A 45,039-nucleotide genomic window follows, 5' to 3' on the forward strand; every position below is an offset into this window, starting at 1 on the left:
CGACGAGCAGCCGAAGGCCGTCTCGGTCGATCACCGAGCGGATGGTGCGGACCTTGTCGAGCACCTCGGGCATGAACTTCTGTCCGCCGAATCCCGGCTCCACGCTCATCACCAGAAACGTGTCGAAGTCGCCGAGGATCTCGAGGTAGGGTTCCAGCGCCGTCCCCGGCTTGATCGCGAGACCCGCCTTTCCGCCTGCAGCTCGGATGTCGCGGGCGACACTCACCGGGTCGTCGGTGGCCTCCGCGTGGAAGGTGACGTTGTAGGCGCCTGCTTCTGCGTACGGCGGCGCCCAGCGGCCCGGGTCCTCGATCATGAGATGGCAGTCGAGCGGAATGTCGGTCGCTTTGAGGAGGCTCTCGACGACGGGCATTCCGAGCGTCAGGTTCGGGACGAAGTGATTGTCCATCACGTCCACGTGCACCCAGTCGACACCGGGGTCGACGTCGGACGGGCCGACCGCCGCGACTTCAGACGCGAGGTTGGCGAAGTCAGCGGACAGGATGGACGGGGCGATCATCGGTGCCGGGCGGGCGGGGTTGCACATGCGGAGAAGTCTACGAGAACGATGACGGCACGCGGGAACTACGCGTCGGCACGCGGAGGACATGACTCGAAGCCGAGCACTATGCCTTGCGTAACGCGGCCACGAACATCGCGTCCGTGTCCTGTCGGTGCGGCCACAGCTGGACGTGCGGGCCCGCACCGAGGCTCTCGGCCTCTGCCATGTCGCCTGCGACCAACGGGCGCGCATCCACCTGCTCCACACCGTCGAGGGTGTCGAGTACCGCGTCAACGACACCGGTCGTCTCCGCCGGGTGCGGTGAACAGGTGGAATAGAGGACGACGCCACCGGGCCGGACGAGGCGCAGCGCCTCGGTCAGCAGTTGCGTCTGCAATTCCACGAGTTGCGGGACGTCCTCGGGCTGCCTGCGCCAGCGCGCCTCCGGTCGACGCCGGAGCGACCCGAGCCCGGAGCACGGGGCGTCGACGAGGATCCGGTCGTATCCGGGCTCTAGTCCGCTGTCACGGCCATCGGCGACGCGCACGGTCACCGGCAGCCCGTCGACGATGTTCTCGATCAGGCGGGCGCGGTGTTCGGACACCTCCACTGCGTCCAGGTGCGCGCCGTCGAGATCGGCCAGCGAGCCGAGCAGCGCCGCCTTGCCGCCCGGCCCCGCACACAGGTCGAGCCACCGGCCGCCGTCCTCGCCGACATCGGATCGAACGAGTGCCAGCGCGACGAGTTGGCTACCCTCGTCCTGCACGCCCGCGAAACCATCGCGCACGGCGTCCAACGATCCTGGGTCACCTTCGGGCAAGTACACGCAGTACGGGGACAGGCGCCCTTCCTCCCCGCCGCTGACCAGAGCCAACTCCTCGGCGGTGATCTGTCCGGGCCGCGCTACCAGATGGACGATCGGGCGCTCGTCGTCGGCGGCAAGGGCGGCCTGCAGTTCGCCGATCGAGCCGAGAGACTTCACGAAGACCTCTGCGATCCATCGCGGGTGCGCATACGTGAACGCGAGGTGACCGACCATGTCGTCGGCCATCGATGGCGCGACGGTGTCGATCCACAACTGTTCGTCGCGCTGGGAGACTTTGCGCAGCACCGCGTTCACGAAGCCGGCCTGTCCCATCCCATGCGAGGCACGGACGAGGTCGACAGACGTCGACACGGCGGCATGCGAGCCGATCCGCGTCCGGAGCAGTTGGTACGAGCCGAGGCGCAATACGTCGAGCAGGTCGCCGTCGATCTCCGAGATCGACCGCCCGGCGGCGTAGGCGATGATCGTGTCGCGGACGCCCGTCGTCCGGGCGGTGCCGTACGTCAACTCCGTGGCGCGGGCCTTGTCGCGGCGATCCAGGCTCCGCTCGCGCAGCAGACGCGGTAGCAGCAGGTTCGCGTACGCATCGTCGCGTCGCACCGCGCGGAGGACGTCGAGTGCGACCGTGCGTGCCGGGTCCGTCGGCTTGTCGCGAGTCTTCAGATCTCGAGAGCTGGAAGCGGCAACGCCTCGCCCCGGCGATCCGCGCTGCGGGCCCCGGCCGCGTCCGTCCTGTGTCATGCGAGCCGTCCGTTCTCGTCGAGTCGTGTGCCGCGGGCCCAGTCGGGCGCGTTCATCGCCTTCTTGCCCGGAGCCTGCACTGTGCCCAGACGTACCGCGCCGGACGCGGTCCCGACGAACACCGCCTTCTTCGTCGCCCCGATCTGTCCGACATCGAGCGGGCCGGGAAGTCCCGGGTCGGTGTCGGCGGGGGTGACGGGTCCGAGCTTGAGCCGGACGTCGCCGATCATCGTCCACGCGCCAGGCGCCGGAGTGTGCGCACGAATCGCCCGTTCGACGAGGTGCGAAGGCAGATCCCACCGGACACGTGCGTCGTCGACGGTGATCTTCGCGGCGTGCGAGACGCCTGCGGCGTCTTGAGGCACAGCCGCGAGCTCTCCGACCGCGATACCGTCGACGACGGCTTTCATCAGGCCCGAACCCGACTCCGAGAGTCGGGCCAGGAGATCGCCTGCCGTATCGGTCGGCCGGATCTGTTCGGTCAGCGTGCCGTACACGGGGCCGGTGTCCAGACCTGCTTCGAGTGCGAAGACGCTCGCACCGGTGATCTCGTCCCCGGCCGCGATCGACGCCTGAACCGGCGCCGCGCCACGCCACGCGGGCAGGATCGAGAAGTGCAGGTTGACCCAACCGTGTGCCGGCAGTTCGAGCACGTCCTGCCCGATCAGCCCGCCGTAGGCGACGACGACGCCAAGGTCCGGCGACCACCGGGCCAGGACCTCCGCGACGTCGGGGTCGGACATGCGACGCGGAGTGAGGACCTCGATGCCTGCTTCGTCCGCGACTGCGCCGACTGCCGAGCGCACGGCTCGTCGACCTCGGCCCGCCGTCGTGTCGGGACGGGTGATGACCCCGACGACGTCGTGATCGGGAGTATCGATCAGTTCTTTCAGCGTCGGTACCGCGACGTCGGGCGTGCCCGCGAAGACGAGTCTCATAATCAACCAATCGTAGGCGGATCGACCTGAACACGGATGCCTGCGGTGTCCTCGTGCCGGGCGTGGCGGACCCGCTGCCCCGCGCGCAGCGCCTCCGCCAGATGCCACCCGCCGCTTCTCGGCGCTCTCAGCAGGAGCCTTTCGACGTCGCCGTCGGCCTCCGTACCCGCCGGTCTGCGCACTCCACCGGGCAGCGGAACCGGACCGAGCCTCTCGACGTCCGGCGACAGGTCGAGCATCTCGACGAAGGAGATGATCGCCGGCCCCGGTCCGTCGATCGAGGCCATCGTCACGGCAGGCGGGAAGCCGAGCTCGTGGCGTTGGGCGAGGTCTGCGGCTGCGAAACCGATCGGGTTCCACGAGATCAACGACTGCACCGTCGGGCCCGCCGCATCGGCGACGACCACGACGCGGCCGCCGCCCGCCTTGCAGCGGACCAGCGATGCGACATCCATCCACATCCGCATCGCGTCCTCGCCTGCGCGAAGGTCTTCGCGGTCGAGCTGTGCCCAGGTGTCCAGCAGGATAGCGGCGCCGTATCCGCCGGGCGCGCGAGGCGCGGCGCCCGGGGTCGCGACGACGACGCGCGCCCCCTCCGGGATGTCGTCGACGATCTTCGCGCCGCCCGAGGTCACGATCGGGACGCCGGGGAACGCCCGACCGAGCTCCTCCGCCGTGCGTTTGTCGCCGACCATCAATGCGCGCACCGTTCGAGCTCCACACGCGGGGCACACGAAGCGGAGCTCCGGGCGACCGCACCATCGGCACGACAGATCGCCGCGGTCGTTCATCGACAACGGCCCCCGACACTGCCGACAGCGGGCGTGCGTTCGACAACGCGCGCACGCGACGGACAGCAGGTAGCCGCGTCTCGGCACGCTGAACAGCACCGCGCTCTCCGCGGCGAGCGCCGAGCGCGCGGCGTCGAACGCCGTCGTCGGAATCCGCGCGGTCCTGGCGAGCGGATCACCGCCGAGACGGCGGTCGTCCTCTGCGATGCCCTCGATTCGCGGGGCCGCGGCACGGACCACCTCGCGAGGAGCAACCAAATCGTGCGCCCACCCGGACTCGACGAGAGCCTGCGCCTCCGCGGTACGCGCGTACCCGCCGATCAGCATCGCCGCACCCGCCGCGTGCGTACGCAGCACAGCCACTTCACGCGGATGCGGATAGGGCGATCTCGGCTCGTGCAGACTCGAGTCCCCGTCGTCGAAGACCACCGTCAGTGCCAAGTCGGCCACCGGCGCGAACACCGCACTGCGGGTGCCGATCACCACCGAGGCCCGTCCCCGCAGGGCCGCCAACCATCGTCGGTAACGGGCGGCGGGACCGAGGCCGGCGGCCAGCGTCACACACCGCTCGCCGAGTATCGGCTCGCACGCCGCGGCCAGCCGGTCAAGGTCGCGTTGATTCGGGACGACGACGATCGCACCGCGACCCGAGACCGCCACCGATGCCACCAGTTCGGCGATGCGCTGCGCCCAGTCGTCGCCGGGGAGGACCTGCCACACCGCGCGAGGATGCCGACCGTCCACGGCTGCCTGAACGAACGACTCTCCGGCGGTGTAGCGGGACCAGCCGCTCACCTCCGGCGGATCGAGGGGCGCCGCCGGCCCGGCGCTGACGACTTCCTTCTCCACTCGCGCGTGCCGAGGCGGAATCGCGAGTCGAAGCACGTCGGGCAGCGTGCCCGCGTATCGCTGCGCCACAGCGCGACAGGCTTCTAGAAGTTCATCGGTCAGCACTCGTTCGGGTGAGACGACGCGATCGAGCCACGATAGGCGTCCCCCGTGGTCGCTGGCCTCGAGGCGTTCGAGCAGGTAACCGTCGACCAATCGTCCCGCGAACCGAACACGGACGCGGACGCCCGGTTGGGCGTCCGCGTCGGTCTTCTCGTCGACGAGGTAATCGAACGGTCGATCCAGATGCGCCACGGTCAGCATGGGGATCACTCGCGCGACGGGGCGCTCCGCCGCCGGCATGCGCCGGTTGCGGTCACTGGTGTCGCTCACGGTGGTGCGGTCCTCGTCGTCGGCACGAACGATCTCGACTCCGCCCTTACGCCGGCCGAGCCTCTTCGCCAGTCAAGCAGAGTCCAGACCCCGACTACAGCCCGGCAGCCTGTCGCAGCTCGGCGACATGGTCGGTCCGCTCCCACGGCAGGTCGATGTCGGTCCGACCGAAGTGGCCGTACGCCGCAGTCGGCGCGTAGATCGGCTGGAGCAGATCGAGGTCTCGAACGATGGCGCCGGGGCGAAGGTCGAAGACCTCCGAGATGGCCTTCTGAATGGTGCCGGGGTCGACGCTCTCGGTACCGAACGTCTCGACGAACAGGCCGACCGGAGCCGCTTTACCGATCGCGTACGCGACCTGGACCTCGATGCGTGTGGCGAGTCCGGCCGCAATGGCGTTCTTGGCCACCCACCGCATCGCGTATGCGGCGCTGCGGTCGACCTTCGACGGGTCTTTGCCGGAGAACGCACCGCCGCCGTGACGGGCCATGCCGCCGTAGGTGTCGACGATGATCTTGCGGCCGGTCAGACCTGCGTCGCCCATCGGTCCACCGAGGACGAAGCTACCGGTCGGGTTGACGAGCAGCCGCGGGTTGCTGGTGTCGAGTGCCACCGGAAGTTCGAGTTCGTCGAAGACCGCTTGCAGCACGTGCTTGCGGATGTCCGGGGCCAGCATGTTGTCGATGTCGATGTCGGCGGCGTGCTGGGTCGACACGACGACGGTGTCCAGCCGGACGGGGGTGTCGCCTGCGTACTCGATCGTCACCTGAGTCTTACCGTCCGGGCGCAGGTAAGGCAGGATGCCGCTCTTGCGGACCTCGGTGAGGCGACGCGAGAGGCGGTGTGCGAGCGCGATCGGCAGCGGCATCAGCTCGGGCGTCTCCGCCGACGCGTAGCCGAACATCAGGCCCTGATCGCCCGCGCCCTGACTGTCCAGGTCGTCGTCGCTGCTGCCGGTCCGCTTCTCGTGCGACGAGGTGAGGCCCTGCGCGATCTCCGGAGACTGTGCCCCGATGGCGACATTGACTCCGCACGATGCGCCGTCGAAGCCCTTGGTGGACGAGTCGTAGCCGATCTCCAAGATCTTCTCGCGCACGATCGTCGGGATGTCGACGTACCCCAATGTGTTCACTTCGCCCGCCACGTGCACCTGTCCGGTGGTGACCATGGTCTCGACCGCGACCTTCGAGTTGGGGTCGGCGGCGAGCAGCGCATCGAGTACTGCATCGCTGATCGCGTCGCAAATCTTGTCGGGGTGTCCTTCCGTCACAGATTCACTGGTGAACAGTCGGGACGCTGAGGCGGTCATCGGTTCCTCTCGGGATGCTCAATCACAGGGATCATCCCCTGCTGACGTAAAACTGGAGAACAAGCGGTGTTGTTCGCCTAACTATGAGGCACGACGGCGACGACTTCGTCAAGGATTCTGCTCGCCATCAATGTCTTGGATCCGAATGGGAGTGCGGTCTCGTTGCCTCCGGCGGTCAGGATCCATCCGCCGTTGTCTTCGGTGCCGAACGCCTTGCCGTCACCGACCGCGTTCACCACCAGTAGATCGCACCCTTTGCGGCGCAGTTTGGTGCGCCCGTGGTCGAGTACGCCGCCGTGTTCGTCGCCGGTCTCAGCGGCGAAACCGACGATGACGGTCTCGCGGGGGATATCGCCCTCGGCTCGGGAGTGAACGAGGCCCGCCAGAATGTCCGGATTGGTGTCCAGGTGGATCGGTGCGGGGCCGTCCGCGCTCTTCTTGATCTTCGATCCCGCGATGTCGACGGGTCGAAAGTCGGCGACTGCCGCCGCCATGATCACCACGTCGGCGTCGCGCGCGCGTCGAGACATCTCGTGCTCGAGTTCCATCGCCGAGTCGATGTCGACGATCTCGACACCCGCAGGATCGCCTGGATCGCTGGTGGCGCCTGCCACCAGGGTGACGTGTGCTCCACGCTGTGCCGCGGCGCGCGCCAACGCATACCCCTGCTTGCCTGAACTGTGATTGCCCAGATACCTCACCGGGTCCAAAGGTTCGCGGGTTCCGCCTGCGCTCACCAGGACGCGTCGTCCGGCGAGGTCGTACGGCAGCGCTTGCGCGCGGTCGAGCAACAGTTCGCCGATCAACCCGATCTCGGTGGGCTCAGGCATCCGGCCCGCGCCGGTGTCGGCACCCGTCAGACGGCCGCTGGCGGGCGTCATCACGGTGACGCCGCGCTCACGCAGCGTGGCGACGTTCGCAGTGGTCGCCGGGTGCTGCCACATCTCCGTGTGCATCGCGGGTACGAACAGCACCGGGCACGTCGCGGTCAGCAACGAAGCCGTCAGCAGATCGTCGGCGCGACCGGCAACCGCACGCGCCATGAGGTCAGCGGTCGCGGGCGCGACGAGCACGAGGTCCGCCTTACGACCGAGCGCGACGTGTGCGACCTCGTCGACGTCGTCGAAGACCTCGGTACTGACGGGGTTCCCCGACAGCGCTTCGAACGTGGCCGCTCCGACGAAGTTCAGCGCAGCCCGGGTCGGGACCACTCGAACATCATGACCGGCCTCGGTGAAGTGACGAATGACACTGCACACCTTGTAGGCGGCAATCCCCCCGCCGACCCCGATGAGGACGTGCGACACCGCGCGGCCTACTCGCCTTCGGTGTGCTCGAGCAGATCGGAGTGGATCTCGCGCATAGCGATCGAGAGGGCCTTCTCCTGGACGCCGGGCTCGACGAGCGGACCGACGTATTCGAGGATGCCCTCGGCCAGTTGGTTGTAGTAGTCGTTGATCTGCCGCGCACGCTTGGCGGCGTAGATGACCAGTGCGTACTTCGACGAAGTGCGCTCAAGCAGTTCGTCGATCGGCGGGTTCGTGATCCCCAACGGGGTGTCGTACACCGGCCCGTCGACGACGGTCTGATCGATCTCTGTCTGAGTGCTCACTCACATCTCCTGCGCAGTATGTTCGGCCGACCGCGTTTCCGACCGCGGCCCGACCAGCAAGTTTAGCAATTGTTCGACGGTTTCGTCGACATCGTCGTTCACGATGACGTGCGCGAACTCGTCTTGCGCCGCCATTTCGACGCGCGCTGTCTCCAGGCGACGTTCGATCACGTCGCCGCTCTCGGTGCCTCTACCCGTCAGCCGCGAGACGAGTTCGTCCCAACTCGGCGGCGCCAGAAACACCGTTATCGCCTCGTTCAGGCGGGCACGCACATTGCGCGCGCCGACCAGATCCACTTCGACGAGCACGGGGCGGCCCTGCGCCATCGCCTGCTCGACGGGTGCGGCCGGAGTTCCCGACCGCTGGAGTCCGCCGTGAATCTCCGCCCACTCGAGCATCTCGCCCGCATCGATCATCGCGTCGAACGAGTCGCGGGTGACGAAGTGGTAGTCGCGTCCATCGACTTCGCCGGGACGTGGCTCACGTGTCGTCGCAGACACGCTGAAGTGCAGAGCGGGAAGCGCGTCACGGAGTCGGCGAACGACGGTGGACTTCCCGACGGCCGAGGGGCCGACCAGTACGACTAGTCGGCCCCTCGATCCGGTGTTCGTGTCCGGCACGCTCAGGAGCTGAACTTCTCGAGCAGCGCCTTACGCTGACGGTCACCGAGACCACGCAGGCGGCGGGTCGGGGCGATCTCCAGCTCCGTCATGATCTCCTGCGCCTTGACCTTGCCGACCTTGGGCAGGGCTTCGAGCAGAGCAGAGACCTTCATCTTGCCGAGAATCTCATCGTTCTCAGCGTCGGCCAGCACCTGCTTCAGGTCGGTGCCACCACGCTTAAGGCGTTCCTTGAGCTCGGCACGCACGCGGCGGGCTGCAGCCGCCTTCTCGAGCGCAGCAGCGCGCTGCTCATCAGTCAACTGGGGAAGAGCCACGGTTCCTCCGTCTTTCGTTTCTACGGGTTCAGTTGGTCCGCTCGACGCTATCAACATCGACCGGTGGTTTCGTCGTGAGGATCAATCCTGGCCCCCACGATCTTCGGCGATCGTAACGCTCGCCGCCGAGACCAGCACAAACGGTACCCGCTGCGACCGACTCTTTGCACCCTGCACCCCGGGCGCGCCGCAGAAATCTGTCAGGTAGTACCGTATGCGTCCATGCTGAACGACCTGCGTACACTCGCCCGCGTCCTTCGGAACGACTACGCACCGCGGTCCGCCACCGAGTCGGTGATCGTCAGCGACCGACCCCACGGACGTCTTCGCAGGTACGGGAGCCGCGAGCAGGTCGACGCGGCACGCGCAGCGGGCCGAGTCCCGGTGCTTCTGGTTCCTCCGTTAGCGGTTCCCGCCAGCTGTTACGACCTGGCGCCGGGAGTCGATCCGGCGAACTCGGTCGTCGAGTTCCTGTTGTCCACCGGCACCGTCCCGTACGTCGTCGACTTCGGCGACGCGGCTCGCCGTCTCGGATTCGAGGACTACTTCGACGGCTTCGTTCCGCGTGCTGTCGCCGACGCCGTCGGCGATTTCGGGGCGGGCCCCGGCTCGGTCGATCTACTGGGATGGAGCCTGGGTGGGACGCTGTCGTTGCTGACCGCGGCCTACCGTCGAGACCTGCCGATTCGGTCGATCATCACCGTCGGCACCCCGCTGAACTATTCGAAGATGCCGGTGTACAACGCCGCGCGCACCGTGCTCGCGCCGACTGACGGGAAGCCACTGGACTACGTGTTGAGGGCGCTCGGCGGAATCCCCGCTCCCCTGGTCCAGCTGTCGTACCGAGCCACGGCGTGGCAGCGCGAACTGCGCAAGCCCAAGTACATCCTGGACAACATCGACGATCACGATGCGCTGGTCCGGATGCAGGTGATCGACCGCTTCCAGGACGCGATGCCCGGCTACGCGGGCAAGGTGAGCGAACAGATGCTGCTGAACCTGGTGGTGCGCAACGAACTCGGCGACGGCGTATTGCATCTCGGCGGCCGGACGGTCGATCTGCGGGCGGTGTCCGCTCCGGTGTTCCTCGTCGGCTCCCACCGCGACGCCATCGTCAGCCATGCCGCCGCCCGCTACGGTGAGAAGCTTCTCACCTCGTCATCGCACGTGGAGTTCCATACGGTCGAGTCGAGCCACCTCGGCTTGCTGACGGGTCCGGATGCGCACGAGTACACCTGGCCCGCGATCGCCCGTTTCCGCGAGAACCTGGTGTCCTCGGCCGCCTGAACCGCGCCGCGGGGACGCCAGAAGCGCTATCGGAGGGCGCGCTCGATGTCGTCTCGTGTCGACTCGACGGCCGAACGGAGGGCGGCGACGTCTGGGCCGGCACGGAGGATGCTGCGACTGGCTGCGGGCAGGAGCCACGAATGGTCCGCGTCCCCGAAGATCCTCGCGAGGTCTGCGGCGCTCGCCCCCTGCGCCCCGAGTCCGGGTGACAGGATCGGGCCGCCGAGGGCCCCGAGGTCGAGCCCGTGATCCCGGGTTGCCCCGATGACGACACCGACCGTCCCCGGGCTCTGGGCGTTGACGGCGGCAGCCGAGTCGGCGATGGACTGTGCGACGGTCGTGCCATCGGTGGTCGCTGTCTGTACGTCGGCACCGTCTGGGTTCGACGTCCGTGCCAGCACGAACACTCCCCGGTCGGTCGCACGCGCTGCCGCGATCGCGGGGGCGAGCGAGCCGAAGCCGAGATAGGGCGAGACCGTCACGGCGTCGCTGCACAGGGGCGACTCGTCGTCGAGCCACGCGGTCGTATAGGCGGCCATCGTGGACCCGATGTCGCCGCGCTTCGCATCGGCGAGCACGATCGCGCCGGCGTCGCGACAACCCGCGATCGTCTCCTCCAACACAGCGAATCCCGCGGACCCGAACTGCTCGAAGAACGCGACCTGCGGCTTGACGACGGATGCCACCGGTGCGATCCCGGCGACGCAGGCCTGTGCGAACTCCCGCAATCCCGCCACCGACACGGGCAGTCCCCACTCACGCAGGAGGTCCGCGTGCGGGTCGATGCCTGCGCAGAGACGGCCGCGTTGTGCGAGTGCCTCTGCGTATCGGGAACCGAAGGTCACGGTCGGCCCTGCAGTTCGGCGTGGCGGCGTTGCAGCGATGCCACACCCATCGTCGCGCCGATCGCCGCCTCGATGCCTTGGACGGCGGCGCCTGCGCCGGAGACCGTCGTGATGCACGGGACTCTCGCCCCGATCGCGGCCGCCCGGATCTCGTACCCGTCCACCCGCGGCCCGGATGTGCCGTACGGCGTGTTGATGATCATGGCGACGTTCCCGTCCTTGATCTCGTCGATCACAGTCCGCTTACCGTCGGCCGACTCGGCCCCCTTGGCGACTGTCGTCGCCTCGATTCCGTTGCGGCGCAGGACGTCCGCAGTTCCGACGGTGGCCATGATCGTGAAGCCCAGATCTGCAAGTCGCTTGATCGGGAAGGAGATCGACGCCTTGTCCCGGTCAGCCACCGACACGAACACTGTCCCCGACGTCGGCAACGCACCGCCCGCACCGTCCTGCGACTTCGCGAATGCCCGACCGAAGTCGGTGTCGAGGCCCATGACCTCGCCGGTCGACTTCATCTCCGGGCTCAGCAGGGAGTCGACGCCCGTTCCGTCGGCACGGCGGAACCGGTTGAACGGCAGGACTGCCTCCTTCACCGCAACCGGAGCGTAAGCCGGGGTCGACGACCCGTCGCCCGACTCGGGAAGGATGCCCTCACCTCGTAGTTCGGCGATCGTACGACCCATCATCACGCGGGCACAGGCCTTCGCGAGTTGCACAGCCGTCGCCTTCGACACGAACGGCACGGTGCGGCTCGCACGCGGATTCGCTTCGAGGACGTAGAGCGTGTCGTCGGCGAGCGCGTACTGGACGTTCAGCAGGCCACGAACGCCGATGCCCTTCGCCAGGGCCTCGGTCGACGAGCGGACGCGTTCGATCACGGCGGCAGTCAAGGTGATCGGCGGCAGCGCGCAGGCCGAGTCGCCGGAGTGGATGCCAGCCTCCTCGATGTGCTCCATGATACCGCCGATGAAGATCTCACTGCCGTCGTACAGCGCGTCGACGTCGATCTCGACGGCGCCTTCCAGGAAACGGTCGACGAGCACGGGTCGGTCATGGGAGATCTCGGTGGCGCGCGAGATGTAGTCGGCGAGCGCTTGCTCGTCGTAGACGATCTCCATGCCGCGACCACCGAGGACGTACGACGGGCGGACCAACACCGGGTATCCGATGCTCGCCGCGATCTCGCGGGCGCAGTCGAACGTGGTGGCCGTGCCGAACTTCGGCGCCGGGAGGTTCGCCTCGGTGAGGACGCGACCGAACTCGCCGCGGTCCTCGGCGAGGTCGATCGCCGCCGGGCTGGTTCCGACGATCGAGACTCCCGCGGCTTCCAGGCGCGCCGCCAGACCCAGCGGCGTCTGGCCGCCGAGCTGAACGATCACGCCTGCGACGGTGCCGGACTCGCTCTCGGAGTGGTACACCTCCATCACGTCTTCGAACGTCAACGGCTCGAAGTACAGTCGGTCCGCGGTGTCGTAGTCGGTGGACACGGTCTCCGGGTTGCAGTTGACCATGACCGTCTCGTACCCGGCCTCGCTCAACGTCATCGCCGCATGCACACATGAGTAGTCGAACTCGATGCCCTGACCGATACGGTTCGGCCCGGAGCCCAGGATCAGGACCTTGGGACGTTCGGTCTGGGCGGCGACCTCGCTCGTCGCCGCCGGATCGATCTCGTAGGCGCTGTAGTGGTACGGCGTCTTGGCCTCGAACTCCGCCGCGCAGGTGTCGACGGTCTTGTACACCGGTCGCACACCGAGCCCGATTCGGAGCTCGCGCGCCTCGTCCTCGTCGGCGAGATCGCTGCGGAGCGCCGCGATCTGACGGTCCGACAACCCCGACGACTTAGCGATACGCAACAGTTCCTCGTCGAGAACGTCGGCCTCACGAACACGGTGACCGACCTCGCGGATCCCGTCGATCTCGGCGAGGAACCACGGGTCGATCGCCGTCACCTCGTACAGGCGCTCGATCGACACGCCCGCCTCGAGGGCCAGCATCAGCTTGTGCATGCGCCCATCGCGCGGGACCGCGATGTCGGCCAGGAGCGCCTCGACGTCGAGCGTCGCGGGGTCGGGGCGGTCGGCCTCGGTCCAGAATCCCGCAGCCTTGGTCTCCATCGAGCGCATCACCTTACCGAACGCCTCCGCGAAGCTTCGACCGAGGCTCATCGCCTCGCCCACCGACTTCATAGTGGTGGTGAGAGTGTCGTCGGCGCCCGGGAACTTCTCGAACGCGAACCGCGGAGCCTTGACGACGACGTAGTCCAGGGTCGGCTCGAACGCTGCGGGCGTCACCTTGGTGATGTCGTTGGTGATCTCGTCGAGCGAATAGCCGATGGCGAGCTTGGCTGCCATCTTCGCGATCGGGTACCCGGTCGCCTTGGACGCGAGGGCCGAGGAACGGGACACGCGCGGATTCATCTCGATGACGACGAGGCGTCCGTCCTTCGGGTCCTGCGCGAACTGGATATTGCAGCCGCCCGTGTCGACGCCGACTTCGCGGAGGATGGCGATCGAGAGGTCGCGCATGATCTGGTATTCGCGGTCGGTCAGGGTCATCGCCGGAGCGACGGTCACCGAGTCGCCGGTGTGGACACCGACCGGGTCGACGTTCTCGATGGAACAGATGACGACGACGTTGTCCTTGTTGTCGCGCATCAACTCCAGCTCGTACTCCTTCCACCCGAGGATCGACTCCTCGATGAGCACGTTGGCCGTCGGCGATGCGGCGAGTCCGCCTCCCGCGATGCGGTCGAGGTCGGCGTCGTCGTACGCCATGCCGGAGCCGAGTCCGCCCATCGTGAACGACGGGCGCACGACCACCGGGAAGCCGAGCTCACCGACGGTCTTGCGGACCTCGTCCATCGTGTAGCAGACCGCCGACCGCGCGCTCTCGCCACCGACCTTCGCGACGATGTCCTTGAACATCTGGCGGTCCTCGCCGCGCTGGATCGCATCGAAGTCTGCGCCGATCAACTCGATGTCGTACTTGGCGAGGATGCCTTCATCGTGCAGGCCGACGGCCGCGTTGAGCGCGGTCTGACCGCCGAGGGTCGCGAGCACGGCGTCGATCGGGTGTCCGCCGGCCGCCTCGGTCTGGATCACCTTCTCGAGGTACTCGGGGCTGATCGGCTCAACGTAGGTGGCGTCGGCGAACTCCGGGTCGGTCATGATCGTCGCCGGGTTCGAGTTGACGAGCGAGACGCGCAGGCCCTCGGACTGGAGGACGCGGCAAGCCTGGGTGCCCGAGTAGTCGAACTCGCAGGCCTGGCCGATGACGATCGGGCCGGACCCGATCACCAGGACGTGAGAGATGTCAGTACGACGGGGCATTACGAGAGGTTCCCTTCCTGGGCGGCGTTCTCCATGACATGGACGAACTTGTCGAAGAGGTTGGCGGCATCGTGCGGTCCGGACGCGGCCTCGGGGTGGTACTGGACGGAGAAGGCCGTGCCGGAGACCAGTTCGACGCCCTCCACGACTCCGTCGTTGGCGCAGACGTGCGAGACCCGAGCCCGGCCAAGCGGGGTGTCAAACTCTTCGCCCGCCTCGCCCTCGAGCGCGAAACCGTGGTTCTGGGAGGTGATGGCGATCCGCCCGCTGACGGTGTCCAGGACCGGGATGTTGATTCCGCGGTGCCCGAACTTGAGCTTGTAGGTATCGCGTCCGAACGCCCGCCCGAGGATCTGGTTGCCGAAGCAGATGCCAAACGTCGGGAGGCCCGAGTCGACGATCTCGCTGGTCAGCGCGACTGCGGCATCGGCTGTCGCGGGGTCGCCCGGGCCGTTCGACAGGAAGAAGCCGTCCGGGTTCAAGGCCTTGATGTCGGCGAACGTCGCGGACGACGGGAGGACGTGGACTTCCACACCGCGCGCTGCGAGCATGCGCGGCGTGTTGGCCTTGATGCCCATGTCCAGCGCTGCGACTTTGAGTTTGGCTTGTCCGCCTGCGGCTTCCACGACATACGGCTCGGCGGTGCTGACCTCTGCGGCGAGGTCGGCTCCGGCCATCGACGGCTGCGCGCGCACGGCCTCGAGCATGTCCTCGGTCGAGGCCAGCGCGTCACCCGAGAACACACCCGCACGCATCGACCCGTTGTCGCGGAGCACTCGGACGAGCGCTCGGGTGTCGATGCCTGCGATCGAGACGATGTCCTGGTCGGCGAGTTCCCCATCGAGCGTGGAGCCTGCGCGCCAGTTGGACACCCGACGGGTGGGGTTGCGCACGGCGTAGCCCGCGACCCAGATCTTTCCCGGGTCGTCGTGGTCGATGAAGTCGGCCGACCAGGTGACGGCCGAACGCTTGCCGAGGAGGCTCTCGCTGTCTTCGGTGTTCCAACCGGTGTTTCCGATCTGCGGCGCTGTGGCGACGACGATCTGCCGGTGATAGCTCGGGTCGGTGAGCGTCTCCTGGTACCCGGTCATCGCGGTGCAGAACACCGCCTCGCCTAGGGTCTGACCGGTGGCGCCGTACGCCAACCCGGTGAAGACCTGGCCGTTCTCCAGCACCAGTACTGCCTTGCTCATCTAGTCTTCCTTCTTCGTTGCGGTGCCGGACTCGTTCTCCGCGTTCTGGAGGTCGTGTTCCTCCGCGGCCGCGAAAGCCCGTTCGTTCAATTCCGCGTAGGCCTCGACCCACTCCGGGTACGTCGTCTTGTCATCGCCGCGCAGGCCCGAATCGATCTCGACACCGGTCGGCAGCGTCCACCTGATCACCAGCACACCGTCGCGGCTCATCACCTTGCCTGCGAGCCCGTTCTCAGTGCGGACGGCGATCAGCGATTCGCGGGGGATCCAGATCTCCGACGCACCGTGGCGCGTGATCAACAGGCCGTTGGGATACTCGGTGAGCTCGGCCGACGCCCTATCGCCCTTGTCGCCGACTGCGATCCGGTTCTGCCAACTCGGAGCCAGGGTGCTGCCGACGTAGAGACCGGTGTGCGGACCGCGGACAGGTGCGCCGAGGTCGTCGGGCGTCGCGGGGAACTCGCCGACCGCGTCGGCCTGACGGCGCCCGCGGTTACGCCAGCCACGCACGATGAGGGAGACCAGCAGCAACCAGATCGCGAGCGCGATGACGACGATGACCAGGTAGTACGTCCAGTTACTCACTGCCACTCACCGCCCGTCCGCTGCGCCGTGACCCGCCCGCGCAGGACCGTCGCCTGCACGACTCCCGGCAATGTCATCTCCTCGTAAGGGGTGTTCCGCGACTTGCTCGCCATCGCGTCGCCGCGCACCGTCCATTGCGCCTCCGGGTCGACGATCGTGAGGTTGGCTGGCTCGCCGACGGCGATCGGCCTCCCCTGGTCGTCGAGCCCGACGATGGCAGCGGGACGTTCGCTCATCACCCGTGACACCCCGCGCCAGTCGAGCAGGCCCGTCCGCACCATCGTCTCCACGACGATCGACAGCGCGGTCTCGAGTCCGAGCATGCCCGGGCGGGCCTGCGAGAACTCGCAGCACTTCTCCTGCGACGAATGCGGCGCGTGATCGGTGGCGACGCAGTCGAGAATGCCGTCGGCGAGCGCCTGCCGGAGCGCTGCGACGTCGTCAGCCTCGCGAAGGGGCGGGTTAACCCGGTTGACGCCGTCGTAGGTCTCCAGCCGGGAGTCGTCGAGCAGCAGGTGATGCGGCGTCACCTCGGCGGTGATCTCGATGCCCTGCGCGCGTGCCCACTTGAGGAGTTCGACGGTGCCCGCGGTGGACGCGTGCGCGACGTGCACCCGTGCCCCGGCGTCGCGGGCGAGAAGCGCGTCGCGGGCGACGATCGACTCTTCGGCGGCCCGCGGCCATCCGGCGAGACCGAGGCGTGCCGCAGTGGGTCCGTCGTGAGCGACGGCTCCGACGGTCAGTCGCGGATCCTCCGAGTGCTGTGAGATCAGGACACCGAGCCCCGTCGAATACTCGAGGGCCCGCTTCATCAGGACCGGATCGTGCACGCACTTGCCGTCGTCGCTGAACAGTCGGACTCGGCCCGCGCCCTGAGCCATCATCCCCATCTCGGCGAGTTGTTCGCCCGCGAGGCCGACGGTAACCGCTCCGACGGGATGGATGTCGACGAGGCCGACCTCCTGGCCGAGCCGCCACACGAGATCGGTGACGGTCGAGTTGTCGGCGACGGGCGCGGTGTTGGCCATCGCGAACACTGCCGTGTAACCACCACGAGCCGCCGCCGTCGAGCCCGATGCGACGGTCTCCGTGTCTTCCCGGCCGGGTTCGCGCAGGTGTGTGTGCAGGTCGACGAATCCGGGCAGTAGCACGCCTCCCCCGCCGTCGACGGTCTCAGCTCCCTCGGGAGCCTCGAGTCCCGCACCGATCTCGGTGATGACGCCGTCGACGACTGCGATGTCGACCGGGTCGCCGTCACCGTAGGGCCGGACGTTGGTGATCAGGGCCGAACCGGTAACGGTCACTACTTCTCTCCTCGGAGATCGGGCGTCTGGGATTCGACCGGACGACCCTCGACGTGGGTGGCTGGCACGGTCGTGGACTCCTCGGCGCCCGCGATGAGGCGGAAGAGGACGGCCATGCGGACGTGGACACCGTTGCGGACCTGTTCGAGGACCGTCGCCTGCGGTGCGTCGGCGACGTCGAAGCCGATCTCCATGCCGCGCAGCATCGGGCCGGGGTGGAGCAGCACGACGTCGTCGCGAAGCATCGCGGTCCGGGCGTCGGAGAGTCCGTAGCGGACCGAGTACTCCCGACTGCTCGGGAAATACCCGCCGTTCATCCGTTCGGCCTGCACTCGCAGCATCATGACGGCGTCCGCGGCAGGCAGTTCCGCGTCCAGATCGGTGGCGACACGCACCGGCCACGTGTCGACGCCCGTCGGCAGGAGAGTCGGTGGCGCGACGAGGACCACCTCGGCGCCAAGCGTCGACAGGAGCAGAGCGTTCGACCGCGCGACCCGCGAATGCAGGACGTCGCCGACGATGACCACGCGGCGGCCCCCGATACCGCCGAGCCGTTGCCGGATCGTGTAGGCGTCCAGGAGTGCCTGCGTCGGATGCTCGTGCATACCGTCGCCCGCATTGATAATCGACGGCCCGCTCGATCCCGGGATGCTGAGCACGTCGGAGCCGTCGTTCGTCCAGCGCGCGATCTGCGCGGCGGCCCCCGACGCCGGATGCCGGACGACGAGTGCGTCGGCGCCGAGCGCCCGCAGCGTCTTCGCGGTGTCCCGCAGCGACTCCCCCTTGTTGACCGACGACGTCGACGCGCTCACGTTGATCGCGTCCGCGCTCATCCATTTGGCAGCGACTTCGAAGGAGACGCGGGTGCGCGTCGAGTTCTCGTAGAACACGGTCATCACGGTTCGGCCACGCAGCGTCGGAAGCTTGCGCACCTCGCGACCGGCGAGCGCCTGCTCGAACCGCTGAGCCTCGTCGAGGATGTCGATGGCCTCGTCGTGCGAAAGGTCTGCCGCGGAGAGCAGGTGCTTCATCGGAGCACCACCTCGTCGAGGCCGTCGTGCTCGTGGAGGTGGACCTGAACGTCCTCGCCGCGTGCGGTCGGAATGTTCTTGCCGACGTAGTCGGCGCGCAGCGGCAGTTCGCGGTGACCGCGGTCGACGAGGACCGCGAGTTGGACCGCTGCCGGACGACCGAGGTCGCGGAGTGCGTCGAGCGCCGCGCGGACGGTGCGCCCGGAGAACAGGACGTCGTCGACGAGGATCACGAGTGCGCCGTCAACGCCGCCCTCGGGGACCAGCGTGCGTTCGAGGGGGCGGTGCGGTTTGTCTCGTAGATCGTCGCGATACAACGTGATGTCGAGATAGCCGGTCGACACGTCGACACCGGTGAACTCGGCGACCTTCGCTGACAGACGGAGCGCCAGAGATGTGCCTCGGGTGGGGATGCCGATCAACAGGACACGGCGGGAACCGGGTTCGTCCAGAGCGGTCTTCTCGATGACTTGATGTGCCATTCTCGCCACCGTGCGGCCGACGTCTGACGCGTCGAGCAGTACACGGGGTGCGCCCGGCACGGCACCCCGACCTTCCGAGGTCGGGGTGCTCGAGTCGGGCGTACTCGAGTGATGGGCATCATCGACCGGCGGAACCAAGCCGACCTCCTTCTCCGCCTCACAGGACGGTCCGTTAAAGGATTTGCGCTTGATGCGAGAGTCTACTCCGCCGAGGCGGCGGCGCGGACTTGAGGGGCGAGTTCGGCTACGCGCCCGAGGACGCCGTTGACGAACGCGGGCGATTCGTCGGTCGACAACTCCTTGGCGAGCTTGACGGCCTCGTCGATGACGACGTTGATGTCGACGTCGTTCGCGTACAGCAGCTCCCATACCGACAGCCGCAGAATGGCGCGATCCACTGCCGGCAGGCGGTGGAGCTTCCAGTTCTCCAGGTGCGAGGAGATGACTGCGTCGATCTGGGCGGCGTCCGCCGACACACCCTCGACGAGGGTGACCGTGTAACCACTCATCTCGCCGACAGCGTCGTGCTCACCGAACCATTCGCGTCGCTCCTGGACGAGTTGGGTCGCCGGGACTTCTTTGGCCTCGGCCTCGAACAGGATGTCGACGGCGCGCCCGCGCATGCGGTGGCGGCCCTTAGCTTCACTCACTGGTGCTTCTCGTTACTACTGGTTCTCGATGTGGGACGACTGGTCAGCTGTTGACGCGGCCGAGGTAGTTGCCGTCGCGCGAGTCGATCTTCAGCTTGTCCCCGGTGTTGATGAACAGCGGAACGCTGATCTCGGCCCCGGTCTCCAACGTGGCGGGCTTGGTGCCGCCGGTCGACCGGTCGCCCTGCAGGCCCGGATCGGTGTGGGTCACGAGAAGCTCGACGGTGACCGGCAGTTCGACCGAAAGCGGCTCCTCCTCGTGGGTGGAGACCTGGACGCTCATGTTCTCCAAGAGGAAACGGGCGCCGTCGCCGACGACCTCGGGCGCGATGTTGATCTGCTCGAACGTCTCGCCGTCCATGAAGACGAAGTCGGCGCCGTCCTTGTAGAGGAAGGTCATGTCACGACGGTCGACGGTCGCGGTCTCGACCTTGACACCCGCGTTGAAGGTCTTGTCGACGTTCTTGCCGGACGTGACGTTCTTGATCTTGGTGCGCACGAAAGCCGGCCCCTTGCCCGGCTTCACATGCTGGAACTCCATGATCTGCCACAGCTGGTTGTCCATCTTCAGAACGAGCCCGTTCTTGAAATCGGCGGTCGTCGCCATGAATGTTCTCCTCGCGGTTGTTCGTCTCCATGTCTGCCGGACTGTGCCTGCAGGCGATGCTTATAGGGCGGTCAGGCTCCGGGACGTCGTCGTCAGCGACGTCGCCCCGGTGTCGGTGACCACCAGGGTGTCCTCGATCCGCACGCCGCCGCGTCCCGGGAGGTAGATCCCGGGTTCGACGGTGACCGTTGCGCCGTCAGGCAGTGTACCGCTCGCAGCGGCTCCGATTCCCGGCGCTTCGTGGATCTCGAGGCCGACGCCGTGCCCGAGACCGTGCACGTAATACTCGCCGTATCCGGCATCGGCGATCACTGTGCGCGCCGCGGCGTCGATCGAGGCCAGGTCGGCTCCGACCGCCAGCGCGTCGCGTCCGGCTCGCTGCGCTGCGGCCACGACGTCGTAGATCTCGCGCTGCCAGCTCTCCACCTCCCCCAGAACGAAGGTGCGCGTCATATCCGAGTGGTAGCCGCCCGCCACTGCCCCGAAATCGATCTTGACCAGGTCGCCGACCTCGAGGACGGTGTCCGTGGGCCGATGATGCGGAACGGCCGACCACGCGCCCGCGGCGACGATGGTCTCGAAGGCTACAGCGTCGGCTCCGTATTCGTACATCGCCCATTCCAGATCGCGGGCGACTTGCCGTTCGGTGCGGCCCGCGGCGATCGCACCGCGCTCGACGAGGGCCGCGAGTGCGGCGTCCCCGATGGCACACGCCGACGTGATCAACTCCACTTCGTCGGCGTCCTTGGCGATGCGCAGTTTCTCGACCGCATCCTCGACCGAGGCCACGTGCAGACCGAGCTCCGCGGCGAGTTCGGTGAGCCGGGCGTACGCGGCGACGGTCACGACGTGGCCTTCGATCGCCACGCGTGCACCGGGACACCGCTCGGCGATCGTGCGAAGCAGTTCGCTCGAGCAGTCGCGTGCGATCACCGCTGTCAGGTCGTGGCTCTGTTCGGCGACCTGCGTGAGGTACCGGCCGTCGGTGCTGATGCGGTCGCCGTCTCGCGACGGGCCCGTCCACACCAGGACCGCTCCATTGCTGCCGGTGAAACCCGTCAGGTAACGCAGATTGTTCAGGTCGGCGACGACGATCGCGTCGACCTCGCCGACCGACTGCGACGCAGCCAGGGCGGCGCGCCGCGCGGCGTTCGTACTACTCATCGGTATGTCTCCATTGTTGAACATGTTCCATCCGGCTACTGTGTCCTACATGACTTGGCTTATTCGTGGCGTCGTGATGTCCATTGTGCAGATCGCGGCACGCTTGATTCTCGGTGCCGTCGTGATCGCTGCGCCGTTGTCGAAGACGCTGTCCACGTCCATCGCGATCGCCGCCGTCGTCCTCATCGCCATCATCTGGGGCGGGATCGACGGGATCCGCGACGCCCGCGCCAACGCCGACCCCGACGACTACGCCGATCTCACCGTCCGCTGGCTCAAGGCAGGCCTGCTCGCCGGCTTCGTCTCGTGCCTGGTGTGTTGGATCGTCGGCACGGCCGGGTGGTTCAACGGCATCGGTCAGGCGTCGTTCCCGGTGGAGATCATCGCAGGCACCTCATTCATCACCCTGATCGTCTTCGTGCCCGCCTTCTTCGGTGTCTCCGTCGGCCGCCTGATCATCCGCCGCGAACAGCGCAAGGCCGAGAATCGTGCACAGGAGCAGACCGAGCAGATCCCCGTCGCAGCCTGAGTCCTTAAGTCCTGCTCGTCGCCCGCCTACGCGAAGCGTAGGCGGGCGATGTGCGTCAGAGCAGGATGGCGCCCGAGCCGCCAGACGGCTTCTCGCCCGACACCGCCGAATACGCCGCCGCGATCAACGACGGGTCCGGCGCCTCCAGACGTCCCGGCTTGGCCAATCCGTCGAGGATGACGAAACGCAGCATGCCCGAGCGGTTCTTCTTGTCCCCAGCCATCGTCTTGAGCAACGCACTGAGCGCGTCGGCGTCGTACGACGTGGGAAGACCGACGAGTTCGAGGATCGTGCGGTGCCGGTCCGCCGTCTCGTCGTCGAGGCGCCCGGCCAGGCGTGCGAGCTCCGCGGCGAAGACCATGCCGACCGCGACCGCGGCACCGTGTCGCCACTTGTACTGCTCGCGGCGCTCGATCGCGTGTCCGAGAGTGTGTCCGTAGTTGAGGATCTCGCGCAGCGACGACTCCTTGAGGTCCGCGGACACGACATCGGCCTTGACCTGAACCGAACGCCGGATCAGCTCGGGTAGGACCTCGCCCTTCGGGTCCAGAGCTGCCTTAGGATCTGCCTCGATCAGGTCGAGGATCACCGGATCGGCGATGAAGCCGGTCTTGACCACCTCGGCGAACCCGGACACGACCTCGTTGTGCGGCACCGTCTCCAGGGTCGCGAGGTCGATGAGGACCGCATCCGGTTCGTGGAAGGATCCGACCAGATTCTTGCCGGCGTCCGTGTTGATCCCGGTCTTGCCGCCGACCGCGGCGTCGACCATCGCCAGGAGAGTCGTCGGGACGTGGATGACGCCGATTCCACGCATCCACGTCGCGGCCGCGAAACCCGCGAGGTCGGTGGCCGCGCCGCCGCCGAGGCTGATCACCTTGTCGTTGCGCATCATCCCGATCCGACCGAACACCTCCCAGCAGAACGAGGCGACCGACAGATCCTTGCCTGCCTCGGCGTCGGGTATCTCGACGCGGTGCGCGTCGAATCCGCGCTCGGCGAGGTATTCACGGATCTGCTCCGCGGTGGCGGCCAGTGTCGGTTGGTAGATGATCGTGACGCGGTCGGCGCCCGCCGCGGCGGTCGCGACGTCGTCGAGCAGCCCTCGGCCGATGGTGACGTCGTAGGGCGACGCCGCACGGACGGCGACGGTGACCGGTTCGGTCATGAGTTCTCCTGATCAAGTCGGCTGATGATGGCTGCCACGACCGACGACACCGGTTCGGCGGCGTCGACGACGTGGGTGGCGACCGCCCGATAGTGCTCGGTGCGCGAGGCGAGGATGTCCCGGTAGCGGCCGGCCGGGTCGTCGTCGACGAGCAACGGTCGATCGGACCCGCGCACCCGCGCGAAGCCGTCGTCGGCGCCGATCTCGAGGTAGACGACATGGTGACCGGCCAGCGCGTCACGAATCGCCGGTACGGTCGCCGATCCGCCACCGAGGGCGACGACACCGCGTGCCGACGCGAGGACGTCGCCGACGATCTCGGCTTCGACCTCACGGAATCCGCTCTCCCCGACGGCGGCGAAGATCTCTTGAATGCCGCGTCCCGCGCGCCTGGAGATCTCGGCGTCGGTGTCGACGAAATCGACCGCCAGCCGACCGGCGAGCGCACGGCCGACCGTCGACTTCCCAGATCCCATGAAACCGGCCAATACGACGATGGGTCTGTCCCCGACGTGGCTGGCCGGCCGATCGTTCATGGTCGCGGCGGACGCGAGTGCACGGCGTCCAGGTACGCACGAAGGTTCGTCTGGGTCTCGGTCGCCGAGTCTCCGCCGAACTTCTCCAACGCCGCCTGCGCGACGACGAGCGCGACCATCGCTTCGGCGACGACTCCTGCGGCGGGCACTGCACACACATCGCTGCGCTGGTGGATCGCGCTCGCCGGTTCGCCGGTGGTCATGTCGACGGTGGCGAGGGCCCGCGGCACTGTCGAGATCGGTTTCATCGCGATGCGGACGCGCAGGTCCTCGCCGTTGGTCATGCCGCCTTCGAGGCCGCCTGCCCGGTTGGTCGACCGTAGGACGCCGTCGGCGCCGGGAACCATCTCGTCGTGGGCCTGACTGCCGCGGCGTCGTGCGGTCTCGAAACCGTCCCCGACCTCGACACCCTTGATCGCCTGGATGCCCATCAGCGCGGCCGCGAGCCGAGCGTCCAACCGGGTCTCGCCGCTCACATGCGAACCGAGGCCCACCGGAACACGGGTGGCGACCACCTCGACCACTCCGCCGAGCGTGTCACCGTCGCGCTTAGCTGCCTCGATCTCCTCGATCATCGACGCCTGGGCGTCGATGCCGAACGCGCGCACCGGGCTCGCGTCGATCGCCTCAAGGTCTTCCGGTCGCGGCGGCGGGCCCGAGTACGGCTCGCTGTCGCCGATGGAGATGATGTGCGACACGATCTCGATACCGAGGACCTGCTTGAGGAAGTTGCGTGCGACGGTTCCGGCCGTCACCCGCGCCGCGGTCTCACGTGCACTGGCACGTTCGAGGATCGGACGGGCGTCGTCGAAACCGTACTTGAGCATTCCCGAGTAGTCGGCATGGCCCGGGCGCGGGCGCGTCAACGCGGCATTGCGCGCGCTGCCTGCGAGTTCGTCGTCGTCGACGGGGTCGGCCGCCATGACCTTCTCCCACTTTGGCCATTCAGTGTTGCCGATCTCGACGGCGATCGGTCCGCCGAGCGTCCGACCGTGACGCACTCCGCCGATCACGGTGACCTCGTCGGCCTCGAACTTCATTCGCGCGCCGCGACCATAGCCGAGTCGGCGTCGCGCCAACTGTTCGGCGATGTCGGCGGTGGTGATCTCCACACCCGCGACCATTCCCTCGACCAGGGCAACCAGGGCCGGTCCGTGTGATTCTCCGGCAGTCATCCAACGCAGCACAGGTCGATTCTTCCAGAGTCCTCCTCAGGCACCGAATTCGACGTCTGCGCTCTGCTCATCGCACCGCGAGCGCCACCGCCCCGAGAATGGCTGCGGCTGCGACCAACGCGGGACCGTGTGCGGTGACACGTCGTCGGGCGAGCGCACTCGCCACCAAGGAGAGCACCGCAGCGAAGGCCACCGCCAGCAACGCCGCGATCGGGGCCCCGACCGCTCCCCCGACAATCAGCGCAAGCTTCACGTCGCCTCCGCCGCACGCCCGGAATGCGAACGCGCACATGTACACGCTCGCACATACGAGCCCCGCGACCAGGACTGTCGGCTCCACGAAGCCCGCCGAGACGACGAGGCCGATAGCCGGAAGCGTGAGCGCGTTGGGGATCCGCCCGGTCCGCGCATCGGTCACCGCACACGCCACCGCCACCGCGGCGAGGAAGAGCGCGACGAAGACCATGGACTGAGCATCGTCGACGACGGTGCTCCTGCCAACTGCGTTATCCACAGCCGGGAGACGGCTACAGAAGTTCGATGCCGACGGCGGCAGCCATCGCGGCTGCGGGAGCGGGCCGACCGGTGAACTGCTCCACCTGGCTGTAGGCCTGGTTGAGGAGCATCACGAGTCCCCCGACGACGATGCCGCCCGCCTCGGCGACAGCGGCGGCGAGAGGTGTCGGCCAGGGATCGTAGATCACGTCGACGAGTCGCGGCGTCGCCGCGACCGAGGGCGCGAGAGATTCGGCCGCCGCCGACGGGACGGTGGAGACCGTGACATCGGCCGACGAACAGGCGTCCCGCAATTGCTCGCCCGGCTCGAAGTCGATGACCTGCGCACCTACCGACAGCCGTTCGGCGAGGTGGAGAACCCCGCGGGCGCGGCCCGCGTCGCGCGCCACGACGATGACGTCGGTGATCCCGGCTTCGACGAGCGCGGCGAGCGCAGGCCGAGCCGTGCCACCCGCGCCGATGAGCACCGCTCGGGTCGGCTGTTGCACGATCCCGGTCTGGGCGAGTGCGCCCGTCACCCCGTCGACATCGGTGCAGTCGGCCCGCCAGCCGCTTCCGGAACGGACCAAGGTGTTGGCCGAGCCGATCAACGCGGCGCGCTCGGTCGCCGTGTCGGCGAAGGCGAGCGCCGCCGACTTGCACGGCATCGTCACCGAGTAGCCGATCCACTCCGCGCCCGCACCGTCGACCGTTGGCGCGAGTCGGTCGGCCGTCGTCTCGATCGCATCGTACGACCACCCGTCCAAGCCGAGCGCGGCGTAGGCGGCACGGTGCAGCGCAGGCGATTTCGAGTGTCCGACCGGTGATCCGAGGACCGCCGCACGGCGACCGGATACGGCGTTATTCACAACCGACCGTCAGGAACTTGTTGCGGCACGCCACCTGCCGGTTCTGCTTGTGCTTTGCGAAGGTGTTCGCGAACAGCGTCGTGCCGTCCTCGTCGACCGTCACGAAGTACAGCCACTTTCCGTCGGCCGGGTTCTCCGTCGCATGCAGCGCCCGATCGCCCACAGCACCGATCGGCGTGAGCGGCAGTCCCGCGTGCTTGTACGTGTTCCAGTCGTTGTCGTTGTTGTACGCCTCGCCGTGCAGATCGTTGGACCTGACGTCGGCGGTGTAGTTGGCGGTGGAGTCCATCTCGAGGCGCTGGTCACGGTCCAGACGGTTCAGGATCACGCGGGCGACCTTCGGGAAGTCGGCCTCCTTGCGTGCCTCGCCCTCGACGATCGACGCGACGGTGAGTGTGTCGTAGGGCGACAGCCCGGAATCGTTACCACTCAAGAGCCCCCACGCCGTGTACCGCGTCTCACTGCGAGTGATCAGTTCGCGCAGAACCTCTCGGGCGTCGAGCGCCGGATCGATGTCCTCCCACGCCCCGGACGCGATGAGACCTTCGATACGCCGGTGGTCGCCGGTCAACTCCTGGACCTTCTGCCGCGCCCACGGCGGGACGCCGAGGTCTTCCGGCGACGACGTGGCCGCCGCCTCTTCGAGTTGTTCGACGCTCACGCCGTACTGGGCGTCGTCGGTCTTGATGGTCGTCGCTTTGGCGATCATCTCGAAGATTCCGGGCCGTGTGTGCCCGCCGGTGCTCTCCTTCGAATCGAGTTGGAGGCCTTCGGGAACGATGATCCTGCCGACCCGGCGGTCGGGTCCGCTCATCATGTCGATCGCGCTCTTGGCAGAGATGCCCTTCGGCATGTCGTAGAAACCGGCCGCAACGCCGGGACCGGTCTCCGCGGCGTCGACGAATGCCCGCTTGCTGCCGACGACGCCCGCGTCGGCCAACGTCTGCCCGACGTCGCGGAGCGCGGCGTCCTCGGGCACTTCCACGAGGACGGACCCCGAACCCGTCGCGCTGTCGTAATCGGTCCGTGAGTCGAACACGCCGAGCCATTTGAGCCCGAGGCCGGCGACCACGAGGATCACGATCAGTGCGACGACACCGACGCCGAGTAGGACGCGCTTGTTACGTCGACGTTCGGGCATCGCGCCGCCCATCGTCAGCCCGTCCCCGTCACTCCCGTTTCCGTCATCCCCGTAGTCCCCGTAGTCCCCGTAGTCCCCGTAATCGGCGTCCGGGAAGTCGGGGTCGCGATCGCTCTCGTCGACCGGCGGGTAGACCGGCGTCTCACGCGAGTACTCGCCGACGTCGCTCGGACGGGATTCGAGGACGTCGAACGTCGGTGCGATCTGCGCCTCGGGTGCCGGGTCGCGGTCGGCCGCACGCTCGGTCTCCCGATGGCGTTCGGGCGCCCACTCCGGCTCGGGCGCGTTTCGCGGGTCGGCATCCGTGCCTGGGTCCCGGGTCGGCGGCGTGGGCGGCACGCCGTGGCGTGCACGCGGTCCGACTCGGTCGATCGGTCCGGTCTGCACGTGCGACTCGCGGCCGGGCGCGGTCCTCGACGGCCGGGTCGGCGGCTGTGCGGGGGCTGCAGGCGGTCCGGGCCGGCGCGGCTGCTGCGGCTCGGTGAACTGAGTGCTCGGCTCCTCCGAACTCCGGTAGCGGACTTCGAAATACGGCGATGCGCCCGGAGGCGGCTCCGGAGTCTGATACTCGATCGTCGGGTCGGGCAGCGACTTCTCGACGCGCACGATCGGGATGCTTCCCGTCGTCGTCGGGTCACCGGGGCCGCGCCGACGCCGATGCCTGTTCGCAGCCTGCGCCGAGGACCGGTCGGTGAAGTACCGCCGGGAGTCGTCGTCTCCCTGCCCCTGGCGGGACGTCGGGTCCTGATCACTCACGTGCGTCGATCCTCCTCATCGGTGAACACCTCACCGGTGCGCGTCCAACCATCCCTGCAGAATAGCCACTGCTGCGGCCTGATCCACGACGGCGCGCGCGTCCTTCGCTTTCACGCCGTTTGCCCGCAATGCCGCAGTTGCGGTGACCGTGGTCAATCGTTCGTCGTAGAACTCCATCGGCACGGCGGGCCCGCCATCACGATCGCGGACCGCCGCGTCGAGCGCTCGGCCGAATCCACGCGCGACTCGCACCGCCTGCCCCTCGGTGTTGGCGAGAGTTCGCGGCAGGCCTACCACGATCCCCACCGCCTCGTACTCGTCGACGATCTCGACGATCCGCGCGATGTCGCTGCCGTCCTTAGCGCGTCGCACCGTCTCGACGGGAGTCGCCAGGATTCCATCCGGATCGCAGACTGCGACGCCTATACGAACGCTGCCGACGTCGATCGCGATCCGACGCCCACGAGGCGAGATCATCGGCCCCCGACGACGTCGCGCAACCGGACGAGCGCGGCATCGACGCCTGAGGCGTCCGTGCCCGATCCCTGTGCCAGGTCGGGCTTGCCTCCGCCACGTCCGGCTACCAGCGGTGCGATCTCCTTGACGACGTCGCCCGCCGTGATCCCGGCCCCGCGCGCAGCGTCTGTGGTGCCGACGACGAAGGGAACCTTGTCACCGTTCGTGGAGAACAGTGCGACCACCGCGTTGCGGTCAGCGATCCGCCCCCGCACATCGGTGACGAGTGTCCGCAGCCCGTTCGCGTCCACACCGTCGGCGACGCGACCGGCCACGACGAGAGTCTCCCCCACGGCCTGTGCCTGGTCGATCAGCCCCGACAATGCAACGCGGGCCTGCTCGGCCTTCGCCGCGTCGAGGGCCTTCTCCGCGTCGCGCAGACGCGCGACGAGCTGCTCCACTCGACCGGGAACCTGGTCGGACGGCACCTTCAACGACGACGCGAGACCCGCCATGAGCGCTCGCTCCTTCGACAGGTAGCGGAACGAGTCCATACCCACATACGCCTCGACTCGTCGGACACCGGACCCGACGGACGACTCCCCGATCACTGTGATCGGACCGACCTGCGCCGAACTTCCGACGTGCGTACCGCCGCACAACTCCATGGAGAACGGTCCACCGATCTCGACGACGCGCACACGGTCGCCGTAGTTCTCGCCGAAGAGCGCCATCGCACCCATCGCCTTAGCCTTGTCCAGGTCGGTCTCGAAGGTGTTGACCTGGAAATTCGATTCGACGGCCTCATTGCTGATCTGCTCGATCTGCGCCCGCTGGTCGTCGGTGAGAGCGCTCGCCGAATGGAAGTCGAACCGCAGGTAGCCCGGCCGGTTCAGCGAGCCGGCCTGGGTCGCGGTCGGCCCGAGGATCTGACGCAACGCAGCACCGACGAGGTGCGTGCCCGAGTGTCCCTGGGTGGCCCCGTGCCGCCAGCCGGCGTCGACGCTCGCCAGGACCTCGTCGCCCTCGGCGATCTCGCCTTCGTCGACGACCACGCGGTGCAGCCACACCTGCTTGCCGACCTTCTGCACATCCTTCACCGACAGCCGGACACCGTCGGAAGTCGTGATCTGCCCCTGGTCGGCGGTCTGTCCGCCTGCTTCGGCGTAGAGCGGACTACGGTCGAGGACCACTTCGAGCTCAGTGCCCGGCGTGGCCGAACGCACTCGTTCGCCGCCGGCGACGAGGCCGACCACGCGCGCTTCCGATACAAGCTCGTCGAATCCGGTGAACACCGTCGGCCCCCGGTCGAGGAAGTCACGGTAAACCCGCTGATCCGCATGCGAGGACTTACGCGAGGTCGCGTCGGCCTTCGCGCGGCTGCGCTGCTGAGCCATCAACTCGGCGAACCCGTCGCGGTCCACCTGCAACCCCGCCTCAGAGGCCATCTCGAGCGTCAGATCGATCGGGAAACCGTATGTGTCGTGCAGCGCGAACGCGTCGCCGCCGCTGATCTGCGAGCTGCCGCTCGCCTTGGTGGCGTCGGCGGCGTCGGCGAACAGCTTGGAACCGGCTGCGAGCGTCTTGGAGAAGCTGGCTTCCTCACCGACCGCGACGGCCACGATGTGCGCGCGCTGCTGATCGAGCTCCGGATACGACGGGCTCATCAGATCGATCACGGCGTCCACGATGCGCCCCATCGTCGGCTCGGACGCCGTGCGGTCATCGGGCCCGCTCGCTCCGCTCCCGGCGCCCTTCCCATCGGGCCCGCTCGCTCCGCTCCCGGCGCCCAGCAACCGCACCGACCGCACCACGCGGCGCAGGAGCCTGCGCAAGACGTAGCCGCGCCCGTCGTTGGAGGGGACCACCCCGTCGCCGATCAGCATCACCGAAGTGCGCGCGTGGTCGGCGATCACCCGGAAGCGCACGTCGTCCTCGTTGCTGCCGGTTCCGTATCCGCGACCGGTCAGTTCGGCGGCGAGATCGATAATCGGCCTGCACAGGTCGGTCTCGTACACGTTGTCGACGCCTTGGAGGATGCACGCGACGCGCTCGATCCCCATCCCGGTGTCGATGTTCTTCTTCGGCAACGGCCCGAGGATCTCGTAGCCTTCCTTGCCGCCGCCCTCACCGCGGATGTTCTGCATGAAAACGAGATTCCAGATCTCGATGTAGCGGTCCTCGTCGGCCTCCGGACCGCCCTCGACACCGTATTCGGGTCCGCGGTCGTAAAAGATTTCCGAACACGGGCCGCACGGTCCCGGCACGCCCATCGACCAATAGTTGTCCTTGAGGCCGCGACGCTGAATGCGCTCGGACGGCACACCGATCTCGTCGCGCCAGATCGTCTCGGCCTCGTCGTCGTCGAGGTAGACGGTCGGCCACAGCCGGGTCGGGTCGATGCCGTACCCGCCCTCGTCGACGGGATTGGTCAACAGGGTCCACGCGAAGTTGATCGCATCGCGTTTGAAGTAGTCGCCGAACGAGAAGTTGCCTGCCATCTGGAAAAAAGTGTTGTGGCGGGTCGTGACGCCGACCTCTTCTATGTCGAGGGTTCGCACACACTTCTGCACACTTACCGCGCGGTCGTACGGCGGCGTCTGATCACCGAGAAAGTACGGCTTGAACGGGACCATGCCCGCGTTGACGAACAGCAGGTTCGGATCGTCGAGAATCAGCGATGCGCTCGGCACCTCGGTATGTCCGGCCCGGATGAAATGATCCAGGAACCGCTTCCGGATGTCATGCGTCTGCACTGCGGATGTCCTTCGTCGAGAATCGCTGATGGTTCGGGGGCGAGTTTACCGGGGCGGAGTTCACCGTCGGCGGGTGCGGCTCGCCACGCCCCGGATGATCGAGCGCAACTTGCCCACGCGGAGGCCCAACTCCCGTTCGAAACCGTGATCAGTCGGAGTGTAGTAGTCGACTCCGACCAGTTCATCGGGCGGATACTGCTGCGGCAGAACGCCATCGGGGTCATCGTGCGGATACTGGTAGCCGATGGCGTTTCCGAGCTTCTTCGCACCCGCGTAGTGGCCGTCGCGCAGGTGCGCAGGCACCGCACCCGTCTTTCCCGCCGACACGTCGGCCGTCGCAGCTCCGAGCGCGGCGATCACCGCGCCCGACTTGGGTGCGGTCGCCAAATGGATCGTCGCCTGCGCCAACGCGAGCCGCGCCTCCGGCATCCCGACGAGCTGGACGACCTGTCCGGCCGCCACGGCTGTCTGCAGAGCCGTCGGGTCGGCCATCCCGATATCTTCGCTCGCATGGATCATCAGGCGGCGAGCGATGAATCGCGGATCTTCACCAGCCACCATCATCCGTGCCAGATAGTGCAGCGCCGCGTCGACGTCGGAACCCCGAATCGACTTGATGAACGCACTCGTCACATCGTAATGCTGGTCGCCGGACCGGTCGTAGCGGACGGCGGCGCGATCGATGGCGGCTTCCACGTCCGCGACGGTGATCTCGCCGTCAGATGCGCCGTCGGCGCTGGCCTCCAACGCCGTCAATGCTCGCCGCGCATCGCCGCCGGAGACCGCGACCAGGTGGTCGAGCGCCTCATCGGTCATCGCGACCACCCCGTCCAAACCGCGCGGATCGGCGACCGCTCGCTCGAGGACGGCCTTGACGTCGGCGTCGGTCAGCGACCGCAGATGCAGGACGAGCGACCGAGACAGCAGCGGAGCCACCACTGAGAACGAAGGGTTCTCCGTCGTCGCCGCGACCAACAGCACGATGCGGTTCTCGACGGCGTCGAGGAGAGCGTCCTGCTGGGTCTTGGAGAAACGATGGACCTCGTCGATGAACAGGACGGTCTGCTCACCGTTGACCAGTCGACGGCGTGCGGCGTCGATGACTGTTCGGACCTCTTTGACGCCTGCCGACAGCGCGGACAGCGCCTCGAAGCTGCCGCCCGTCGCCTGGCTGATCAACGACGCCATCGTCGTCTTCCCCGTGCCGGGCGGGCCATACAGCATCACCGACGACCCGCCCGAGCCTGCGATCAGCCGTCGGAGCGGCGAGCGTTCACCGAGCAGGTGGTCCTGACCGACCACCTCGTCGAGTGTCGTCGGTCGCATCCGCACTGCAAGCGGCGCCGACGGCGTCGGTACCGGCGGCGTCGTGCGTCTACCGGTGCCGACGTCGTCGAAGAGGCCGTCCGATTCGGTCATCGGTGTCCGATCACTCGAACCAGAGTCGTTGCAGCGCGCGCTGCACGTCGTGTGCGACGGCGCTCACCGCCTCGGCTATCTCCCCACCGACCTAGTCGTCGGCATAGACGGCGAGGTCGGCCCACCGGGCGGTCACCACGCGCGGATCACTCGTGTGCAGCGCCCAGTCGTGTCCGGACGTGTCCGATTCGAGCATCCAGTATGTGGCGAGCCAGGTCCACAGCGTTCTCGACGTCAGCAACAGCGTCGCCAGTGTCACGTCGTCGTTCAACGCCGGCCACAGCGGGCCTGCCTCGGACCGCCACGCGTCGACAAGCGCGGACTCCAATTCGACCTGGTGCGCCAAACCTTGGTCGGACAACGCCGACGGGAACGTCGTCAACGCGTACCCGACATCGAGCGGCGCGTCGCGGAACGCGCCCCACTCGTAGTCCATGAACTGGACGCCGTCGTCGTTGATGAGGATGTTGTCGGGTCCGACATCGCACGGACTGAAAGCGCGGAAACGTCCGTCCTCGAACAGCGCGAGCCCTGCGTCGAGGACGCGCCGGAACGCGGCCGGGACGTCGACGCCGATCTCGGTGGCGACCTCGTCGGCCCGTCGGACAGACGAGGTGGCTTCACTGCCGATGCCCGCGAGCATCAGTGGGTCGGCGACGGTTCGCGGCCCGGCGCCGCCGCGTCCGCTGACACGGAGGAGGGCACGGAAGTCGTCCTCACCGCCGTAGGTCGCGGCGTGCATCCGGCCGAGCGCCTGTCCCCAAGCACTGACGCCGCGGCGGACTTCGTCGATGTCCGCCGATGCGAGCAGGTCGAGCATGCCGCGGCCGCTGCCCAGGTCGGTCAGGACCAGAATTCGGGTGTCCAGGTCGGATGCGAGGAGTTGCGGTCCGGGGCGGGACGCTGTCGGTAGGGCCGTCGCATAGCGGTACGACGCGATCTCGCGCAGCACCTGACCTGCTTCGGAGTTGTCGTCGAACGCCTTGACCACCATGGTGCGGTCGAGGGAGACGGGGTTGTCGGCGACGCGGACGCGCACCACGGTGCTGCGCCCGGACCCGCCGAGATCTTCCGGATCGTCGATCCGGACCTGACTGCCCGCACGCCGCGTGAGGACATCCTGCGCCGCGTCGAGCACGGAGTCGATTCGATCGTGTGCCACAAGCGTCATGACTTACTCAGGCGTTGACCGCCTGTCCCTCCTGAGCCGCCTGGCCCTGTTCCTTCTTCGGCGCGGGCTTCGCATCGATACCCGACTCCTTGCGCTGAGCAGCGGTGATCGGTGCGGGCGCGTCGGTGAGCGGGTCGACGCCGCCTCCCGACTTCGGGAACGCGATCACCTCGCGGATAGACGATTCACCCGCCAGCAGCGAGGTGATGCGGTCCCAGCCGAAGGCGATGCCGCCGTGTGGCGGAGCGCCGTAAGCGAATGCGTCGAGGAGGAAGCCGAACTTCTCCTGCGCCTCGTCTTCGCCGATACCCATGATCGCGAAGACCCGTTCCTGAACGTCGCGACGGTGGATACGGATCGACCCGCCGCCGATCTCGTTGCCGTTGCACACGATGTCGTATGCGTAGGCCACCGCAGAACCCGGATCCTCCTCGAGGCCGTCGAGACATTCCGGCTTCGGAGAGGTGAACGCGTGATGCACAGCGGTCCAGGCACCGGATCCGACAGCGACGTCGCCCGCGGCGGTCGCATCGTCGGCGGGCTCGAACATGGGCGCGTCGACGACCCAGGTGAACGCCCAGTCGCCGTCCTTGATGAGCCCGAGCTTGTTCGCGATCTCGCCGCGAGCCGCGCCGAGGAGCGCACGCATCGGCTTCGTCTGGCCCGCGGCGAAGAAGATGCAGTCGCCCGGCGTCGCGCCGACGTGCGCAGCGATGTTCTCCCGCTCGGCGTCGGAGATGTTCTTGGAGACGGGACCGGTCAGGCTGCCGTCATCCTGGACGAGCACGTAGGCCAGCCCCTTCGCACCACGCTGCTTGGCCCACTCCTGCCATGCGTCGAGCTGGCGACGCGGTTGCGAGGCCCCTCCCGGCATGACGACGGCGCCGACGTACGGCGCGCGGAACACTCGGAACGGCGTCTCGGCGAAGAACTCAGTGCATTCGACGAGTTCGAGGTCGAAGCGCAGGTCCGGCTTGTCGCTTCCGAAGCGGCGCATGGCATCCGCGTAGGTGATACGCCCGATTGGCGTGGTGATCTCGTGCCCGATCAGCTTCCAGAGCGAGACGAGGATCTCCTCAGCGAGGGCGATCACATCGTCCTCGTCGACGAAACTCATCTCGATGTCGAGCTGGGTGAACTCCGGCTGGCGGTCGGCGCGGAAGTCCTCATCGCGGTAGCAGCGCGCGATCTGGTAGTAGCGCTCCATCCCTGCGACCATGAGTAACTGCTTGAACAGCTGCGGACTCTGCGGAAGCGCATAGAAACTGCCGGGCTGCAGACGCGCAGGCACCAGGAAGTCACGAGCGCCCTCCGGGGTGGAGCGGGTCAGGGTCGGCGTCTCGATCTCGACGAAGTCGTGGTCGCCGAGCACGCCTCGGGCGGCGGCGCTCACCTGCGAACGCAGACGGATCGCGCGGGCCGGCCCCTCCCGACGAAGGTCGAGGTAGCGGTGACGCAGACGCGCTTCTTCGCCCGGCTGCTCGTCCAGTTGGAACGGCAGCGGAGCGGACTCGTTCAGAACCACCAGTTCGCGCGCGTTGAGCTCGATGGCTCCCGATGCCAGCGCGGCGTTCTCGCTGCCCTCCGGTCGCGCCTCGATCTCGCCGGTCACCTGCACGCAGAACTCAGCGCGCAGTCGGTGCGCGGCCTCGGCGACCTCGTCGTCGCGGAACACCACCTGGACCAGCCCCGAGGAGTCACGGAGGTCGATGAAGACGACCCCGCCGTGGTCGCGGCGTCGTGCGACCCAACCGGCGACGGTGACAATCTGCGAGGCGTCCTCGCGGCGCAACGATCCGGCGAAATGCGTGCGGAGCACTGGGTTCCTTCCTGATAAGGACAAGATGATCTCGCCACAGTCTACGTTTCAGGTCCGACAATGCGACACCTGGATCCACTCCCGCAGCGATGCTCCACAAGGCCAAGTGCACCGGCTAGCCTGACTCCATGACTTTCCAGGGAAGCGGGCCGCTCGACACCAGCGGAGTCTCGGCGGGCGGCGGTGGTGGTGGCGGTCGGATCGCCATGGGCGGCGGTCTCGGTCTCGTCGTCACCGTTGTCGCGTTGCTGTTCGGCGTGAATCCCGGTGACATCATGGGCGGTTCGGGGTCGACGGGGTCCCAGCAGGTGTCGGCCGATCAGTCCGAGTTGCAGGAGCGCATCGACTCGTGCACGACGATCGAGCAGGCCAACTCCGACGACGTCTGCCGCTTGATCGCCACCAAGAACAGCCTCAACGACGTATGGCCGACGCTCATGAACGGCTACACCGACCCCGACATGAAGATCTTCTCGGGCAGTATCAACACCGGATGCGGCGCCGCGTCGTCGGCGATGGGGCCGTTCTACTGCCCGAGCGACGAGACCGCCTACTTCGACCCGAGCTTCTTCCAGGAGCTCACACGAATGGGCGGTTCGGACGGACCGCTCGCCCAGGAGTATGTGGTCGCCCACGAGTTCGGGCATCACGTCGAGAACCTGACGGGAGTCCTCGCGAAGGGCCAGCGGATGGGCAACGACGGATCGGTTCGCATCGAGTTGCAGGCCGACTGCCTGGCGGGAGTCTGGGCTCAGCACGCCGACGACGGCCCCGACGCGATGCTCGCTCCCCTCACCGACGACCAGATCGCATCGGTCATTCAGACCGCGAAGGCCATCGGCGACGACACGATCCAGGGGTCGGGTTCCAACCCGGAGGGCTGGACACACGGAAGCGCTCGCCAACGCCAACGCTGGTTCACCACCGGCTACGAGTCCGGCGACCCGAGCCGCTGCGACACCTTCGCGACCGACGACCTGTAGACACGAGTCCGCTCACACCCCCTGTTCGCTCACCTTTGACGCGCTCGCTCACCTCCCGAGGTGAGCGAGCGCCTCTGAGGTGAGCGAGGTTCATCTGCGATAGCTGATCCCGAGCTTGTCGTAGTGGGCAGTCAGCTTCGGCACCAGGAGTCCCCGGCAGAGATCGGACCAGACCCACCGTGCGACGTCGAGCCCGAGCTCGCGGAGTTCGTCCTCGCGGATCTTCTCGCGGATCACGACCTCTTCCGGAGCCTCTTCCCCGCGCATCTCGCGGCGATACTTCACCAGACCGTCGAACTCGCCGACGAAGACGACCCCTATCCCGAAGTCACAGAATGCGCGGCGGCCCGAGCCCAGCCGGTATTGGACCTGAAGGTCCGGAACGGGCAGACCCGCCTCGATCATCTGCGCCCGGCTCCATGACTCGCCAGGCGAGTCGGAGCGTTCGTCGGCCAGCGAGTACGCGCGGCGTGCGAGGGCGACGCCGTGACGACGGTCCGCCAGGAGCCGTTCGATGTGCTCACGATCTGCCGTGGTCGCCACCGCGCCGTCGAAGACCGTCAGCGCCTGGGGGAAGCTCCCCGCAGCGAGGGCGACGTCCACCGCCGTCCGCGCGACGCTCGTCACCTGGACTCCGTCCACCTCGACGACGTCCCCGGCACGGAGCAGGCCCGCATGGATGATCCGTCGCGAACGCCTCGACCCTCCGGCGTCTCGACCGGTCACGACGTGGACGTGCTCGTGATCCGGATAGAGCAGCGGAATCCGATGAATCGCCGCCGCCGAGTCGTGGCTGAGCACCGGCCGCCCCGGTCCAGTAGCCGCCGCGACACACTGCGCGCGGTAGAACACGTCCGCGGCGTCGTCGCGCCCGGCGAGGTCTGACGCCAAGATGTACCGACCACGAGCGACGGCGCGCAACTCGCCCGCACGGAGAGCGCTCGCGATCTGACGCTCGCTGATCCCATGCTCAAGAGCGAGTGCGCGATGCACGATTCGGTATCGATCGACCGGCCACATACGAACAGTGAACGGCAGCCGACCCGGACGCGCACCCCCGTTGTCCACAGGCAGGTACTCGCTCGGCGTTCGCGTACTTGACGTGCGCTCACTCCTCTCCGGAGGTGAGCGAACGACGTGAAGGTGAGCGAACGGGTCAGTTGCCGAGTCGGCGACGTACCTGGGCGAGGACATCGTCGATGGACACCGACTCCTGCTCGCCGTCGGTGAGGTCCTTGATCTCGATGACCCGGTCGCCGAGCTCGCGTTCGCCGAGAACGAGCGCCAGGCGCGCGCCGGAGCGGTCGGCCGCCTTCATCGCTCCCTTGAGGCCGCGGTCGCCGTACGCGAGATCTACGGAGATGCCCGCATCGCGCAGCATCCCAGCGAGATTGACCATTTCCGACTTCGCCGCTCCGCCTAGCGGCACGCCGAACACCTGGACTCGGCCCGCTCCCGCGACGGAGACTCCCTCGGCCTGCAACGCGAGGACCGTGCGGTCGACGCCGATGCCGAACCCGGCGCCGGACATCTCCTGCTTGCCGCCGAGTTGCTTCATCAGTCCGTCGTAGTGTCCGCCACCGCCGATCCCCGACTGCGCGCCGAGCCCGTCGTGGACGAATTCGAACGTCGTCTTCGTGTAGTAGTCGAGCCCCCGGACCAGCCGCGGGTTGATCACATACTGCACGCCGAGACGGTCCAGGTGAGCCTTGACCTGCTCGAAGTGCTCGCTCGCCGACTCGCTGAGGTAGTCGAGCATGAGCGGTGCGTCGGCCGTCGCCTCCCGCACCTCCGGTCGCTTGTCGTCGAGCACTCGCAGCGGGTTGATGCGGGCACGCTCACGCGTCGGCTCATCCAGATCGAGGCCGAGCAGGAACTCCTGCAACATCTCTCGATACTCGGGCCGACACGTCTCGTCGCCCAGCGACGTCAGATCCAAGCGGTAGCCGGTCAGACCGAGCCGTCGGTATCCCTCGTCGGCGACCGCGATGACCTCGGCGTCCAACGCCGGATCATCGACACCGATCGCCTCGACACCCACCTGCTGCAGTTGCCGGTAGCGACCGGCCTGCGGACGCTCGTACCGGAAGAACGGACCCGAATAGCACAGCTTGACCGGCAGTTGCCCACGATCCAGACCGTGCTGGATCACCGCGCGCACCACCCCTGCCGTCCCCTCCGGGCGGAGCGTGACGGTGCGCCCGCCGCGGTCGGCGAACGTGTACATCTCCTTGCTCACCACATCGGTCGACTCACCGACCCCGCGTGCGAACAACGCCGTCTCCTCGAAGATCGGCAATTCGATGTGGCCGTAGCCTGCGCGATACGCCGCGTCCGTCAGCGCGTTGCGGACGGCGAGGAAGTCCGCCGAAGCGGGCGGAAAATAGTCCGGAATGCCTTTCGGCGCGGAGAACTCGCTCACAGTCCGTAACGTCCCTTCTTCTGTACATCGGGCAGGTCGACGAGGAACGGGTTCCCGACGCGTTCGGCGCCGATCGTCGTCTGCGGTCCGTGGCCGGGCAGGATCACCTGATCGTCCTCGCGCGGCAGCAGTTTCGCCGCGATCGAGTCGAGGAGTTGCTGGTGGCTGCCCCCGGGCAGATCAGTGCGGCCGATCGAACCGTTGAACAGTACGTCCCCCGAGAAGCAGACGGAAACCGTCTCGCCCGTGTCGGGGTCGGCTGGCACGTCGGGTGTCAGCAGCACGCTCCCCCGCGAATGGCCGGGCGCATGGTCGACACCCCATCGCAGCCCCGCGACTTCGACGTCCTCGCCGTCGACGAACTCGACGACCTTCTCGGGTTCGACGAACTCGAGGTCGCCGATCATCGACGACAGCGCCGACCCGATGCCCATCCCCGGATCGGTCAGCATCGGACGGTCATCCGCGTGAATGTATGCGGGAATGGAGAATTCGTCGGCGAGTTCCTGCGCATTCCAGGTGTGGTCGAGGTGACCGTGCGTCAAGAAGACCGCGACCGGCGTCAGTGAGTACTCGTCGAGCGCAGCCCGAACGTTCGGCGCGGCGTCCTGACCCGGATCGATGATGACCGCATCCGAGCCCGGACCACCCGCGACCAGGTAGCAGTTGGTCTGAAATGCTCCGGCCGGAAATCCCGCGATCAGCACAGACGTCACCCTTCTCTCGTGTGTCAGAACCATTGTCTCATCGACTGATCAGACCACTGCGATAGCATGGGGCCGCCCCGCGCGGACTCCCGCCCGCGGACATCGCTTACAGGAGGTTCCACCAGCGTGTCGACCAACGAAGAGCGTCGCGACGCCGCCCGCCGCAAGCTCGAAGAACGGCTGGAGCGCGAGAAGCAGGCCGCGAAAAAGCGCCGACTCTCGATCATCGCAGCGGCAGGCGTCGTCGTTGTCGCGATCGCGGCGGTCGGCGGCTACTTCTGGTGGCGTTCCTGGGACAACGACCGGCACACCACGTGCGACTACGCTGACGCGCCAGCCGACTTCCAAGGCGAGATCAAGAAACTGCAGGACATGATGCCGCAGATCCCGCAGGAGCAGAAGGCAGGAGCCGAGGCCTTCCTCACCAGTCTTCGTGAGGGCGCAGCCAAGCAGCGGACCTCCCCGAAGCCGGAGTCGCGGACCCTCAACACCGGGACCGGCCAGTTGACTTTCGCCACCGACAAAGGCGACGTCTCCGTCGACCTCGATCGCAGCCACGGCGCGTGCAACGTGAACGCGATCATGTCGTTGGCCGACAACGGTTACTACGACGGGACGTCGTGCTTCCGACTCGCCCAGAGCGAGACCCTCTCGGGCCTGCAGTGCGGCGACCCGACCCGCACCGGCCTCGGCACCCCCGGATGGCATTCCCCGGACGAGGCTCCGGACCATTTGAAGATGACGCCCCCGGATCCGCAGATGGCGCAGATGGGTATGTCCCAGTCGCAGATCACCTACCCGCGCGGAACGGTCGCGATCATCAACTCCAACAATCCGCAGTCCCAGGATCCGGCTGAGCAGGCGAACACCGGGAGCGCGAACTTCATCGTGTTCACCAAGGACTCGACGATCTCGACGCCGCTCTCGGTGGTCGGCAAGGTCTCGCCCGAGGGGATCAAGATCATCGACGAGGTCGCCAAGGACGGCTCCGTCATCGGCCCCAACTCCACCAAGGAGAACGGCGTGCCGAAGACCAACCTCGAAATCACGAAGGCGTCGGCGAGCGACTCCGAGTGAGATCGCCCCGCAGGCCGGCCATCCCGGTCGGCCTGCGGGGATCAGCCTGCGGACGTCACTCGGTAGACGTCGTAAACGCCTTCGACGTTCCGGACCACGTTCAGGACATGACCCAAGTGTTTCGGGTCGCCCATCTCGAAGGTGAACCGGCTGATCGCGACGCGGTCACGGCTCGTCGTCAGTGACGCCGACAGCAAGTTGACCCGCTCATCGGCCAGCACGCGTGTCACATCCGACAACAGTCGGTGACGATCGAGAGCCTCCACCTGAATCGCGACGAGGAACACGGCGCTCGTCGTCGCCGCCCAACTGACCGGGACCAGCCGGTCGGGCTGGGTCCGAAGCTCATGCGCGTTGGTGCAGTCGGCTCGGTGGACGCTGACGCCGCCGCCGCGCGTGACGAATCCCAGAATGTCGTCGCCAGGCACCGGTGTGCAGCATTTGGCGAGTTTGACGAGCACGTTGTCGATGCCTTCGACCACGACTCCGCTATCGCCCGCACTGGGCCGGGTGCTCTGCGTCGTCGACGGCGTCGCGCGGTTCGCGATCTCCTCCTCGGCAGCCTCGACACCGCCGAGCATCGCGACTAGGCGATGCACCATACGTCCTGCCGGGACGTGCCCCTCACCGACCGCCGTGTAGAGCGCGTCGACGTCGTTGAAACCGAACTCCTTGGCGATCGCCATCACCGAGTCGCCGGACAGCAGGCGGTGCAACGGGAGTCCGCCGCGCCGCACCTCTTTGGCGATCGCCTCCTTGCCCGCCTCGAGCGCCTCTTCCCGGCGCTCCTTGGCGAACCACTGCCTGATCTTGGCTTTGGCACGGGGTGAGACGACGAAGTTCTGCCAGTCCTTGCTCGGTCCCGCGGACTCTGCTTTCGAGGTGAAGACCTCGATGACCTCGCCGTTCTCAAGAGGACGCTCCAGCGCTACGAGGCGCCCGTTGACCCGAGCCCCGATACACCGGTGTCCGACTTCGGTGTGCACGGCATACGCGAAATCGACAGGTGTCGACCCGGCGGGCAGCGTCACGACGTCGCCCTTCGGGGTGAACACGAAGATCTCCTTGACGGCGAGGTCATAGCGCAGCGACTCGAGGAACTCCCCAGGGTCCGCGGCCTCACGCTGCCAGTCGAGCAGCTGCCGCATCCACGCCATGTCATCGACTTCGGCGACGTCGGTAGCTTTGCGCCCCTTACCTTTCCGCCCCTCTTTGTAACGCCAGTGGGCGGCGATGCCGAACTCCGCGGTCCGGTGCATCTCGTGCGTACGGATCTGGATCTCCAGCGGCTTGCCCTCCGGTCCGATCACCGTGGTGTGCAACGACTGGTAGACGCCGAAGCTGGGCTGCGCGATGTAGTCCTTGAACCGACCGGCCATCGGCTGCCACAGTGAGTGAACGACACCGATCGCGGCGTAACAGTCGCGGATCTCATCGCAGAGGATTCGCATGCCCACAAGGTCGTGGATGTCGTCGAAGTCCTTGCCGCGCACGATCATCTTCTGATAGATCGACCAATAGTGCTTAGGACGCCCTTCGACGTTCGCCTGGATGTGGGCGCCGCCGAGCGCATTGTCGAGGTCGGCCTGCACGCGGGCCAGGTACGTGTCGCGGCTCGGCGCACGATCAGCCACGAGGCGAACGATCTCCTCGTACTTCTTGGGATGAAGGATCGCGAACGAGAGGTCTTCCAGTTCCCACTTAACAGTCGCCATCCCGAGGCGATGTGCAAGGGGGGCAATCACTTCCAATGTCTCGCGAGCCTTGCGCGCCTGCTTCTCGGGTGGCAGGAAACGCATGGTCCGCATGTTGTGCAGCCGATCGGCGACCTTGATCACGAGCACACGGGGATCGCGTGCCATCGCGATGATCATCTTGCGGATGGTCTCGCCTTCGGCGGCACTTCCGAGCGCCACCTTGTCGAGTTTCGTCACCCCGTCGACGAGGTGCGCGACTTCTGAACCGAAGTCCTTCTCGAGTTGGGCCAGCGAGTATCCGGTGTCCTCGACGGTGTCGTGCAGCAGCGCGGCAACCAACGTCGTCGTATCCATGCCGAGGTCGGCGAGAATCGTCGCGACCGCGAGCGGATGGGTGATGTACGGGTCGCCGGACTTGCGCATCTGACCGGTGTGATGCTCGTCGGCGACGTCGTAGGCCTGCTGCAACACTGCCACGTCGGCCTTCGGGTACACCGTGCGGTGCAGCGTGACGAGCGGTTCCAGGACCTGTGTCACGCTACCCCGCGGCGCCGCGGTCATCCGCCGGGCGAGCCGCGCGCGCACCCGCCGAGAACTCAGCGGTGCAGCTGAATCGTCGCTTCGTCGCGCGGCATCGGGTTCGCTCATGTTGCGAGTCTAGGTCACTCGTCGACGGTGACTCATATCACCCTTCGCAGAGATTGTGCACGCGCACGTCAGCGCCGCCGACCGCCTCGAGTCGGGCGCGCCCCGGAAAGCCGCTCAACTCCATCACGACGGCGACGTCGGACACCCGAGCACCCATCTGGCGGAGAAGATCAATTGTGGCGCACAGGGTTCCGCCTGTCGCAAGAACGTCGTCGACCACCGCTACGTGACGGTCGGTGAAGTCGATTCCCGATGCAGGCACCTCCAGACGAGCCGAGCCGTACTCGAGTTCGTAGTCGACGCCGATCACCGGAGGCGGCAGTTTGCCGCCCTTACGCACGGCGACGACACCGATGCCGAGGTGGTGGGCGACCGCGCCGCCGAGCAGGAACCCGCGGGCGTCGATACCCGCGATCAGGTCGGCGCCCATGCAGGCGTCGGCCAGTGCCGCCGTCACCGTCCGCAGTCCGTCCGGCGCGGCGAGGACCGGGGTCAGATCTTTAAACGCGATCCCCGGTTCGGGAAAGTCGGGAACGAGACGGGCGTGTGCGTCGATCGCCGCGCGAGCCGACTCCAGCCGGTCCCGCATGCCGCTCGCGGCGGTTCCCGGGCCCGTGGCGGCTCCCGGGCCAGCGACTCCTGGACTCATCCGGTCACTCCCCACCGATCCATGTTCCATCCGGTCCCCGAGCGACCCATGCCGGGCACTGCACGTTGCACCGCGGCGGCAGCTTCGCGCCCACGGACCGTGCCGTAGAGCGGAATGGTCGGCAACTGGTCCCAAGCCTGCGTGTCGATCGTGCGCAGCAGCGGCAGACGGGCGCTGTCGCTAGCCGTCTCCGAGAGGCCGGTGATGGCCTTGCCGACCGAGTCCGCGCGGTAACCGGATAGGTTGAGCGGGTCTCCCGGGTACAGCGCGTAAACAGCCGGAACGCCGCTGACCGTACCCGACGCCGCGAATGTGTCCCCGGACGAGAGGAGTGCGTCCGCGTCCTTGCCCAGCCCGGTCACGGAGAAGTCCGGCGAGGACACATCCTTGACGGTAATGCCCGCGGGTGCGCACGCGGCGGCGATCGACTTCACGACGGCTGCCGCGGTCGGGCTGCCCGCCGGGTAGCCGATACGGATGACCGGCTTGCTGCGGTTGCCGTTCTCGCCTGTGCCGCGTTCCTCGAGGAGCGTGCGGGCTCGAGCGACGTTCGACCGCGGATAGCGGCGACCGAACTGCACGTTCAACGACGATCCGAGCGAGTCGGCGGGCGCTGCGCTGCGCAGGCTCCATACGATTCCGTTCGATCCGTGATCTCGAGCGAGTTGGTTGCGCGGCATGCAGGTGGCCAGCGCCTGCCGGACCTTGAGGTCGGAGCCGACGCCGGTCCGCGCGAAGACCAGATTGGTCACTGCGAGCGGCGGATCGTCGCGTGCCGCGCTTCGGTCGGTGTCGGTGGCCTCTGCTTCGTTTCCCGCCACCTTGTCCGCCTCGGCCACGTCGGCGGTGTCCGCGACGTCGACGACGCCGTCGTCGACCGCCTTGGACCCGTCGGTGCCGAGCGGCCACACCGTGACGTCGCCCAGAACCGGCTTCTGCCCCCACCACTTCTCGTTGGCGACGAGCCGCAGACCCCGGTCGGTGCTGTAGCTCTCGACACGGTACGGCCCCGACGCGACGAACTTCTCCGGGTCGATCTCGTCACCGGGCTTCAACGCGAAGCCGGTGTTCCACGCATCGGCGATCTTCGCGATCGCACGCCGATTGTTACCGGTCAGCGTGCCGACGACGTCGGACACGCCTGCGAGGCGCCCCACGACGTGGGCTGGCAGTAGAGTGCCTGCACCGAACAGCGCACGCCATTCGAG

The 45,039-nt window shown here is 67.4% G+C and carries 39 protein-coding genes and 1 pseudogene; 4 read left to right on the plus strand and 36 right to left on the minus strand.

The window, feature by feature from the left end; genetic code table 11:
• The 9 genes and pseudogenes from ACTIMF_RS10865 to mihF form a co-directional block, all read right to left on the minus strand.
• Positions 1-547, minus strand: a pseudogene (locus ACTIMF_RS10865) (ribulose-phosphate 3-epimerase); the annotation flags it as partial.
• Positions 548-626: 79 nt separating this feature from the next.
• Complete coding sequence (locus tag ACTIMF_RS10870; protein ID WP_442350302.1) at positions 627-2,069, minus strand: RsmB/NOP family class I SAM-dependent RNA methyltransferase; 1,443 nt, start codon at positions 2,067-2,069, stop codon at positions 627-629.
• Positions 2,066-3,007 carry a methionyl-tRNA formyltransferase gene (fmt, locus tag ACTIMF_RS10875; RefSeq protein ID WP_442350303.1) on the minus strand — a complete coding sequence of 314 codons (942 nt, stop codon included), beginning with the start codon at positions 3,005-3,007 and terminating at the stop codon, positions 2,066-2,068. The genes ACTIMF_RS10870 and fmt overlap by 4 nt, the downstream gene beginning before the upstream one ends.
• Positions 3,008-3,009: 2 nt before the next feature.
• A complete protein-coding gene (locus ACTIMF_RS10880; RefSeq protein ID WP_442350339.1) occupies positions 3,010-4,989 on the minus strand; it encodes a primosomal protein N' in 1,980 nt (659 codons plus the stop codon).
• A 124-nt stretch (positions 4,990-5,113) separates the two neighbouring features.
• Positions 5,114-6,328 carry a methionine adenosyltransferase gene (gene metK / locus ACTIMF_RS10885; RefSeq protein ID WP_442350304.1) on the minus strand — a complete coding sequence of 405 codons (1,215 nt, stop codon included), beginning with the start codon at positions 6,326-6,328 and terminating at the stop codon, positions 5,114-5,116.
• A 77-nt stretch (positions 6,329-6,405) separates the two neighbouring features.
• Positions 6,406-7,635 (minus strand): bifunctional phosphopantothenoylcysteine decarboxylase/phosphopantothenate--cysteine ligase CoaBC, encoded by a 1,230-nt coding sequence (gene coaBC / locus ACTIMF_RS10890; protein ID WP_442350305.1) that lies wholly within the window; start codon positions 7,633-7,635, stop codon positions 6,406-6,408.
• Between the two features lie 8 nt (positions 7,636-7,643).
• Positions 7,644-7,940, minus strand: coding sequence for a DNA-directed RNA polymerase subunit omega (rpoZ, locus tag ACTIMF_RS10895; RefSeq protein ID WP_442350306.1), 297 nt, complete (start codon positions 7,938-7,940; stop codon positions 7,644-7,646).
• The gene (gene gmk / locus ACTIMF_RS10900; RefSeq protein WP_442350307.1) at positions 7,941-8,561 is read right to left on the minus strand and encodes a guanylate kinase; all 621 of its coding nucleotides are present in this window, start codon (positions 8,559-8,561) and stop codon (positions 7,941-7,943) included.
• Between the two features lie 2 nt (positions 8,562-8,563).
• Complete coding sequence (mihF, locus tag ACTIMF_RS10905; protein WP_132993466.1) at positions 8,564-8,878, minus strand: integration host factor, actinobacterial type; 315 nt, start codon at positions 8,876-8,878, stop codon at positions 8,564-8,566.
• Between the two features lie 222 nt (positions 8,879-9,100).
• Between mihF and ACTIMF_RS10910 the strand changes: the two genes are divergently transcribed.
• Entirely contained in the window at positions 9,101-10,165 is a 1,065-nt protein-coding gene (locus ACTIMF_RS10910) for an alpha/beta fold hydrolase (protein ID WP_442350308.1), read from the plus strand.
• 26 nt (positions 10,166-10,191) lie between these two features.
• Here the strand turns inward: ACTIMF_RS10910 and pyrF are convergent, their stop codons facing one another.
• The 10 genes from pyrF to ACTIMF_RS10960 all read right to left on the minus strand — a co-directional run bounded on the left by pyrF (position 10,192) and on the right by ACTIMF_RS10960 (position 21,358).
• Positions 10,192-11,010: an orotidine-5'-phosphate decarboxylase gene (gene pyrF / locus ACTIMF_RS10915; RefSeq protein ID WP_442350309.1), complete on the minus strand. Its 819-nt coding sequence runs from the start codon at positions 11,008-11,010 to the stop codon at positions 10,192-10,194.
• Complete coding sequence (carB, locus tag ACTIMF_RS10920; RefSeq protein ID WP_442350310.1) at positions 11,007-14,342, minus strand: carbamoyl-phosphate synthase large subunit; 3,336 nt, start codon at positions 14,340-14,342, stop codon at positions 11,007-11,009. The genes pyrF and carB overlap by 4 nt, the downstream gene beginning before the upstream one ends.
• The gene (gene carA / locus ACTIMF_RS10925) at positions 14,342-15,535 is read right to left on the minus strand and encodes a glutamine-hydrolyzing carbamoyl-phosphate synthase small subunit (protein WP_442350311.1); all 1,194 of its coding nucleotides are present in this window, start codon (positions 15,533-15,535) and stop codon (positions 14,342-14,344) included. Before carA ends, carB begins: the two co-directional genes overlap by 1 nt.
• On the minus strand, positions 15,536-16,120 hold the full coding sequence (locus ACTIMF_RS10930; protein WP_442350312.1) for a PH-like domain-containing protein: 585 nt from the start codon (positions 16,118-16,120) through the stop codon (positions 15,536-15,538).
• Complete coding sequence (locus tag ACTIMF_RS10935; RefSeq protein WP_442350313.1) at positions 16,117-17,424, minus strand: dihydroorotase; 1,308 nt, start codon at positions 17,422-17,424, stop codon at positions 16,117-16,119. The genes ACTIMF_RS10930 and ACTIMF_RS10935 overlap by 4 nt, the downstream gene beginning before the upstream one ends.
• Positions 17,424-18,455: an aspartate carbamoyltransferase catalytic subunit gene (locus ACTIMF_RS10940; RefSeq protein ID WP_442350314.1), complete on the minus strand. Its 1,032-nt coding sequence runs from the start codon at positions 18,453-18,455 to the stop codon at positions 17,424-17,426. Before ACTIMF_RS10940 ends, ACTIMF_RS10935 begins: the two co-directional genes overlap by 1 nt.
• Complete coding sequence (gene pyrR / locus ACTIMF_RS10945) at positions 18,452-18,997, minus strand: bifunctional pyr operon transcriptional regulator/uracil phosphoribosyltransferase PyrR (RefSeq protein WP_442350315.1); 546 nt, start codon at positions 18,995-18,997, stop codon at positions 18,452-18,454. Before pyrR ends, ACTIMF_RS10940 begins: the two co-directional genes overlap by 4 nt.
• 140 nt (positions 18,998-19,137) lie before the next feature.
• Positions 19,138-19,587: a transcription antitermination factor NusB gene (gene nusB, locus ACTIMF_RS10950; RefSeq protein ID WP_442350316.1), complete on the minus strand. Its 450-nt coding sequence runs from the start codon at positions 19,585-19,587 to the stop codon at positions 19,138-19,140.
• 43 nt (positions 19,588-19,630) lie between these two features.
• Positions 19,631-20,194, minus strand: coding sequence for an elongation factor P (gene efp / locus ACTIMF_RS10955; protein ID WP_442350317.1), 564 nt, complete (start codon positions 20,192-20,194; stop codon positions 19,631-19,633).
• 60 nt (positions 20,195-20,254) lie between these two features.
• The gene (locus tag ACTIMF_RS10960; protein WP_442350318.1) at positions 20,255-21,358 is read right to left on the minus strand and encodes an aminopeptidase P family protein; all 1,104 of its coding nucleotides are present in this window, start codon (positions 21,356-21,358) and stop codon (positions 20,255-20,257) included.
• A gap of 49 nt (positions 21,359-21,407) precedes the next feature.
• Between ACTIMF_RS10960 and ACTIMF_RS10965 the strand changes: the two genes are divergently transcribed.
• Entirely contained in the window at positions 21,408-21,887 is a 480-nt protein-coding gene (locus ACTIMF_RS10965) for a B-4DMT family transporter (RefSeq protein ID WP_442350319.1), read from the plus strand.
• 55 nt (positions 21,888-21,942) lie between these two features.
• Here ACTIMF_RS10965 and aroB read toward each other — a convergent pair whose 3' ends face one another.
• The 11 genes from aroB to aspS form a co-directional block, all read right to left on the minus strand.
• Positions 21,943-23,055: a 3-dehydroquinate synthase gene (gene aroB, locus ACTIMF_RS10970; protein ID WP_442350320.1), complete on the minus strand. Its 1,113-nt coding sequence runs from the start codon at positions 23,053-23,055 to the stop codon at positions 21,943-21,945.
• Positions 23,052-23,531 carry a shikimate kinase gene (locus tag ACTIMF_RS10975; RefSeq protein WP_442350321.1) on the minus strand — a complete coding sequence of 160 codons (480 nt, stop codon included), beginning with the start codon at positions 23,529-23,531 and terminating at the stop codon, positions 23,052-23,054. The genes aroB and ACTIMF_RS10975 overlap by 4 nt, the downstream gene beginning before the upstream one ends.
• A gap of 56 nt (positions 23,532-23,587) precedes the next feature.
• Complete coding sequence (gene aroC / locus ACTIMF_RS10980) at positions 23,588-24,766, minus strand: chorismate synthase (RefSeq protein WP_442350322.1); 1,179 nt, start codon at positions 24,764-24,766, stop codon at positions 23,588-23,590.
• A 67-nt stretch (positions 24,767-24,833) separates the two neighbouring features.
• Positions 24,834-25,280: an A24 family peptidase gene (locus tag ACTIMF_RS10985; RefSeq protein WP_442350323.1), complete on the minus strand. Its 447-nt coding sequence runs from the start codon at positions 25,278-25,280 to the stop codon at positions 24,834-24,836.
• 13 nt (positions 25,281-25,293) lie between these two features.
• Positions 25,294-26,130 carry a shikimate dehydrogenase gene (locus ACTIMF_RS10990; RefSeq protein WP_442350324.1) on the minus strand — a complete coding sequence of 279 codons (837 nt, stop codon included), beginning with the start codon at positions 26,128-26,130 and terminating at the stop codon, positions 25,294-25,296.
• Positions 26,123-28,027, minus strand: coding sequence for an endolytic transglycosylase MltG (locus tag ACTIMF_RS10995; protein WP_442350325.1), 1,905 nt, complete (start codon positions 28,025-28,027; stop codon positions 26,123-26,125). Before ACTIMF_RS10995 ends, ACTIMF_RS10990 begins: the two co-directional genes overlap by 8 nt.
• Positions 28,028-28,057: 30 nt before the next feature.
• A complete protein-coding gene (gene ruvX, locus ACTIMF_RS11000) occupies positions 28,058-28,504 on the minus strand; it encodes a Holliday junction resolvase RuvX (RefSeq protein WP_442350326.1) in 447 nt (148 codons plus the stop codon).
• Complete coding sequence (gene alaS, locus ACTIMF_RS11005; RefSeq protein ID WP_442350327.1) at positions 28,501-31,239, minus strand: alanine--tRNA ligase; 2,739 nt, start codon at positions 31,237-31,239, stop codon at positions 28,501-28,503. Before alaS ends, ruvX begins: the two co-directional genes overlap by 4 nt.
• 60 nt (positions 31,240-31,299) lie before the next feature.
• Positions 31,300-32,658 (minus strand): replication-associated recombination protein A, encoded by a 1,359-nt coding sequence (locus tag ACTIMF_RS11010; protein WP_442350328.1) that lies wholly within the window; start codon positions 32,656-32,658, stop codon positions 31,300-31,302.
• A gap of 91 nt (positions 32,659-32,749) precedes the next feature.
• Positions 32,750-33,829, minus strand: a complete 1,080-nt coding sequence (locus ACTIMF_RS11015; protein ID WP_442350329.1) for a hypothetical protein — start codon at positions 33,827-33,829, stop codon at positions 32,750-32,752.
• Positions 33,830-33,836: 7 nt separating this feature from the next.
• On the minus strand, positions 33,837-35,648 hold the full coding sequence (gene aspS, locus ACTIMF_RS11020; protein WP_442350330.1) for an aspartate--tRNA ligase: 1,812 nt from the start codon (positions 35,646-35,648) through the stop codon (positions 33,837-33,839).
• Positions 35,649-35,776: 128 nt separating this feature from the next.
• Here aspS and ypfJ point away from each other — a divergent pair, with 128 nt between their 5' ends.
• Entirely contained in the window at positions 35,777-36,631 is an 855-nt protein-coding gene (gene ypfJ / locus ACTIMF_RS11025; RefSeq protein WP_442350331.1) for a KPN_02809 family neutral zinc metallopeptidase, read from the plus strand.
• 90 nt (positions 36,632-36,721) lie between these two features.
• Here ypfJ and ACTIMF_RS11030 read toward each other — a convergent pair whose 3' ends face one another.
• The 3 genes from ACTIMF_RS11030 to ACTIMF_RS11040 form a co-directional block, all read right to left on the minus strand.
• Positions 36,722-37,651 carry a hypothetical protein gene (locus ACTIMF_RS11030; RefSeq protein WP_442350332.1) on the minus strand — a complete coding sequence of 310 codons (930 nt, stop codon included), beginning with the start codon at positions 37,649-37,651 and terminating at the stop codon, positions 36,722-36,724.
• Positions 37,652-37,787: 136 nt separating this feature from the next.
• Positions 37,788-39,053, minus strand: a complete 1,266-nt coding sequence (gene hisS, locus ACTIMF_RS11035) for a histidine--tRNA ligase (protein ID WP_442350333.1) — start codon at positions 39,051-39,053, stop codon at positions 37,788-37,790.
• Positions 39,050-39,760 (minus strand): MBL fold metallo-hydrolase, encoded by a 711-nt coding sequence (locus ACTIMF_RS11040; RefSeq protein WP_442350334.1) that lies wholly within the window; start codon positions 39,758-39,760, stop codon positions 39,050-39,052. Before ACTIMF_RS11040 ends, hisS begins: the two co-directional genes overlap by 4 nt.
• 126 nt (positions 39,761-39,886) lie before the next feature.
• Here ACTIMF_RS11040 and ACTIMF_RS11045 point away from each other — a divergent pair, with 126 nt between their 5' ends.
• Complete coding sequence (locus ACTIMF_RS11045; RefSeq protein ID WP_442350335.1) at positions 39,887-40,837, plus strand: peptidylprolyl isomerase; 951 nt, start codon at positions 39,887-39,889, stop codon at positions 40,835-40,837.
• 41 nt (positions 40,838-40,878) lie between these two features.
• Here the strand turns inward: ACTIMF_RS11045 and ACTIMF_RS11050 are convergent, their stop codons facing one another.
• The 3 genes from ACTIMF_RS11050 to ACTIMF_RS11060 form a co-directional block, all read right to left on the minus strand.
• A complete protein-coding gene (locus ACTIMF_RS11050; RefSeq protein ID WP_442350336.1) occupies positions 40,879-43,182 on the minus strand; it encodes a RelA/SpoT family protein in 2,304 nt (767 codons plus the stop codon).
• Positions 43,183-43,219: 37 nt separating this feature from the next.
• Positions 43,220-43,771: an adenine phosphoribosyltransferase gene (locus tag ACTIMF_RS11055; RefSeq protein ID WP_442350340.1), complete on the minus strand. Its 552-nt coding sequence runs from the start codon at positions 43,769-43,771 to the stop codon at positions 43,220-43,222.
• A 56-nt stretch (positions 43,772-43,827) separates the two neighbouring features.
• A partial coding sequence (locus ACTIMF_RS11060) for an ABC transporter substrate-binding protein (protein WP_442350337.1) occupies positions 43,828-45,039 on the minus strand: 1,212 nt, incomplete at its 5' end.

This window comes from Gordonia sp. (in: high G+C Gram-positive bacteria), from assembly GCF_052106715.1.
Lineage (GTDB): Bacteria > Actinomycetota > Actinomycetes > Mycobacteriales > Mycobacteriaceae > Gordonia.

Bases quoted from the DNA above. Each gene is read 5' to 3' on its own strand.
- ACTIMF_RS10880 (WP_442350339.1), bottom strand. From the start codon at position 4,989: ATGCCGGCGGCGGAGCGCCCCGTCGCGCGAGTGATCCCCATGCTGACC.
- aroC (WP_442350322.1), bottom strand. From the start codon at position 24,766: ATGACTGCCGGAGAATCACACGGACCGGCCCTGGTTGCCCTGGTCGAG.
- ACTIMF_RS10940 (WP_442350314.1), bottom strand. From the start codon at position 18,455: ATGAAGCACCTGCTCTCCGCGGCAGACCTTTCGCACGACGAGGCCATC.
- fmt (WP_442350303.1), bottom strand. From the start codon at position 3,007: ATGAGACTCGTCTTCGCGGGCACGCCCGACGTCGCGGTACCGACGCTG.
- ACTIMF_RS11030 (WP_442350332.1), bottom strand. From the start codon at position 37,651: ATGTGGCCGGTCGATCGATACCGAATCGTGCATCGCGCACTCGCTCTT.
- ACTIMF_RS11055 (WP_442350340.1), bottom strand. From the start codon at position 43,771: ATGCGGGACCGGCTGGAGTCGGCTCGCGCGGCGATCGACGCACACGCC.
- metK (WP_442350304.1), bottom strand. From the start codon at position 6,328: ATGACCGCCTCAGCGTCCCGACTGTTCACCAGTGAATCTGTGACGGAA.
- ACTIMF_RS10870 (WP_442350302.1), bottom strand. From the start codon at position 2,069: ATGACACAGGACGGACGCGGCCGGGGCCCGCAGCGCGGATCGCCGGGG.
- carB (WP_442350310.1), bottom strand. From the start codon at position 14,342: ATGCCCCGTCGTACTGACATCTCTCACGTCCTGGTGATCGGGTCCGGC.
- efp (WP_442350317.1), bottom strand. From the start codon at position 20,194: ATGGCGACGACCGCCGATTTCAAGAACGGGCTCGTTCTGAAGATGGAC.
- ACTIMF_RS10965 (WP_442350319.1), top strand. From the start codon at position 21,408: ATGACTTGGCTTATTCGTGGCGTCGTGATGTCCATTGTGCAGATCGCG.
- ACTIMF_RS10910 (WP_442350308.1), top strand. From the start codon at position 9,101: ATGCTGAACGACCTGCGTACACTCGCCCGCGTCCTTCGGAACGACTAC.
- aroB (WP_442350320.1), bottom strand. From the start codon at position 23,055: ATGACCGAACCGGTCACCGTCGCCGTCCGTGCGGCGTCGCCCTACGAC.
- ruvX (WP_442350326.1), bottom strand. From the start codon at position 28,504: ATGATCTCGCCTCGTGGGCGTCGGATCGCGATCGACGTCGGCAGCGTT.
- ACTIMF_RS11010 (WP_442350328.1), bottom strand. From the start codon at position 32,658: ATGACCGAATCGGACGGCCTCTTCGACGACGTCGGCACCGGTAGACGC.
- ACTIMF_RS10960 (WP_442350318.1), bottom strand. From the start codon at position 21,358: ATGAGTAGTACGAACGCCGCGCGGCGCGCCGCCCTGGCTGCGTCGCAG.
- ypfJ (WP_442350331.1), top strand. From the start codon at position 35,777: ATGACTTTCCAGGGAAGCGGGCCGCTCGACACCAGCGGAGTCTCGGCG.
- ACTIMF_RS10975 (WP_442350321.1), bottom strand. From the start codon at position 23,531: ATGGGATCTGGGAAGTCGACGGTCGGCCGTGCGCTCGCCGGTCGGCTG.
- ACTIMF_RS11050 (WP_442350336.1), bottom strand. From the start codon at position 43,182: ATGAGCGAACCCGATGCCGCGCGACGAAGCGACGATTCAGCTGCACCG.
- ACTIMF_RS11015 (WP_442350329.1), bottom strand. From the start codon at position 33,829: ATGACGCTTGTGGCACACGATCGAATCGACTCCGTGCTCGACGCGGCG.
- carA (WP_442350311.1), bottom strand. From the start codon at position 15,535: ATGAGCAAGGCAGTACTGGTGCTGGAGAACGGCCAGGTCTTCACCGGG.